Annotated in this window: 41 protein-coding genes, 2 tRNA genes and 1 other RNA gene; 16 read left to right on the top strand and 28 right to left on the bottom strand. The window is 56.6% G+C overall.

Features of this window, described 5'->3' with window-relative positions; translation table 11 throughout:
- The 8 genes from BIS10_RS02345 to BIS10_RS02310 form a co-directional block, all read left to right on the top strand.
- On the top strand, positions 1-1,588 hold a 1,588-nt coding region (locus BIS10_RS02345; RefSeq protein WP_253502021.1), incomplete at its 5' end, for a nitrogen regulation protein NR(II).
- Positions 1,566-2,948, top strand: coding sequence for a sigma-54 dependent transcriptional regulator (locus tag BIS10_RS02340; protein WP_253502018.1), 1,383 nt, complete (start codon positions 1,566-1,568; stop codon positions 2,946-2,948). The genes BIS10_RS02345 and BIS10_RS02340, both read left to right, overlap by 23 nt.
- A gap of 894 nt (positions 2,949-3,842) precedes the next feature.
- Entirely contained in the window at positions 3,843-5,231 is a 1,389-nt protein-coding gene (gene pcnB, locus BIS10_RS02335) for a polynucleotide adenylyltransferase PcnB (RefSeq protein ID WP_253502015.1), read from the top strand.
- Complete coding sequence (gene folK / locus BIS10_RS02330) at positions 5,224-5,751, top strand: 2-amino-4-hydroxy-6-hydroxymethyldihydropteridine diphosphokinase (protein ID WP_253502013.1); 528 nt, start codon at positions 5,224-5,226, stop codon at positions 5,749-5,751. Before pcnB ends, folK begins: the two co-directional genes overlap by 8 nt.
- 152 nt (positions 5,752-5,903) lie before the next feature.
- Entirely contained in the window at positions 5,904-6,695 is a 792-nt protein-coding gene (gene panB, locus BIS10_RS02325; protein ID WP_253502010.1) for a 3-methyl-2-oxobutanoate hydroxymethyltransferase, read from the top strand.
- A 21-nt stretch (positions 6,696-6,716) separates the two neighbouring features.
- On the top strand, positions 6,717-7,577 hold the full coding sequence (gene panC, locus BIS10_RS02320) for a pantoate--beta-alanine ligase (RefSeq protein ID WP_253502007.1): 861 nt from the start codon (positions 6,717-6,719) through the stop codon (positions 7,575-7,577).
- Between the two features lie 33 nt (positions 7,578-7,610).
- Positions 7,611-7,991, top strand: a complete 381-nt coding sequence (gene panD / locus BIS10_RS02315; protein ID WP_009723730.1) for an aspartate 1-decarboxylase — start codon at positions 7,611-7,613, stop codon at positions 7,989-7,991.
- 210 nt (positions 7,992-8,201) lie between these two features.
- On the top strand, positions 8,202-9,380 hold the full coding sequence (locus tag BIS10_RS02310; RefSeq protein WP_253502004.1) for an acetyl-CoA C-acetyltransferase: 1,179 nt from the start codon (positions 8,202-8,204) through the stop codon (positions 9,378-9,380).
- Between the two features lie 74 nt (positions 9,381-9,454).
- Here BIS10_RS02310 and BIS10_RS02305 read toward each other — a convergent pair whose 3' ends face one another.
- The 16 genes from BIS10_RS02305 to rlmE all read right to left on the bottom strand — a co-directional run bounded on the left by BIS10_RS02305 (position 9,455) and on the right by rlmE (position 26,494).
- Positions 9,455-10,624, bottom strand: a complete 1,170-nt coding sequence (locus BIS10_RS02305) for an MFS transporter (protein ID WP_253502001.1) — start codon at positions 10,622-10,624, stop codon at positions 9,455-9,457.
- Between the two features lie 88 nt (positions 10,625-10,712).
- The gene (pnp, locus tag BIS10_RS02300; RefSeq protein ID WP_253501997.1) at positions 10,713-12,875 is read right to left on the bottom strand and encodes a polyribonucleotide nucleotidyltransferase; all 2,163 of its coding nucleotides are present in this window, start codon (positions 12,873-12,875) and stop codon (positions 10,713-10,715) included.
- A 138-nt stretch (positions 12,876-13,013) separates the two neighbouring features.
- Complete coding sequence (gene rpsO, locus BIS10_RS02295; RefSeq protein ID WP_009723734.1) at positions 13,014-13,283, bottom strand: 30S ribosomal protein S15; 270 nt, start codon at positions 13,281-13,283, stop codon at positions 13,014-13,016.
- Between the two features lie 106 nt (positions 13,284-13,389).
- Complete coding sequence (truB, locus tag BIS10_RS02290) at positions 13,390-14,310, bottom strand: tRNA pseudouridine(55) synthase TruB (RefSeq protein ID WP_253501994.1); 921 nt, start codon at positions 14,308-14,310, stop codon at positions 13,390-13,392.
- Positions 14,310-14,723, bottom strand: coding sequence for a 30S ribosome-binding factor RbfA (rbfA, locus tag BIS10_RS02285; RefSeq protein ID WP_083023355.1), 414 nt, complete (start codon positions 14,721-14,723; stop codon positions 14,310-14,312). The genes truB and rbfA overlap by 1 nt, the downstream gene beginning before the upstream one ends.
- A 17-nt stretch (positions 14,724-14,740) precedes the next feature.
- A complete protein-coding gene (gene infB, locus BIS10_RS02280) occupies positions 14,741-17,290 on the bottom strand; it encodes a translation initiation factor IF-2 (protein WP_253501991.1) in 2,550 nt (849 codons plus the stop codon).
- Positions 17,291-17,317: 27 nt separating this feature from the next.
- Positions 17,318-18,832, bottom strand: a complete 1,515-nt coding sequence (nusA, locus tag BIS10_RS02275; RefSeq protein WP_253501988.1) for a transcription termination factor NusA — start codon at positions 18,830-18,832, stop codon at positions 17,318-17,320.
- A 70-nt stretch (positions 18,833-18,902) separates the two neighbouring features.
- Positions 18,903-19,364, bottom strand: a complete 462-nt coding sequence (gene rimP, locus BIS10_RS02270) for a ribosome maturation factor RimP (protein WP_139527972.1) — start codon at positions 19,362-19,364, stop codon at positions 18,903-18,905.
- A 298-nt stretch (positions 19,365-19,662) separates the two neighbouring features.
- Positions 19,663-19,739, bottom strand: a tRNA-Met gene (locus tag BIS10_RS02265).
- A gap of 147 nt (positions 19,740-19,886) precedes the next feature.
- Positions 19,887-19,973, bottom strand: a tRNA-Leu gene (locus BIS10_RS02260).
- A gap of 34 nt (positions 19,974-20,007) precedes the next feature.
- The gene (gene secG, locus BIS10_RS02255) at positions 20,008-20,367 is read right to left on the bottom strand and encodes a preprotein translocase subunit SecG (protein WP_062372904.1); all 360 of its coding nucleotides are present in this window, start codon (positions 20,365-20,367) and stop codon (positions 20,008-20,010) included.
- A gap of 4 nt (positions 20,368-20,371) precedes the next feature.
- Positions 20,372-21,121: a triose-phosphate isomerase gene (gene tpiA / locus BIS10_RS02250; protein ID WP_044629471.1), complete on the bottom strand. Its 750-nt coding sequence runs from the start codon at positions 21,119-21,121 to the stop codon at positions 20,372-20,374.
- Positions 21,122-21,250: 129 nt separating this feature from the next.
- Entirely contained in the window at positions 21,251-22,600 is a 1,350-nt protein-coding gene (glmM, locus tag BIS10_RS02245) for a phosphoglucosamine mutase (RefSeq protein ID WP_062372907.1), read from the bottom strand.
- Entirely contained in the window at positions 22,597-23,514 is a 918-nt protein-coding gene (gene folP / locus BIS10_RS02240) for a dihydropteroate synthase (RefSeq protein ID WP_253501985.1), read from the bottom strand. Before folP ends, glmM begins: the two co-directional genes overlap by 4 nt.
- A gap of 107 nt (positions 23,515-23,621) precedes the next feature.
- Entirely contained in the window at positions 23,622-25,619 is a 1,998-nt protein-coding gene (gene ftsH / locus BIS10_RS02235; protein WP_253501983.1) for an ATP-dependent zinc metalloprotease FtsH, read from the bottom strand.
- Positions 25,620-25,846: 227 nt separating this feature from the next.
- The gene (gene rlmE / locus BIS10_RS02230) at positions 25,847-26,494 is read right to left on the bottom strand and encodes a 23S rRNA (uridine(2552)-2'-O)-methyltransferase RlmE (protein ID WP_044629468.1); all 648 of its coding nucleotides are present in this window, start codon (positions 26,492-26,494) and stop codon (positions 25,847-25,849) included.
- 114 nt (positions 26,495-26,608) lie between these two features.
- Between rlmE and yhbY the strand changes: the two genes are divergently transcribed.
- On the top strand, positions 26,609-26,935 hold the full coding sequence (yhbY, locus tag BIS10_RS02225) for a ribosome assembly RNA-binding protein YhbY (RefSeq protein WP_062360548.1): 327 nt from the start codon (positions 26,609-26,611) through the stop codon (positions 26,933-26,935).
- 102 nt (positions 26,936-27,037) lie between these two features.
- Here the strand turns inward: yhbY and greA are convergent, their stop codons facing one another.
- The 3 genes from greA to carA form a co-directional block, all read right to left on the bottom strand.
- Positions 27,038-27,514 (bottom strand): transcription elongation factor GreA, encoded by a 477-nt coding sequence (gene greA / locus BIS10_RS02220; RefSeq protein ID WP_044629467.1) that lies wholly within the window; start codon positions 27,512-27,514, stop codon positions 27,038-27,040.
- Entirely contained in the window at positions 27,511-30,741 is a 3,231-nt protein-coding gene (carB, locus tag BIS10_RS02215) for a carbamoyl-phosphate synthase large subunit (protein ID WP_253501980.1), read from the bottom strand. Before carB ends, greA begins: the two co-directional genes overlap by 4 nt.
- Positions 30,742-30,816: 75 nt before the next feature.
- Complete coding sequence (carA, locus tag BIS10_RS02210; RefSeq protein WP_253502024.1) at positions 30,817-31,962, bottom strand: glutamine-hydrolyzing carbamoyl-phosphate synthase small subunit; 1,146 nt, start codon at positions 31,960-31,962, stop codon at positions 30,817-30,819.
- Positions 31,963-32,526: 564 nt separating this feature from the next.
- On the opposite strand from carA, the gene BIS10_RS02205 reads away from it, so the two are divergent.
- On the top strand, positions 32,527-33,885 hold the full coding sequence (locus BIS10_RS02205; RefSeq protein ID WP_253501977.1) for an NCS2 family permease: 1,359 nt from the start codon (positions 32,527-32,529) through the stop codon (positions 33,883-33,885).
- Positions 33,886-34,084: 199 nt separating this feature from the next.
- Here the strand turns inward: BIS10_RS02205 and dapB are convergent, their stop codons facing one another.
- Both dapB and BIS10_RS02195 read right to left on the bottom strand, forming a co-directional pair.
- On the bottom strand, positions 34,085-34,891 hold the full coding sequence (gene dapB, locus BIS10_RS02200) for a 4-hydroxy-tetrahydrodipicolinate reductase (RefSeq protein ID WP_253501974.1): 807 nt from the start codon (positions 34,889-34,891) through the stop codon (positions 34,085-34,087).
- 115 nt (positions 34,892-35,006) lie between these two features.
- Entirely contained in the window at positions 35,007-35,288 is a 282-nt protein-coding gene (locus tag BIS10_RS02195; RefSeq protein WP_253501971.1) for a DUF2218 domain-containing protein, read from the bottom strand.
- A 172-nt stretch (positions 35,289-35,460) separates the two neighbouring features.
- On the opposite strand from BIS10_RS02195, the gene BIS10_RS02190 reads away from it, so the two are divergent.
- Entirely contained in the window at positions 35,461-36,405 is a 945-nt protein-coding gene (locus BIS10_RS02190) for an HNH endonuclease (protein WP_253501968.1), read from the top strand.
- A gap of 68 nt (positions 36,406-36,473) precedes the next feature.
- Here BIS10_RS02190 and dnaJ read toward each other — a convergent pair whose 3' ends face one another.
- The 3 genes from dnaJ to grpE all read right to left on the bottom strand — a co-directional run bounded on the left by dnaJ (position 36,474) and on the right by grpE (position 40,451).
- On the bottom strand, positions 36,474-37,628 hold the full coding sequence (gene dnaJ / locus BIS10_RS02185) for a molecular chaperone DnaJ (RefSeq protein ID WP_083023369.1): 1,155 nt from the start codon (positions 37,626-37,628) through the stop codon (positions 36,474-36,476).
- Between the two features lie 109 nt (positions 37,629-37,737).
- The gene (gene dnaK / locus BIS10_RS02180; RefSeq protein ID WP_253501965.1) at positions 37,738-39,669 is read right to left on the bottom strand and encodes a molecular chaperone DnaK; all 1,932 of its coding nucleotides are present in this window, start codon (positions 39,667-39,669) and stop codon (positions 37,738-37,740) included.
- A 152-nt stretch (positions 39,670-39,821) separates the two neighbouring features.
- Positions 39,822-40,451, bottom strand: coding sequence for a nucleotide exchange factor GrpE (gene grpE, locus BIS10_RS02175; protein WP_083023372.1), 630 nt, complete (start codon positions 40,449-40,451; stop codon positions 39,822-39,824).
- Positions 40,452-40,650: 199 nt separating this feature from the next.
- Between grpE and recN the strand changes: the two genes are divergently transcribed.
- Positions 40,651-42,324, top strand: coding sequence for a DNA repair protein RecN (gene recN / locus BIS10_RS02170; RefSeq protein WP_253501962.1), 1,674 nt, complete (start codon positions 40,651-40,653; stop codon positions 42,322-42,324).
- A 124-nt stretch (positions 42,325-42,448) separates the two neighbouring features.
- Here the strand turns inward: recN and fur are convergent, their stop codons facing one another.
- Positions 42,449-42,901 carry a ferric iron uptake transcriptional regulator gene (gene fur, locus BIS10_RS02165; RefSeq protein WP_016915905.1) on the bottom strand — a complete coding sequence of 151 codons (453 nt, stop codon included), beginning with the start codon at positions 42,899-42,901 and terminating at the stop codon, positions 42,449-42,451.
- A 72-nt stretch (positions 42,902-42,973) separates the two neighbouring features.
- On the opposite strand from fur, the gene bamE reads away from it, so the two are divergent.
- Positions 42,974-43,438 carry an outer membrane protein assembly factor BamE gene (gene bamE, locus BIS10_RS02160; RefSeq protein ID WP_213262343.1) on the top strand — a complete coding sequence of 155 codons (465 nt, stop codon included), beginning with the start codon at positions 42,974-42,976 and terminating at the stop codon, positions 43,436-43,438.
- A gap of 8 nt (positions 43,439-43,446) precedes the next feature.
- Here the strand turns inward: bamE and BIS10_RS02155 are convergent, their stop codons facing one another.
- Together BIS10_RS02155 and BIS10_RS02150 are read right to left on the bottom strand one after the other, a co-directional pair.
- Positions 43,447-43,758 (bottom strand): RnfH family protein, encoded by a 312-nt coding sequence (locus BIS10_RS02155; RefSeq protein ID WP_083023376.1) that lies wholly within the window; start codon positions 43,756-43,758, stop codon positions 43,447-43,449.
- A complete protein-coding gene (locus BIS10_RS02150) occupies positions 43,748-44,182 on the bottom strand; it encodes a type II toxin-antitoxin system RatA family toxin (RefSeq protein WP_083023377.1) in 435 nt (144 codons plus the stop codon). The genes BIS10_RS02155 and BIS10_RS02150 overlap by 11 nt, the downstream gene beginning before the upstream one ends.
- A gap of 127 nt (positions 44,183-44,309) precedes the next feature.
- Here BIS10_RS02150 and smpB point away from each other — a divergent pair, with 127 nt between their 5' ends.
- Both smpB and ssrA read left to right on the top strand, forming a co-directional pair.
- Complete coding sequence (gene smpB / locus BIS10_RS02145) at positions 44,310-44,801, top strand: SsrA-binding protein SmpB (RefSeq protein WP_062360527.1); 492 nt, start codon at positions 44,310-44,312, stop codon at positions 44,799-44,801.
- Between the two features lie 44 nt (positions 44,802-44,845).
- Positions 44,846-45,225: a transfer-messenger RNA gene (gene ssrA / locus BIS10_RS02140) on the top strand.
- Between the two features lie 65 nt (positions 45,226-45,290).
- On the opposite strand, the gene BIS10_RS02135 is transcribed toward ssrA, so the two are convergent.
- Complete coding sequence (locus BIS10_RS02135) at positions 45,291-45,947, bottom strand: SOS response-associated peptidase (protein WP_253501959.1); 657 nt, start codon at positions 45,945-45,947, stop codon at positions 45,291-45,293.
- A 179-nt stretch (positions 45,948-46,126) separates the two neighbouring features.
- Between BIS10_RS02135 and BIS10_RS02130 the strand changes: the two genes are divergently transcribed.
- Positions 46,127-46,757: sodium:calcium antiporter (locus tag BIS10_RS02130; protein ID WP_253501956.1), on the top strand; the 631-nt coding region annotated here is incomplete at its 3' end.

The following is a 46,757-nucleotide window of genomic DNA, read 5'->3' as shown; positions in this document are numbered from 1 at the left end:
GCCGTTCACTCTGTTGATGCCCGCCGATGCACCCGCGTGGTACAACGCCACGCTGATCTCGCTGGCGGTGAATATCGTCTTGCTGATCGTGGTGTCGCTGTTTACGCGCATCTCCGAGGGCGAGCGCTCGGCGGCGGAAGCCTGCTCGGTGGATGCGGTCATCCGCTCGAAACGCCTACCGCTGGAAGCCGCTACGGCGGGGGATTTTCCCGCTCACCTGGCCCAGGCGCTGGGCGATGAAGCCGCCAGCCGCGAAGTGGACCGCGCCCTGAAAGCGCTCAACCTGACCCCGCAAGAGCGCCGTCCCTATGCGCTGCGCCGTTTACGCGACCGCATTCAAGCCAACTTATCAGGGCTCATGGGGCCGTCGGTGGCGCGGGATATTGTGGATAGATACCTGCCCTACCGCCACGACGATGCTCCTGTTACCGACGACATCCACTTTGTAGAGAGCCGCTTAGAAGCCTACCGCTCGCGCCTCACCGGGCTTGCCAGAGAACTCGACGGGCTGCGCCGCCACCACCGTCAAACCCTGGCCTATCTGCCGGTGGGGCTGTGCGTTTTGGGCGACGACGATGAGCTTCTGATGTGGAACCAAGCGCTCTCCCAGCTCTCTGGCATCAGCGGCGAAAGCGTGATCGGCTCCCGGCGCGACAGCCTGCCCCCGCCCTGGCCCACGCTGCTGGGCAGCGTGCTGAATGCCAGCCAAACGCCGCTGTACAAACAGGCGGTCACGCTGCACGGCAAAGACTACTTTTTGACGCTGCACAAAGCGGTGCTCAGCGGCCACGATAGTCGTGGCGGCAGCGTCATTCTGGTAGAGGATCACACCGAGATGAAATGGCTGGAAGAGGAGCTAGTGCACGCCGCGCGGCTCGCCTCCATTGGCCAGCTCGCCGCTGGTGTAGCCCACGAGATTGGCAACCCGATTACCGGCATCTCATCGCTGGCGCAAAACCTGCGCTACGACACCGAAGACCCGGCGTTGCTGGAAACCGCCGACCAAATTCAGCAGCTCACTCAGCGGGTGACTAAAATCGTCAACTCCCTGGTGGGGTTTGCCCATGGCGGACGGCCCGCACTACCGCTTCCCGCCGCGCCAGCATCGCTGAAAACGGTCAGCGAAGATGCGCTGCACTTGATCCATTTAGCCCGCTCAGGCGAGGATGTCACCTTTACCAACGCCTGCCCAAGTGACATTGTGGTGCGCGGTGATGCACAGCGCCTGACCCAAGTCATGGTAAATTTACTGAGCAACGCCAAGGACGCCTGCCAGCCACAGGGTACGGTACGTATTGAGGCAGGCACCCAGGCCAGCCACGCTTGGTGGCGCGTCGTCGATGACGGCCATGGGATTGATCCCAGCGTTAAACACCGCCTGTTCGAACCGTTCACCACCACCAAACCGGCGGGTGAAGGCACCGGACTTGGGTTATCGTTGGCGTATCAAATTATCAATGAGCACCAAGGCAAAATAGAGGTCGCTTCACCACCTCCCGGAAAGCCTCGCGGCACGGCCATTACGCTATGGCTACCGCTTTACCAACAGGATGATCACTTGCCCCATGCCCAGGATACTGATTGTTGAAGATGAAGCGATTATTCGCAGCGCGCTAAAGCGCTTACTGGAACGTCATCACTACAGCGTCAGCGAAGCGGCCAGCGCCGAAGAGGCCCGCACGCAGCCGCTCAGCGACTTTGACCTCATCATCAGCGACCTGCGCCTGCCGGGGGAGCCGGGCACGACGCTCATTGAGCTAGCGGCCCCCGCCCCGGTACTGATCATGACCAGCTACGCCAGCATGCGTTCGGCGGTGGATGCGCTCAAGCAGGGCGCCGTTGATTATGTCGCCAAGCCCTTCGACCACACCGAGCTACTGGAAACCGTCGAGCGTATTCTGCACAAGCAGTCGATGCAGCAGGGCACGCCGCCGGATGTCACCGACGAGGGCGGCGGCCGTCAAACCATGATTGGTGACTGTACCGCCATGCAGGAGGTGTACACGCGCATCCGCAAAACCGCGCCTGCGGACGTCACCGTGCTCATCCAAGGCGAATCAGGCACTGGCAAGGAGCTGGTCGCGCGCGCCATCCATCAGCAGAGCAAGCGCGCCAAAGCGCCGCTGATTTGCGTGAACTGCGCGGCGATTCCCGAAACGCTGATCGAATCCGAGCTGTTTGGTCACGAAAAAGGCGCCTTTACCGGCGCCAGCGCTGCGCGCACCGGCTTGGTCGAAGCCGCCGACGGCGGCACGCTCTTTCTGGATGAGATTGGCGAGCTGCCCCTGGACGCCCAGGCGCGATTGCTGCGGGTACTGCAAGAGGGCGAAATCCGCAAAATTGGCTCCGTGGAAACCCGCCATGTGAATGTTCGGCTGATTGCCGCCACTCACCGCGACCTGCGCGCGCTTTCCAAAAGCGGCGAGTTCCGGCTTGATTTGTACTACCGGCTGAACGTGATGCAGATTGCCCTGCCACCGCTGCGCGAGCGCGAAGACGACGTACTCAAAATCGCCGACATCCTGCTGGAAAAGGCCTGCAAGCGCCACGAACGCCCCGGGCTGCGGCTCTCTAGAGCGGCTCGTCAGGACCTACGCGACTACCCCTGGCCCGGTAACGTGCGCGAGCTTGAAAATGCTCTGGAGCGCGGAGTTATTCTCGCCGAAGGGCATTTGATTCACCCCGATGATTTGGGACTTGGCCCGGTGACTAACCGACCTCACCCACCTGCCGTTAACCCTGTGGCTTCCACAAATGACGATGCCACGACTGCCGACGAAGACGACCTTTCCCTGGAAGATTACTTCCAGCACTTTGTGCTAGAGCACCAGGACCAAATGAGCGAAACCGAGCTGGCACAAAAGCTGGGCATTAGTCGCAAAAATTTATGGGAGCGTCGCCAACGTTTGGGCATCCCACGTAAAAAGACCGCCCGCCGTCAAAGCTAGCTCATTGCTAGCTTTAACAAGGACGCTAGCCCTTAGCCGTAAGACTAACGTCTAATAGATTGATTTTCATAAGAAATATCCAAAAACCGTTACCCAGGCGCTGTTACCTTCCCACACAACGAAGCGAGCAACAGGGTCAAAAACGGGTAACACTTTCCTTCCCAATTAGTTCCCTGGCCTACCCATAAACCTCCAAACCATTGAAATACATAACGTATCAAATGAGTGGCACGGTGAGTGCAATATTACTAGGCAAGAAGAACAAACTGGGCAGCGCGGTTAGTCGCTAACAAAAACAACATGACACCGCCCCGACCTGAGCCAAAACAAAAACAACAGGGCCAGGTAGAGATAACAGCACTAACAAGAACAATAGGCTTGAATCTCATTACTTGCATGCGCAGCACAAGGCCACCAAACGGAGCCATGCAACAAAGCGCAGCGAACAATAACAACAGCCAGCAAGTGCCCAAATAAGGACGCGACGTACACAAGGTTCTGCACCCAAACAACAACAATAGCAGCATAGGTGTACACCCCCGGAGCCAATAACAACTCGCCGGGAGAGAAAAGTTCGCGGTTGGATTATTGTTTTGAATACGAGGCGGTCGGGATCAGAGTGGTTCTTATGCCTGCCGACTGCGGTGCGTATTCAGGGCGATGTGCCATCATGAATAAAAACAGCAGCATGGACGCTGATTGTCTGCTTTATAGGGGAGGCTCACGTAGCCTCCCCTTTCCGCGTTTATAGGGCTCGATGTTGTGGTCTTCTAGCAAACCTCTCCTCGGCGCTTTGCAAGCCAGAAGGGGTCGGATACACTCAATCCCTTACCGTCCTCCATACGGTTACGTTTTCGAACCCGTTTTCGCTACACTGCGAGTCGATATCGCCGCATGCTTAAAGGATTTACCCGTTTATTACATAGCCCGGGAGAGCACTTGAAATCCCTGCTCGATTCCCCAGAGAGCGCCTCTGATGCGCTCAGTCCTCGTATTATTCCGCGCTCCGAGCATCCCGTCTCTCGTCAGCAAATCAGTGAAGCCGCGCTCAAGGTGCTGTACCGCCTCAATGGGGCTGGTTTCGATGCCTATCTTGTCGGTGGCTGCATTCGCGACGCGCTGCTGGGCAAAATGCCGAAAGACTTCGATGTTGCCACCAACGCAACGCCCGAGCAGGTGCGCGACCTATTTCGCAACTCACGCCTGATTGGCCGCCGTTTCCGCATCGTTCACGTGCGCTTTGGCCGCGAAGTCATCGAGGTAACCACCTTCCGTGGTAAACCCCAGGACGAGCACGGCGACCATATCGCTCACCAGTCGGACGATGGCCTACTGCTGCGGGACAACGTGTGGGGCAATATCGAAGAGGACGCGCTGCGCCGTGACTTTACCGTCAATGCGCTCTACTACAATATTGCTGACTTCACGATCCACGACTTTGCCAACGGCGCGCGGGATATTGAGTCGCGCACGCTGCGGCTGATCGGCGACCCTGCGACCCGCTACCGTGAAGACCCGGTACGGATGCTGCGCGCGGTTCGCTTTGCAGCCAAGCTCGACTTCACGATCGAGCCCGCCACCGAAGCGCCGATGTACGACTTGGCGCCGCTGCTGCTGCAAATTCCGCCTGCGCGCCTGTTTGATGAAGTGCTCAAGCTGTTTATGGCGGGCCACGGATTAATCACTTTCCGCCTGCTCAGCCATTACAATCTGTTTGGCATGCTCTTCCCGGAATCAGAAGAAGCCATGGCCGATGCCGCTTGGGCAGAAGAGCTGATTGAACAAGCGTTGACCAATACCGATAAGCGTATTGCTGACGGCCGTCCAGTCACGCCAGCGTTCTTATTAGCAGCTTTTTTATGGGCACCTGTGGCCCATCGCCAAGCGGCGCTTGAGCGCGAAGGTATGCCCGCCGTGCCTGCATTACAAACAGCAGCGCAAGAGGTTGTCTCGCGTCAGCTGCAGCATATTTCGATTCCCAAGCGCTTTGGTATCCCCATGCGCGAAATCTGGGAGCTGCAAGCACGCTTGCCGATGCGCCGGGGCAAACGGGCTTTCCAAACCCGCGAGCATCCGCGCTTCCGTGCTGCTTATGACCTCTTGTTGCTACGTGAACAGGCGGGTGAAATTCCCCGTGGGCTAGGCGACTGGTGGACGGCGTTTCAGAAAGGCGATGAGCACGAACAGCTTCGCCTACTGCAAAAAGTCGGCAGCGACCCTGCCAGCCAAGGTGACCGCCGGCGCAAAAAACGCCGCAAGCCGCGGAAGGCGAACAGTGAATAACGCCGTTCGCAGTTACATCGGCCTTGGTAGCAATTTGGAGAACCCCAAAGGGCAGGTGCAGCAGGCGCTTCAAGAGCTAGCTGCCCTACCCTTGTCTCGGCTGGTGGCTAGCTCGTCACTCTACGCCACTCCCCCCGTAGGCCCTCAAGACCAGCCTGACTTTATCAACGCGGTCGCCTGCCTCGAGACGCATCTTTCGCCTTTGGCACTGCTGGATCAACTGCAGGCGTTGGAGCAGCGCCACCGTCGGCGGCGGCTGCGCCACTGGGGGCCGCGCACGCTGGATTTAGACCTGCTGCTCTACGGTGAACTCACACTTCATCAGCCGCGCTTGACCGTTCCCCATGGGCAGATGCACGCCCGCGCTTTCGTGTTAGTCCCGCTGGAGGAAGTCGCTTCAGCGCTTCAGCAGCCCATCATCCTGCATCAGCAGCCGCTTAATCACTGGCTAACAGCTGTAAATATGAGTGATATTCGGCGCTTAAATGATACCGACGTCACCGCGACTGCTACCATCTGACACAAATCTCGACACCACGCCCTCATTCAGGTAACAATTGCCGGTTACGCCACATCGCGCATGCAGGGACGCTGCGATAATAATGGCCGAGCAAAACAGGCGCGACACAACCCTGCCGCATCGGCCCCATAAAGATTGAATGAGAGCACGCCATGAAAACCGTCACCCTGAGCACTCTGCAGGCGTATAAGCGCGCTGGTGAAACGTTCAGTTGCCTGACTGCTTACGATGCCTCCTTTGCCCATACTGCTAGCGCGGCGGGTATTGATGTCCTACTGGTAGGCGACTCCCTGGGCATGGTTCTACAGGGCCATAGCAGCACCCTCCCAGTGACCATCGACGATATTTGCTACCACACCCGCTGCGCTGCGCGCGGCAAAGGCCACAGCCTGCTAATGGTCGATCTACCGTTTATGAGCAACGCCACCACCGAACGCTTATTGGAGGATGGCGCGGCGCTGATGCGTGCGGGTGCAGAGTTGGTGAAAGTTGAGGGCGAAGCGTGGATGGCCGACGGCATACGCGAACTAACCCGCCGCGGCGTCCCTGTTTGCGCCCACTTAGGCTTAACGCCGCAAACCGTTTACCAGTTGGGCGGTTATAAAGTGCAGGGCCGCGAGGCCGAGCAAGCAGAAAAAATTATTCATGACGCCAAAGTGCTGGTCGAGGCAGGCGCATCGGTCATTTTGCTGGAGTGCGTACCCGCCAGTTTGGGCAAAGCGGTGACCGAGGCGCTGGACGTCCCCGTCATCGGTATTGGCGCAGGCCCGGATACCGACGGCCAGATTCTGGTAATGCACGACGTGCTGGGCGTTACCCACGGCCGCACACCGCGTTTTGTGAAGAACTTTATGGCGGACGCACACTCTATTCAAGGTGCGTTTGAGCAGTACCATGAAGCGGTCAAAACCCGCACGTTTCCCGCTCTGGAACACTGTTTTTAAGTGAGTGACAGCGAATCCCCTATGCGCACTTTGCGAGATATTAACGAGCTACGCGCCACTCTGCGCGACTATCGCCTAAAGGGCCAGCGCATTGCGCTGGTGCCTACCATGGGCAACCTGCACGCTGGGCATTTGGCACTCATTGCGACCGCCCGCCAGCATGCAGATGTGGTCGTCTCCAGTCTGTTTGTTAACCCAATGCAGTTTGGCCCTGGCGAAGATTTAGACGCCTACCCGCGCACGTTTGAAGCTGACCAGCGCCAGCTCACCGAAGCAGGCTGTGACCTTCTGTTTGCCCCCACAGTCAGCGCCCTCTACCCCAACGGGCTGGCAGCTCAAACCCGCGTCCACGTGCCCGAGGTCGGCGAAGGGCTTTGCGGTGGCTCACGCCCTGGGCATTTTGACGGTGTCTCCACCGTAGTGAGCATGCTGTTTAACCTAGTGCAGCCAGACGTCGCCTGCTTTGGTGAAAAGGATTACCAGCAGCTCGCGGTGATCCGCAAACTGGTGGCTGACTTGCACATGCCCATCGAGATTATTGGCGTGCCGATTGTGCGCGCCGACGATGGCTTGGCGCTCTCCTCACGTAATGGCTACCTCAGCGAGCAGGAGCGCGCCAAAGCGCCCACGCTCTACCGTACGCTGTGCGAGCTACGCGATGCGCTGGCCCAAGGCGAATCCGCCGAACAGGTACTACAACGGGGTAAAACCGCGCTGTATGATGCCGGCTTTACGCCGGACTACCTTGAGCTGCGGGATGCCACCCTAAAACCTGTGGCGGCCTCCACGCGCCATGCCGTGCTCTTAGCCGCCGCCAAGCTCGGCCCAGCCCGGCTTATCGACAATCTCAGCGTGCAGCTTCCTAGCGCTGCCACTGACTAGCCCGTCAGGCTAGCTCTTTACCCAGGAGTTTCTATGCATACCATTATGCTCAAAGCCAAGCTGCATATGGCCCGTGTTACCCACGCCGTATTGAACTATGAAGGCTCGTGCGCCATCGACGGCGAACTGCTGGATATGGCCGGCATCCGCGAAAATGAACAGATTCAGATTTATAACGTGGAGAACGGCGAGCGCTTCACCACTTATGCCATTCGTGGCGAAGAGGGGTCACGTTTGATCTCGATCAACGGCGCAGCGGCGCATCTGGCCTCGCCAGGGCACCGCATCATTATTTGCAGCTACGCCCACTACTCAGAAGCCGAACTTGAAAACCATCAGCCTGCGCTGGTGTACCTCCAAGAAGGCAACCACGTTAGCCATACCAGCAACGCCATTCCGGTCCAATTGGCATAAGCTAATCATCTGAGAATGCGTTATTTAACGGGCCGTTGATCGGCCCGTTTTTATTTGCCAAAAAAAGCGTATTGCCGCAATGCACAACCTTCCCCTATGCTGATAGCCAAGCCTGTCAATACACGCTAATAACGATGTTAATAACAACGGATAGGCAGCGACGTCTATCTGCCATAGGAACGATGCAACACTTACTCAAGGAGTTATCGTATGCAAGACGTGGTCATTGTGGCGGCACGCCGCACCGCCGTAGGTAGCTTTGGTGGATCACTCGCTGGTATTCCTGCCAGCGACCTGGGCGCACTAGTGATTAAAGATATTATGGCTTCCACCGGGGTGGCTCCTGCGCAAATCGATGAAGTGCTACTGGGCCAAGTGCTCACCGCAGGCGTCGGCCAAAACCCGGCACGCCAGGCAGCTATTAAAGCGGGCCTACCTGACACCGTACCAGCCATGACGATTAATAAAGTATGTGGCTCGGGCCTTAAAGCACTGCATCTAGCGACCCAAGCCATTCGCTGCGGCGATGCAGAGATTATTCTGGCCGGCGGTCAGGAGAATATGTCTGCCTCTCCCCATATCCTCCCCAATTCCCGTAACGGCCAGCGCATGGGCGACTGGAAAGCCATCGACTCCATGGTTCATGACGGCTTGTGGGACGCGTTCAATAACTATCACATGGGGATCACTGCCGAGAACTTGGCAGAGAAGTACGGCATCACTCGGGAACAGATGGACGAATTTGCCGCTGCTTCCCAGCAGAAAGCAGCCGCTGCCATTAAAGAGGGCAAATTCAAAAGCCAGATCGTGCCGGTGGAAGTGCCCCAGCGTAAAGGCGACCCGGTGGTGTTCGATACCGACGAAAATCCCCGCGAAGTGTCTGCCGAGAAGCTAGGCGGCATGCGCCCCGCGTTCAAGAAAGATGGCGCCGTGACTGCTGGCAACGCCTCGTCGCTAAACGACGGCGCTGCGGTCGTCATGCTCTGCTCGGCAGAAAAAGCTAAAGAACTCGGCCTGGAGCCGCTAGCCCGCATCGCAGCTTACTCCAACGCAGGCGTCGACCCGGCCATTATGGGTATTGGCCCGGCCCCAGCAACACGCCGCTGCTTGGAAAAAGCAGGCTGGAGCTTGGATGACCTAGACCTCGTTGAAGCTAACGAAGCCTTCGCCGCCCAAGCGCTCTCGGTCAACAAAGAGCTTGGCTGGGACACCTCTAAAGTGAACGTGAACGGCGGTGCTATTGCCCTGGGCCACCCCATCGGTGCTTCTGGCTGCCGTGTTCTGGTTACGCTGCTCCACGAGATGATTGCCCGCGACGCCAAAAAAGGCCTCGCTACGCTGTGTATCGGCGGCGGCCAAGGGGTTGCACTGGCGATTGAGCGTCCGTAACACCTCTTAAGCGGAACGTAGAGAGAGTGCCCCCGCCACGCGGGGGCATTTTTTTCACTGGTCTTGCCAAGCCATTAGCGACGCTTCTCCCCCACAATGCGCGAGGGTGTGCGCCATACCAATAGCATCCCCAGCAGAAACAGCCCTGATGCCGCCCACATGTCCATGGGCAGGCTGGTGGTATCAACCACTTGGCCACCTACCATGGCTCCCAGGCCAATCGACATATTAAAGACAAATGCCATCAGCGCCGTAGCGGCTTCCGTATTGGGCGCTGTGCGCAGTATCCAGGTTTGAATACTCACCGATACACTGCCAAAGACCGCGCCCCAGACCATCAGCAGCATAACGCCGCTAATGGGCTGAACACCTAATAGTGGGAATAGCACCACGACCACCAGCAGTAGGCTGGGAATCGCCAGCACCGCACGGTAGGGATGTCGCCCAGCAAAGACACCCGCCGCGATATTGCCCAAAATCCCCGCCGCCCCGTAGAGCAGCAGCAAGCTTCCAACGTGACGCTGGGCAATACCGCTAATCTCCTGAAGGATCGGGCTGATAAAGGTATAAGCGGCAAAGTGGCCAACCACCACAAAGCCCGTGGTCAGCACCGCTACCCGCACGCCACGATTCTTTAGCTGTTGCGCAAGCATCCGTAACCTTACTGGCTCGCGGGGCGGCAGCGGCGGTAGCCAGAACCACAGTGCTAAGGCCGTGATCAGGCTCAAGCCACCCAAGGCACCAAACGCGACTCGCCAGTTGCTTAAATCGCCTAACAGCGTACCCAGCGGCACGCCTAAAACGGAGGCCGCCGCCACCCCGCCAAAAATTATGGTCATGGCTTTAGGCACTTGAGCACTCGGCACTAACCGCGGCGCAATACTGCCCGCAATCGCCCAAAAGCCACCAATGCTGATACCGACCAGCACACGAGCAGCCAACAAAAACACAAAGTTGCTTGCCATGGCTGACAGCACGCTGCCCAGCACCATCACCGCCATCATTAAGGTCAGCATAATTCGGCGATCAAGACGCCCGACCGCAACAGGCAAAAGCGGTGCTGAAAACGCCGCGACAACGCCCGGGACCGTTACCATTAAGCCCGCCATACCGGGCGTTACACCCATTGAATCTGCCACCTGCGATAACAGGCCAATAGGCAACTGCTCCGCAGTGACCAATAAAAAAATGCCGATCATCACGGCGACCACCGCCCACCAACGCGGCGATTCCTGCTGCTCCATGCTGTTTCCTCGATTCCTGGACCTATCAAACGACACCGCCCCCGCAGCCAGAGGCTGCGGGGGCGGTAAGTCGTACGCTGATCGCTACTTAGCTAGCGACATCCTCCTCGGCAGCTGCAAATGCGGCTTTCTCTTCTTCGGTGATCTCTTTGATCGAGAGCTTCACGCGATTGCGGTTGTCGATATCCAGCACTTTCACGATGACATCGTCGCCTTCGTTCAGGAAGTCGCGAACGTTGTTGACGCGCTCCTGGACGATTTGCGAGATATGTACCAGACCATCGGTACCCGGCATGATGTTTACAAAGGCACCGAAGTCAGCGATGCGCACCACTTTGCCTTTGTAGAGCTTGCCGATTTCCGCTTCAGCGGTAATCGCCAGTACGGTATCGATGGCTTTTTTGGCCGCCGCTTTATCTTCTGCGTAGATGCGTACGGTGCCATCGTCGTCGAGGTCGATAGACGCGCCGGTATCTTCGCAAATCTTACGGATGGTCGCGCCGCCTTTACCGATAACATCACGAATCTTATCGGGATCGATTTTGATCGTCGCCATGGACGGTGCGTTTTCAGACACATCGGTACGGCTTTGACTGATCACGGCGTTCATCTGAGCCAGGATACCGATGCGCGCATCGTGGGCCTGCTGCAGCGCGGTCTCCATGATCTCTTCGTTGATGCCTTCGATCTTGATGTCCATCTGCAGGGCGGTCACGCCCTCTTCAGAACCGGCGACTTTAAAGTCCATATCACCCAGGTGGTCTTCATCACCTAGGATATCGGTCAGCACCGCGTAGCCGTCTTCGTCTTTGACGAGGCCCATGGCGATACCCGCCACCGGCGCTTTTAGCGGTACACCCGCATCCATCAGGGCCAGCGACGAACCACATACCGATGCCATGGAGCTAGAGCCGTTGGATTCAGTAATCTCCGACACCACACGAATGGTGTAGGGGAATACGTCTTCAGACGGCAGCATGGCTTGGATACCGCGACGCGCCAAGCGGCCGTGACCGATTTCGCGACGCTTGGGGCCACCCATAAAGCCAGCTTCACCTACCGAGTAGGGAGGGAAGTTGTAGTGAAGCATAAAGCGGTCTTTACGCTCGCCTTCCAGCGACTCAATCAGTTGAGAATCGCGCAGCGTGCCCAGTGTGGCCACGGCAATCGCCTGGGTTTCACCACGGGTAAAGATGGCAGAGCCGTGAGTTTTCGGCAGCACGCCTACTTCAATGGCCAGCGGGCGCACGGTGACGTTATCGCGGCCATCGATACGCGGCTCGCCTTTGACAACGCGTGAACGCACGACACGCTTCTCAAGCGCTGCGAACGCGCCCTTCACGTCATCTTTGCTGAACTTGCCTTCTGCTTCTTCACCTTCAGCGGCCACTAACTGCTCAACGGCCTCGTCTTTCAGCGCAGCCAGCGCGTCCTGGCGAGCCATTTTGTCGGTGATGCGGTACGCTTCGCCCACTTTGGCTTCAAAGGCGTCGGCCATGGCGGTTTTCAGCGCCACGTTCTCAGCCGGAGCCTGCCATTCCCAGCGCGGCTTACCGGCTTCAGCGACCAGTTCTTTAATGGCGTTGACTGCTACCTGCATCTCCTGGTGGCCAAACAGTACCGCCCCCAGCATTTCATCTTCGAGCAGTTCTTGCGCTTCTGATTCCACCATCAGTACGGCGTTTTCCGTACCGGCAACCACCATATCCAATTCAGACGTGGTCAGTTCTTCAACCGTGGGGTTCAGGAAGTAGCCCTGCTCTTCGTTGAAGCCAACGCGGGCAGCGCCAATCGGGCCGTTAAACGGCACGCCAGAAATGCTCAGCGCCGCAGAGGTGCCCAGCATGGCCGCGATATCCGGATCATGATTACGGTCAGTCGACAGAACGGTGCAGATCACCTGCACTTCGTTCATAAACCCTTTGGGAAACAGCGGACGGATCGGACGGTCGATCAAACGCGAGGTCAGGGTCTCTTTTTCAGTCGGGCGACCTTCACGCTTAAAGAAGCCGCCGGGGATTTTACCAACGGCGTAGGTCTTCTCTTGGTAGTGAACCGAGAGCGGGAAAAAGGGCTGGCCTGGGTTGACGTCTTTCTTCGCCACCACCGTACACAGTACGACGGTCTCGTCCATGGTGACCATTACGGCACCTGTGGCTTGGCGAGCGATACGCCCAGTTTCTAGGGTGACGGTGCTACGACCGTATTGAAACGTTTTTTTGACCGGATTCACGGCTACTTCCTTTAACATTAATAGCTACTTGTCTTTTCGCTTGGGTCGTTTTGACTCGCCACCATTCTAGGCGTTGATGCGCCTTACGGCTACCACAAACAAAAAAACGGGCAGCTCACAAGGAGCTGCCCGTTTCGAATCATTGCCGTTAAAAACTTAGCGGCGCAGACCCAGACGCTGAATCAGAGACTGATAGCGCTCGAAATCTTTACGCTTCAGGTAGTCCAGCAGCTTACGACGCTGGTTTACCATGCGGATCAGACCACGACGAGAGTGGTGATCCTGCTTGTTGGTTTTGAAGTGGTCCTGCAGGCCGTTGATGTTAGCGCTCAGCAGTGCAACCTGAACTTCAGGGGAACCGGTGTCGTTGTCGCCGCGGCCGTATTCGTTGACGATCTCGGCCTTTTTCTCAGCGGTTAATGCCATCTGTCTCTCCAGTAAGCAATATGCCTAAAAATGAATGGGTGAGACCACGCATATTTGCAGTCTCAAGCTACTATTTTCCCGCAAATCGCCGCTTCCTTGCAACGTTTTACGAAATGGCGACTGTACTTAACAGCCGCTTGGGCGCTACTTCCTCAGGCCCTTTTACAACGCCAAGGCCGATAAACGTCTCAGCGTAATAAAGTCGTGTTAGCGCATCCGGTGATAACTCACCCGCGGCTAAGTAGGCAGACTGCCCATGGGCAAGACGCCCATAAGAGGCTTCGTCGACACTCAGCGAAGGTAGATGGTCAACCAGCACATCCGCAGGCATTAATTCTGCTTCCCGGCTGGCTTGGTCTGCCAAGGCTTCCAACGCTTCTAGCGTCCACATGGCGTCGCCGTTAAACGGTCCCGTTTTAAGCCTGCGCAGCTGGCTAATGTGGGCACCACAGCCTAGAGCATGGCCAATATCTTCAGCCAACGTGCGGATGTAAGTGCCTTTACTGCAGCTTACTTCCAGCTCGAACGCGGTGCCCTCAAAAGCAAGCAGGCGCGCATCATACACGCTAACCCGCCGCGCTGCACGCTCTACGTGCTTGCCCTCACGGGCCAACTCGTAGAGCTTTTTGCCTTGATGCTTGAGGGCCGAATACATCGGCGGAACTTGCTCAATCTCACCGCGAAACTGCGTTAAGACCGACTCCACCGCCTCAGCCGTGAGTGATGGAACCTCACGCTGCTCAATGATCGTGCCTTCTGCGTCGCCGGTATCGGTGATCACACCCAGCTCGATGCGGGTGCGATACATTTTGTCGGCTTCCAGCAGATGCGCGGAGAACTTGGTGGCCTCCCCTAGGCAAATAGGTAGCAAGCCTGTCGCCATAGGGTCGAGCGTGCCGGTGTGCCCGGCTTTTTGCGCCTCAAAGAGACGGCGCACACGCTGCAGCGCGTGGTTGCTGGAAATGCCTTTCGGCTTATCCAGCAGCAGCACGCCATTCACCGGTAATCCACGACGGCGACGAGCCATTAACGCGTCTCCTCACCTTGCTCTTCACTGCCGCCCTCGTCATCCGCTTGACGAGCACGGTCCGTGGAGACCGCTTCGTCAATCAGCGATGAGAGGTGCTGACCGCGCACCACGCTTTCATCAAAATGAAAGCGCAGCTCTGGGACGTGCCGCAGCTTAATACGCTTGGCAATTTGGCTTCTTAGAAACCCTGAGGCGCGCTTAAGCACTTGCAGGTTCTCCTTGATACGCTCAGGCTCCTGTTCACCCAGCAGGGTGACATAGATATCGGCGTAGCCAAGATCACGGCTAACGGTCGCACCGCTGACCGTGACCGTGCCCAAACGCGGGTCTTTCACTTCGCGTTGGATCAGTACCGCCAGCTCCTTATGGAGCTGGTCGGCTACTCGGTCGGTACGCTTAAATTCGCGCATGCTTGCTCCTCGCGGCCTTACAGGCTGCGCTCGACCTTCACTTGGTCAAAGACTTCGATCTTGTCGCCGACCTGGACATCGTTGTAGTTCTTCACGCCGATGCCACACTCCATACCGTTACGTACTTCTTGTACGTCGTCTTTGAAGCGGCGCAGCGATTCGAGCTCACCTTCGTAGATCACCACGTTGTCGCGCAGAACGCGGATACGCTTGCTGCGTGACACCGTGCCTTCGACGACCATACAACCGGCAACGGCACCAATCTTCGGAGCGCGGAATACGTCGCGAACTTCGGCCACACCGACGATCTCTTCTTTCCACTCGGGCGCGAGCATACCGCTCATCGCCTGCTTCACTTCGTCGATCAGCTGGTAGATAACGCTGTAGTAGCGCAGATCCAGGCCTTCACGCTCGATGATCTCGCGGGCAGCCGCGTCAGCACGTACGTTGAAACCAACCACAATCGCTTCAGATGCCAGCGCCAGGTTGGCGTCAGTTCCGGTAATACCACCCACACCAGAGGAGACCACAGCCACTTGTACTTCTTCAGTGGAGAGCTCTTCCAAGGCGCCTTTGATCGCTTCCAGCGAGCCTTGTACGTCGGCTTTGAGGACGATGTTGACCTTGGCCACTTCGTCTTGGCCCATCTGGCTGAACATGTTCTCCAGCTTGGCCTTCTGCTGACGCGCCAGGCGTACTTCGCGGTATTTACCCTGACGGAAGTTAGCCACTTCGCGGGCTTTCTTCTCATCGGCGACTACCATGAAGTCATCACCGGCATCCGGCGTGCCGTCGAGACCCTGGATCTCTACCGGCATGGCGGGGCCAGCGGTATCGACCTGCTTACCCAGCTCGTTGGTCAGCGCACGTACGCGGCCATAGTGCAGGCCAGCCAGGACGATGTCGCCCTTCTTCAGCGTACCGTTTTGAACCAGCACGGTTGCAACCGGACCGCGACCTTTGTCCAAGCGAGACTCAACAACAACACCTTTACCGGGTGCCGACGGAACGGCTGTCAGCTCAAGTACTTCGGAGGCCAGCTGGATCGCTTCCAGCAGGTCTTCCATACCTTCACCGGTTTTGGCAGACACGTGAACAAACTGCGTGTCACCGCCCCACTCTTCAGAGATAACGCCGTGCTGGGACAGTTCGTTACGAATGCGGTCAAAATCGGCACCCGTTTTATCGATCTTGTTCACAGCAACGACCATGGGAACTTCAGCCGCTTTCGAGTGCTCAATCGCCTCGACGGTCTGAGGCATCACGCCGTCGTCAGCTGCGACCACCAGGATAACCACGTCGGTGGCTTTTGCACCGCGGGCACGCATGGCGGTGAACGCCGCGTGACCAGGGGTATCCAGGAAGGTCACACCGCCGTGGTCATCTTCCACGTGGTAAGCACCGATGTGCTGAGTAATACCGCCCGCTTCGCCAGTGGCGACTTTGGCGCGACGGATATAGTCCAGCAGCGAGGTTTTACCGTGGTCAACGTGACCCATAACGGTCACAACCGGTGAACGGGTGATCTCTTCGCCTTCGTAGGAGATGCCTTCCAGCATTTCCGTTTCCAGCGCGTCGTCTTTCACCAGTTTGACTTTGTGGCCCATCTCTTCCACCACGATGGCCGCTGTATCCTGGTCAATCGTCTGGTTGATGGTTACCGCCGCACCCATGGTGAACATAGCCTTGATGACTTCGTTGGCCTTGATCGACATTTTGTCGGCTAGCTCAGCAACGCTGATGGACTCAGGAATCGAGACTTCACGCACGATCGGCTGAGTCGGCTTCTGGAAGCCGTGCTTGCCGTTGCCGCTCTGGCTTGCGCCACCGCGACGTCCGCCACGGCGTTCGGCACGCTTCACTTTCTTGCCACCGCCACGCTTACGCTCTTCGCGATCGCCACGATCATCGTCGTCATCACGACCTTTCTTCTTCGCAGCTGCCTTTTTGGGCGGTGCGGTACGACGGTCGGTACGGCCTTCTTTCGGCGGTGCAGGCGGCAGATCGTCGCCGGTTGGCGTATCGTCGATCTCAAGCTCAGGCACTTCGATGTCCGGCACTTCCGCCGCTTTTGCTGCTTTTGCCTTGGCCTTCTCTTCTGCTTCTTTACGTGCAGCTTCTTCCGCAGCTTTGGCTTTCGCCGCTACCACTTTTTCTTCCGCTGCACGGGCATCACGCGCTTTGCGCTCTGCTTCAGCTTCGGCCATATCGCCCACTAACTGGCGCGGGCCAGAATGCTTGGGCTCAGGTGCTTTCGGCTTTTCGTCTTCAGCGCTTTTAACGTAGGTTTTCTTCTTGCGAACCTGTACTTCAATCGTTTTACCACGCTCACCGGTTTTGATGCGGCTGCGGGTTTTACGCGTCAACGTAATACGGTTTTTGCTCGGCTCGCTATCACCGCCGCCATGGCTTTTTTTCAAAAAGCTCAGCAACGTCTGCTTGTCGTCTTCAGACACAGCGTCACCTTCAGAAGCATGCTTCAAGCCTGCTTCTTTCATCTGTTCCAATAGGCGGGGCACATCGCGGCCCACTTTTACTGCAAAATCTTTAACTGTCATATCTGACATAGTGACCCTCCTAAACCCGTGACCTGTTTACTGTGTGTTTGAATCCGATGCGTCATCGACTTCAAACCAGGGCGCACGGGCAGTCATGATCAGTGCCGCTGCGCGCGCTTCGTCCAACTCCTCGATATCGACCAGATCGTCGACAGACTGCTCGGCGAGATCTTCCATTGTGACGATACCGCGGCTGGCCAGGATGAAGGCCAAGTGGCGCTCCATGCCGTCCATCTCCAGCAGATCTTCTGCCGGCTGGGCACCGTCTAGCGCTTCTTCCGAGGCAATCGCCATCGTCAGCAGCTCGTCTTTCGCACGTGCACGCAACTCTTCCACCAAATCTTCATCGAACTCTTCGATTTCGAGCATCTCTTCCAGCGGCACGTAGGCAACTTCTTCCAGGGTGGTAAACCCTTCTTCCACCAACAGGCGAGCAACGTCTTCGTCCACACCCAGGTGTTGGACAAAGGAGTCTACCAAGCTGTCGATTTCCTGCTCGCGCTTGGACTCCGCTTCATCTTCAGTCATGACGTTGATACGCCAGCCAGTCAGCTCAGACGCCAAGCGAACGTTCTGGCCACTGCGGCCAATCGCCTGCGCCAGGTTGTCCTGGGCAACCGCTACGTCCATGGCGTGAGCATCTTCGTCCACTAGGATAGACCCCACATCGGCTGGCGCCATGGCGTTAATCACTAGCTGGGCGGGATTATCGTCCCACAGAACGATATCTACACGCTCGTTTTGCAGCTCAGACGATACCGCCTGAACCCGTGAGCCACGCATACCGACGCAGGCACCGACCGGATCAATGCGGCGGTCGTTGGTTTTCACTGCGATCTTGGCACGTGAGCCGGGGTCGCGAGCGGCACCTTTGATTTCAATCAGCTGCTCGGCGATTTCCGGCACTTCAATTTTGAACAGCTCAATGATGAATTCAGGGCAGGTGCGTGAGAGCTGCAGCTGCGCACCGCGAGCGTCCGGGTCAACCTTGACCAGCAGCGCGCGAACACGCTCGTTCATACGGTAGCGCTCGCCATGGATCATTTCGTTACGCGGCAAAAACGCTTCGGCGTTTTCGCCCAGATCAATGATCAGGCCGTCACGGGTGGTCTTTTTCACGATACCCGCGACCAGTTCGCCTTCACGGTCGGCGTATTGACGCACGACTTCGGCGCGCTCGGCTTCACGTACTTTCTGTACGATAACCTGCTTGGCGGTTTGCGCGGCAATACGACCAAACACGGCGTTTTCGATTTTTTGCTCGACAACATCGCCCAGCTTCAGCGGCGGATCGCGCTGCTCGGCAATGGTCTCTTTGATTTCGTAGTCTGGCGTTTCGAATTCGTCATCTTCGACCACGGTCCAGTAGCGGAACGTATCGTAGTCACCGGTGCGGCGATCAATATGAACGCGCACATTGGCTTCTTCGTGCTCAAAACGCTTACGCGACGCGCTGGCCAGCGCGGCTTCTACCGCTTCGAAGATGACATCGCGGGGGACGCCTTTTTCATTAGAGATCGCGTCCACGACCATTAAAATTTCTTTACTCATGCGTTTGCCTCGCCAGAAAACCTGTCCTTTTGTGCATCATCCCGGCGCCTGCCGGAAGCCGCGACCCGTGTTATTCGTCGAACTGCGGGACAACGTGCGCAGAATCGATGCTTTCGATAGGAAAGCAGTACTCTTCGCCTTCCAGTTGCAGCAGCACTTCATCACCCTCGACACCTGCGAGGAGCCCTTGATACTTGCGTCGCCCATCGAAGGCAACGCGCAGCTTCAATGCCACGTGATGGCCTTGATAGCGAATAAAGTGATCCAGGGAGTAGAGGGGACGTGCCATGCCGGGTGACGAGACCTCCAGGCGGTATTCGCCGGGAATGGGGTCTTCCACATCCATAACGGCACTGACTTGACGGCTAATATCAGCGCAGTCTTCCACGCTGACACCGCTCTCGCGCTCGATGTAAATTACCAGCCGCGAATGCTTGCCCTGGGAAATATGGTCGATACCCCATAGCTCGAAGCCCATGGCGGCAACGACAGGTTCGATCAGCGCGTGAAGCGCAGCGTGTTTTGTGGCCACAGACAAAGCTCCTATAGCCGTTGCATCAGGCACCTGGCCAGGAGTCATAAGAAAAGCTAGGTGGCTGATTGGCATTACCTGGGAATGTGTCTCTGGCTACTCGGACAACATCCGCTCGTGAGACACTCTTGGCTCGCAAAAAGCTATTTATAAAAAGCTACTAACAAAAAGCCCCTTCACAGGAAGGGGCTTTTTGAAAGAAACCTGTAGTACCATTTTAGCAACATGTCGCGGTTTTTTCGCTGCCTTGAAGCACAATGTAGAACGCTTTTAGGCTTAAACAGTATTACTAAATAAATGGTAGCGGGGACCGGATTTGAACCGATGACCTTCGGGTTATGAGCCCGACGAGCTACCAGACTGCTCCACCCCGCATCAATCTAGGTCGACGATAATAGACACTTGAAAGGCTTACGTCAAGAACTCATTCCAAGAACTTGTTTCAAAAACTTTTTCAAATGCGTCTTTCGTCTCAGGTGCCAATCCTGACATTCTGGGAAGCTGGTAAACCAGCGAAACAGATGGTGCCGAAGGCGGGACTTGAACCCGCACGACCATACGGTCACTACCCCCTCAAGATAGCGTGTCTACCAATTCCACCACTTCGGCATCAGGGGAGGCTAAAGAAAGCGACATCAAGCGGTTACTCGCTGCTTTCCTCTAGCACTGGCGCGGTATTATCCATACTTGCAGGAGAGTCGTCAAGCGTTGGAATGTTTTGCTGTTGTTCGATCATCTGCGCATCAGGAATACCCGCTTCCGGCGCTTGGCCTGCCTGGGTCGCGAAGTACGCAAGCGCCATGGAGGTGACAAAAAAGCCCGCCGCAAGAATACCCGTTGTGCGGGAGAGGAAATTACCGCTACCCCGCGAGCCAAACACTGTTTGCGACGCACCGCCACCAAAAGCAGCGCCTGCTTCGGCACCCTTACCCTGCTGAAGTAGGATGAGTACAACCAAGGCGACCGCAATCACCACGTGAACCATAAGAATTGCAACTTGCATGGAGTTATCCTGCTGACTGACAAATGGCGTAGAAATCGTCGGTTTTAAGCGAGGCACCGCCCACTAAACCGCCGTCGATGTCCGGCTGGGCGAGCAGCTCAGCCGCGTTACTTGCGTTCATGCTACCGCCGTAAAGCAGTTTCAGCTGCTCGGCAAGCGACGCATCAAACCCTGCCTGATAGGCACGAATGCCTGCCATGACCTCTTGCGCCTGCTCTGGCGTGGCCGTACGGCCGGTACCTATCGCCCACACAGGCTCGTAGGCAATAACGATTTGCAGACGCTGTTCTGGCGCTAAGCGAGCCATGATATAGCCTACTTGGCGCAACACAACGTCCATCGTGCGGCCTGCATCGCGCTCTTCCAGCGTTTCACCCACGCATAGAATAGGCGTCAGCCCAGCATCAAGGGCTGCCAGCAGACGGTCAAACACCTGCTCGTCGCTTTCGCGGTAAAGCTGGCGGCGCTCAGAGTGCCCCACCAACACGTAGGCCACACCAAACTCTTTGAGCATGCTACCGCTCACTTCCCCGGTATGCGCCCCGGAGTGATGAGGATTAAGCGTTTGCGCCCCTAGCTGCAGCGGCGTGTTGCTGAACGCATGGCGCGCAGCGTCTAGATAGGGAAACGGCGGAATGACCACCACGTCGATATTGGCGGGCAGCGCAGCAGAAGCAAACGTTTTGCCAAACGACTCAATCAACGCCGCAGAACCGTTCATTTTCCAGTTACCGGCGATTAATGGCGTACGCATGGATAATCCTCACTCAAGGTGGAGCGAAATGGTATAGGAGCCGCCTTGTCAAGACAACCGCTGTTGCAAGCCCAATGACAGGCACGATGCGCTTTGCCGAGCAAGGACGGCTATGCACGACCCAGCATGCTAGCCGAGTAGCGCCTGCACTTGACCTGCCAGCTTATTGGCTAGGCGATCCACATCCAAATGAGCGCGCCCTTCCACCATTACGCGGATTAATGGCTCGGTGCCGGATGGGCGCAGCAGCACCCGCCCTTGGTCCCCTAATTCAGCCTCCAATGCAGCAACAGCATCCAACAGCGGTTGGGCAGCCATAACCTCTTTGGCATTCGACCCTGCGGGCAAGCGCACATTAACCAGTGATTGCGGCACTTTTTCCAGCCCTTTCAGCAGCGATGGTAACGGCTTTTGCTCCCGCACCATTAACCCCAGCACCTGCAAGGCTGACACAATACCATCGCCGGTCGTTTGTACGTGGCCACAGACAATGTGTCCCGACGCTTCGCCGCCCAGCTCCCAGCCGTTGGCTGCCATCATTTCCATCACGAAGCGGTCGCCTACTTTGGCACGCTGGAACGGGATACCGAGCCGGTCTAATGCCATCCCCAGGCCGAAGTTACTCATCAGCGTGCCGACCACGCCGCCTTCCAGAAGGCCGCGCTCAAAACGGTCACGGGCGATTAAGTACAAAATATCGTCGCCATCGACCTCACGACCATCCGCATCAACGAGCAGTACACGGTCGCCATCGCCATCGAAAGCAATGCCTAAATCCGCCCCTTGCTGAATTACCGCCGCCCGCAGCGCTGCTGGGTGTGTCGATCCCACATGGTGGTTGATATTTAATCCATCTGGCGCGGTGCCAATCACGCTCACTTCCGCCCCTAGCTCGCGAAAAACGCTGGGCGCGATATGGTAAGTGGCACCGTGGGCGCAATCCAATACCACTTTCAGTCCGTGCAGACTAAGTCGATCCGGCAGGGTGGATTTACAGAACTCAATATAGCGGCCTGCGGCATCGTCAATGCGTGCCGCCTTACCTAGCTGCGCCGCATCGGCGGTGGTCAACGGGGCTTCCAGCATCGCTTCAATGCGGTCTTCCACGTCATCCGGCAGCTTTTTGCCTTCTGCGGAGAAAAACTTAATGCCGTTATCGTCAAACGGATTATGAGAAGCTGAAATCACAATGCCCGCATCCGCCCGGAAGGTACGTGTGAGATAAGCGATCCCAGGCGTGGGCATCGGCCCTAACAGGGAAACATCCACACCTGCAGCCGACAGCCCCGCTTCCAGCGCCGACTCAAACATATAGCCGGAAATACGCGTATCTTTACCAATCAATACCCGAGTGCGGCCCTTTTCACGGCGCAGCACCTGCCCAGCGGCCCACCCCAACTTGAGCATAAAGTCAGCAGTAATCGGTGACTGCCCAACGGTACCGCGAATACCGTCAGTGCCAAAATAGCGTCGTGTCATAACGAGAGTTCCTTATCAACGGGCGGCTCACAGCCCTCTTGTAGTACCGCCCAAGCCATATTCACAGCATCCACTGTAGGCCCAACATCATGCACTCGTAGAATGCTCGCCCCACGCTCAACCGCCATAGCCGACAAAGCCAAGCCGCCAGCTAACCGTTCTTCTACCGGACGACCCAGTACTTTGCCAATCATGCTTTTACGTGACATGCCTACCAATATCGGCAGATCAAGCGCGAGCAGCGACTCCATATACTTGAGCAAACGCAGGTTATGCTCGACGGTTTTGCCAAACCCAAAGCCAGGGTCGATCAAAAGACGATGACGGCGCAGCCCTGCCGCTTCACAAGCATCGATACGCTCGGATAAATACGCCGCGACCGCACGCTCTACGGGCTCGCTGTACTCAGGAGAGTGCTGCATGTTCTGCGGCTCGCCCTGGCGGTGCATCAGACACACAGGCAAACCGCTGCTGGCAGCAGCTGCCAGTGCGCCCTCGCGCTCTAGCGCACGCACATCGTTAATCATCCCCGCCCCTAAGGCGCTGGCTTCACGAATCACCGTGGCGCTGCTGGTATCCACCGATACCAACGCATCTAGTTCGCGCACCAGCGCTTCCACTACGGGTGCGACACGGTCTAGCTCTTGCTGCTCAGAAACCGCCATAGCGCCTGGACGGGTCGATTCGCCGCCCACATCAATCAAGGCAGCGCCTTCGGCCAGCATGCGCTCGGCGTGGCGTAGCGCATCGTCTAAGGCAACATGCTGACCACCATCGGAGAACGAATCAGGCGTGACGTTCAAAATACCCATCACCCGTGGAAACGAAAGATCAAGCGTATGGCGCCCACAGCGCAGCTGCAAAGCACTCTCTGCTTGGCGCGAAGGCGATGAAGGGTCAACGTTCGGTGTCATGCTACCGCCTAAAAATAGAAAAGAAACGTAACTGCTATTGGCCCACAGCATAACAAAAAGGCGCCCCAATATGGGACGCCTTTGCTAACACCAGCAGTATGGCTTGATTAAGGACCTGCAGGGCCACCTAGCGGGTCAGATGGACGACGGCGAGGCTCATCGTCATCCTCTTCGCCTTCATCGCTTGACGCGTTAGGCGCTTGGTCATCCGCTTTCGCTTCTGGCTTATCATCGCTGACGCGCATTCCACCACCGGAGGAGTCACCGTCGTTCCAGCCTTCCGGCGGACGCGGGTCACGTCCTTCCATGATGTCTTTAAGCTGGCTGGCGTCGATGGTTTCAAACTTCATCAGCGCTTCTGCCATGGCATCCAGCTTATCGCGGTTGTCATGAAGAATCTGACGCGCCTGCTCGTAACACTCATCGATAATCTTGCGCACTTCTTTATCAAGACGCGTGGTGGTTTCGCCAGATTTCAGCTTACCGCCGCCCTGACCAGGGCCACCGAGGAACTGGTGAGACTCGTCCTCATCGTACATGATCGGGCCCATCTCATCCGAGAGACCCCATTTGGCCACCATGTTGTGAGCCAGCTCAGTGGCACGCTTGATGTCGTTAGATGCACCAGTGGTCACACCGTTAGCACCCAGCGTCATCTCTTCGGCAATACGGCCACCAAACAGCGAGCAGATCTGGCTGATAATTTGCTGGCGCGACAGGCTGTAGCGATCCTCTTCCGGCAGGAACATCGTCACACCCAGCGCGCGGCCACGAGGAATAATCGTCACCTTGTAGACAGGGTCGTGCTCAGGCATGACCAAGCCAATAATCGCGTGGCCTGCTTCGTGATAAGCGGTATTGAGCTTCTCTTTATCGGTCATGACCATGGATTTGCGCTCAGCGCCCATCATGATCTTGTCCTTGGCAAGCTCCAGCTCTTCCATGCTAACCAAACGCTTATTACGACGTGCGGCAAACAGCGCGGCTTCGTTCACTAGGTTGGCAAGATCCGCACCGGAGAAGCCCGGCGTACCGCGTGCGATCAGCAGCGGTTTCACATCATCCGACAGCGGCACTTTGCGCAGGTGAACGCCAAGAATGTGCTCACGACCACGAATGTCGGGTAAGCCAACGGTCACCTGACGATCGAAACGGCCTGGGCGCAACAGTGCCGGGTCAAGAACGTCCGGGCGGTTGGTGGCGGCGATGACAATAATGCCCTCGTTGGCTTCAAAGCCGTCCATTTCCACCAGCAGCTGGTTCAGCGTCTGCTCACGCTCATCATTACCACCACCCATGCCGGTACCGCGCGAGCGGCCAACAGCATCGATTTCGTCGATAAAGATAATGCAGGGCGCCTGCTTCTTGGCCTGCTCGAACATGTCACGAACGCGGGATGCACCCACACCAACGAACATTTCAACGAAGTCAGAGCCTGAAATAGAGAAGAAAGGCACTTTGGCTTCGCCCGCAATGGACTTGGCCAGCAACGTTTTACCGGTACCAGGCGGGCCCACCATCAGTACGCCGCGGGGAATGGTGCCACCCAGGCGTTGGAACTTGGTGGGGTCGCGCAGGAAGTCGACCAGCTCTTCTACTTCCTCCTTCGCTTCGTCGCAGCCTGCGACATCTGCAAAGGTGGTTTTGATCTGATCCTGGGAGAGCAGCTTCGCCTTGGATTTGCCAAAGCTCATCGGGCCGCCTTTACCGCCACCAGCGCCGCCCTGCATTTGGCGCATAAAGAACATAAAGATGGCCAGGATCAGCAGAATCGGGAAGCTGGCAATCAGCAGGCGCGTCCAGATGCTTTGCTGCTCTGGCTCTTTACCCACGACCGTCACGTTATTGCTGAGCAGATCATCCATCAGCTTCGGATCTTCCGCCGCCGGACGAATGGTCTGGAACTGCGAACCATCCGTGCGCTCACCGTTGATGGTATAGCCATCAATCGTGACGCTGCGGACCTGCTGATTTTGCACCTGCTGCACAAACTGGGAGTAGTTAGTGGTTTGTGGTGCGCTTTCCGTACTGAAATTATTGAACACTGTCAGTAGAACGGCCGCGATGACCAACCACAGAATCAGGTTCTTCGCCATATCGTTCAAGGGGCTACCCTCATTACAAGAATCCGTCAGTTAACCGCTAATACTCTGACCTTACACTAGAGCTTAACGTTCAACCATTGCCAAAGCACATTTGGCTTTGGGCCATCTGTGTCACGTTCGTCCAATGTACATAATGTGACACACCTTACGCTTGCCTGTCTGGCAATCGTGGTGATAAATCTTTGCTATAACACTTGCCCATACCACCAGGGCCGAGCCAGCACTGGCTAACCGCGAAAGCCCTCCGCCAAAAAGTAGACTTCTCGGGAGCGCGCCCGAGAGGCATCCGGTTTGCGGGTAACCACGCGGTCAAAACTGCCACGCAGCTCTTTTAGGTAGGCATCAAAGCCTTCCCCCTGGAAGACCTTTACCAAAAACCGCCCTTTGGGCGAGAGCGTTTCACGGGCCAACTCCAACGCCAGCTCGACAAGATACATCGCTTGTGGCTGATCGATGGCTGCCATACCACTCATATTGGGGGCCATGTCCGACATAACAAGGTCTACCGGACGATTTCCCAGGCGCTCAAGAATCGCGTTAAGTACGCTCTCCTCGGTAAAATCGCCCTGAATAAAGTCCACCCCTGCCAGCGCATCCATCTCCAGAATATCAGAGGCGATGACCACGCCCTCTGGCCCGACTTTTTCGGCGGCGATTTGGCTCCATCCACCAGGGGCTGCCCCCAGATCAATGATCGTCATACCATTACGAAACAGTTTATCCTTCTCATCCAGCTCTAGCAGCTTATAGCTCGCCCGGGAGCGGTAGCCATCCTGCCAGCTCTGTTTTACGTACTGGTCGTCAAAATGTTCTTTCTTCCAGTTATTGCTGGTTTTGCTCACTGAATGTTTACGGCTTGGAGGCTTTTGCTGCATGTGGGAATCTGACACTGGAATAAGAGATGGGCGCGTTCACGTGATTGCTTTCACTTAGCGGCATTTCACCGTAAGATGGAACGTTAAGCGCTAACCGGGATACCGCAAGATACCATGAGCTTGTCACAGGCACAAAAGAAAGCATTTCGTAGCATTGGCCACCATTTGAACCCAGTGGTCACCGTTTCTGAGAACGGCGTCTCCGAAAATTTGCTCGCAGAACTCAGCCGCGCGCTCAATGATCACGAGCTGATTAAAGTGAAACTCGCTCTGCCCGAACGGGATGACCGCGCTGCGATGATCAACGAGCTGCTGGCTGACAGCAACGCCGAGCTGGTGCAAACCATTGGCAAAATGGCGCTGCTTTATCGCCGCAACCCAAAGGCTAACCCCAAGCTCTCCAACGTTACCCGCTTCGAGAACCATCACGGGCGGCACTAAAGCACACAGTACTATGCTGACACGGCGCCAAGCGCCGCTAAGCTAAAAGGCCCGAAGCAGCTACCTGCATCGGGCCTTTTTTATGGCGCTATCCGCACAACATTAGAGGTGTTCAACACTCTCAATTTCGTACTCAACGTCGCCGCCGGGCGTTTTCACCACCACCACATCGCCCTCTTCTTTACCAATCAGCGCGCGCGCAATGGGTGAAGTGACCGAAATACGCCCCGCTTTAATGTCGGCTTCATCTTCGCCAACAATGCGATAGGTAACGCTGGCATCACTATCCAGGTTCAAGAGCGACACAGTCACCCCAAAAATCACCTTGCCAGTTTTCGGCAGCTTGGTGACATCAATCACCTGGGCGCCAGAGAGCTTGCTCTCGATTTCCTGAATACGGCCTTCAATAAACCCCTGTTGTTCACGGGCGGCGTGGTACTCGGCGTTCTCCTTTAGGTCGCCGTGTTCACGCGCTTCAGCGATGGCCGCAATCACCTGAGGGCGAGCTTCGCCCTTCAAGTGGTTGAGCTCTTCGCGAAGGCTTTTTTCTCCCGCTACCGTCATCGGGACCTTGTTCATTGACTTGCTCCTGCATGCAGATCCTGAAGGCGCCGCACCGTAATCTCCCTACCGTACTCTAGCGCCATGCAAACAGCATTAGCGCCCGCCAAGGTGGTCGCATAGGGCACCTTGCGCGCGAGAGCAGTACGGCGAATGATCGAAGAGTCGTTAATTGCCTGACGACCTTCGGTAGTGTTCACGATGTAGGCGATTTCGTCGTTCTTCAGCAGATCGACGATATGGGGACGGCCTTCGTAGACTTTATTGACGTGCTCCACGGGTAGCCCAGCGGCTTCAATCGCTGCTGCCGTGCCGCGTGTTGCACAAAGTGTGAAGCCCAATGTTAGCAGAGAACGGGCCACTTCGATAATCCCCTGCTTGTCAGGTTCGCGCACTGACAGGAACGCTTTACGGTCGCCATCCAGCGCTGGGATCGCTTCACCCGCGCCTAGCTGCGCCTTGAAGAAGGCTTCCGCGAAGGTATCGCCGGAGCCCATCACTTCACCGGTGGATTTCATTTCCGGCGAGAGAATCGGGTCAACGCCCTGGAACTTGTTGAACGGGAAGACCGCTTCTTTGACGCTATAGAAGTGCGGCACGATCTCACGTTCGAAGCCCTGCTCGGCCAGCGTCTTACCAGCCATGCAACGCGCGGCAATCTGGGCCAGCGAGGTGCCGATGCACTTGGAAACAAACGGCACAGTACGGGATGCGCGGGGGTTGACCTCGATCACGTAGATCTCGCCATCCTGCCACGCGAGCTGCACGTTCATCAGACCTTTTACGCCCAGCTCCACGGCCATTTTCTTGACCTGCTCGCGCATCTCGTCCTGCACATCAGCGGGCAGCGAGTAAGGCGGCAGCGCACAGGCGGAGTCGCCAGAGTGAACGCCCGCTTGCTCTACGTGCTGCATGATACCGCCGATCACGACCTGCTGGCCGTCTGAGACCGCATCGATATCTACTTCCACCGCGGCGCTCAGGAAGTGATCCAGCAGTACCGGCGAGTCGTTAGAGACTTTCACCGCGTTGGTCATGTAGTTTTCAAGCTCGGAGGCGTCGTAGACGATCTCCATCGCCCGGCCGCCCAGAACGTAGCTCGGGCGTACCACCAAGGGGTAGCCAATTTTTTCGGCTTTGGCGAAGGCATCTTCGAAGCTGCGCGCAGTGGCGTTGGGCGGCTGTTTCAGGCCGAGCTTGTCGATCATCACCTGGAAGCGCTCGCGGTCTTCGGCACGGTCGATGGCGTCCGGCGTGGTACCGATGATCGGCACGCCTGCGGCTTCCAGCTCGCGAGCCAGCTTCAGCGGGGTTTGGCCACCGAACTGTACAATCACGCCCACCGGCTTCTCTTTATCAGCAATTTCCAGCACGTCTTCCAGCGTGACGGGCTCGAAGTAGAGGCGATCAGAGGTGTCGTAGTCTGTAGAAACGGTTTCCGGGTTACAGTTGACCATGATGGTTTCGTAGCCATCGTCGCGCATCGCGAAGGCGGCGTGAACGCAGCAGTAGTCAAACTCGATACCCTGGCCGATACGGTTCGGGCCACCGCCCAGCACCATGATTTTCTGACGATCAGAAACGTCCGCTTCGCACTCTTCCTCGTAGGTGGAGTACATGTAGGCGGTATCCGACGCAAACTCAGCAGCACAGGTGTCCACGCGCTTGTACACCGGGCGAATGCCTGCTGCCTGGCGGGTTTTGCGGAACTCTTTTTCCGACACGCCCAAGAGCTTGGCTAAGCGCGCATCACCAAAGCCTTTACGCTTGAGCTGATAAAGCTCACGGGCAGAGAAATCAGCCAGCGCACGCTTAGCAACAGCGTTTTCGGTTAGCACCAGATCTTCAATCTGCACCAGGAACCAGCGGTCGATGTTGGTCAGCGCAAAGATCTCTTCCACGCTCATACCAGCGCGCATAGCATCAGCCACAAAGAAGATACGCTCGGCACCCGCTGCCTGCAGCTCGCCCTTGATCTGGGCCATCGTTTCATCGGTGAATTCGGTCACGATCGGGTCGAGGCCGTCGTTACCGGTTTCCATACCGCGCAGCGCTTTTTGCAGCGACTCTTGGAACGTGCGGCCAATCGCCATCACTTCACCCACCGACTTCATCTGGGTGGTCAGGCGGTCGTTCGCTTGGGGGAATTTCTCGAACGTAAAGCGCGGAATTTTGGTCACGACATAGTCGATGGACGGCTCAAACGACGCCGGTGTTTGACCGCCAGTAATATCGTTCTGCAGCTCATCCAGGGTGTAACCCACCGCCAGCTTCGCGGCGATTTTAGCAATCGGGAAACCGGTGGCCTTCGATGCCAGCGCCGACGAGCGCGACACACGCGGGTTCATCTCGATCACGACCAGACGACCGGTTTTCGGGTCCATACCAAACTGTACGTTGGAGCCGCCGGTTTCCACGCCGATTTCACGCAGTACCGCGAGGCTCGCGTCCCGCATGATCTGGTACTCTTTATCGGTCAGCGTTTGTGCCGGCGCGACAGTGATGGAGTCGCCGGTGTGGACGCCCATGGGGTCGAAGTTCTCGATCGCGCAGACGATGATGCAGTTATCGTTTTTGTCGCGCACCACTTCCATTTCGTACTCTTTCCAACCCAGCAGCGACTCATCAATCAGCAGCTCGTGGTTATTGGAAAGCTCGAAACCGCGGGTACAGATCTCTTCGAACTCTTCCTTGTTGTACGCCACACCGCCGCCGGAGCCACCCATGGTGTAGGAAGGACGAATAATTGTTGGGAAACCTAGCTCTGCCTGAATTTCCCACGCCTCGTCCATGGTGTGCGCCACTTTGGCTTTCGGGCACTCCAGGCCAATGCGCTTCATGGCTTGGTCGAACAGGTCGCGGTCTTCCGCCATATTAATGGCGTCGGCGTTGGCGCCGATCATCTCAACACTGTACTTAGCAAGTACGCCATGTTTTTCAAGATCCAGCGCGCAGTTCAGCGCGGTTTGGCCGCCCATGGTGGGGAGAATGGCGTCCGGGCGCTCGACTTCGATAATTTTCTCAACCGCCTGCCAGGTAATCGGCTCGATGTACGTGGCATCGGCCATGGCGGGGTCGGTCATGATGGTGGCCGGGTTAGAGTTGACCAAAATAACCCGGTAACCCTCTTCGCGCAGCGCTTTACACGCCTGAGCGCCAGAGTAGTCGAATTCGCAGGCCTGGCCGATGACAATCGGACCAGCGCCAATGATAAGAATGCTATTGATATCGGTACGCTTAGGCATAACGGTTCCCGCAAAAAGTGGTGACGATGAGCATCAAAACGGCGTAACTAGGCAATGAGAGGCAGCGCGGCTAACTTAGCGGCGCGCCTGCATCATGGCGATAAAGCGATCAAACAGCGGCGCTACATCGCGCGGGCCAGGGCTGGCTTCCGGGTGGCCCTGAAAGCTAAACGCCGGGCGGTCGGTACGCTCAATGCCCTGCAGGGTGCCATCGAACAGCGAGCGGTGCGTGGCACGTACGTTGCTCGGCAGGGTCGCTTCATCGGCGGCAAAGCCGTGGTTCTGGCTGGTGATCATCACCGTGCCGGTATCTAGGTCTTGTACCGGATGGTTAGCACCATGGTGGCCGTGGCCCATCTTGACGGTTTTGGCACCGGAGGCCAGCGCCAGCAGCTGGTGGCCCAAGCAAATGCCGAACACCGGAGTGTCGGTTTCCAACACTTCCTGGATCGCTTTGATGGCGTAGTCACAGGGCTCAGGGTCTCCGGGGCCGTTAGCCAGGAACACGCCATCCGGGTTCATCGCCAGCACCTCTGCCGCAGGCGTTTGCGCCGGCACCACGGTCAAGCGGCAGCCGCGCGCCGCCAGCATACGCAGGATGTTGAACTTCACGCCGTAATCAAACGCCACCACATGGTAAGGGCGCTCGCCCTGGGTGGTATCCGCGTAGCCTTCGCCCAAGGTCCACTCACCTTCTGGCCACTCGTACGCTTCTTTGCACGAGACTTCCTTGGCTAAATCCATGCCCTTCAGGCCTGGGAACGCCTTCGCCGCCGCCAGCGCCCGCTCTACGGCATCCTCACCTTCTGCATCGGCACCCGCCAGAATCGCACCGTTCTGGGCACCTTTATCGCGCAAAATACGCGTCAGGCGGCGGGTATCGATATCCGCAATACCCAGCACGTTTTGGCTTTTCAGGTAATCAGAGAGGGTTTGCTCAGAACGGAAGCTGCTGGCCAGCAAAGGGAGATCGCGAATTACCAAGCCAGCTGCCGCAATCGAGGCGGACTCTACATCTTCAGAGTTAATGCCAGTGTTGCCGATGTGCGGGTAAGTCAGGGTGACGATTTGGCGGGTGTAAGAGGGGTCGGTGAGGATTTCCTGGTAGCCGGTCATGGCTGTATTGAACACCACCTCACCGCTTGTGACTCCATCCGCGCCAATGGCAGTTCCATGAAACACACTGCCATCTTCCAGGGCCAATATCGCGGGTTTGCTCAATGCGGGGTTATTCAAGACAAGTTCTCCCATGCTGGTGGGAGCCTGTGGGCGCAGGCTCGGCGATCCGGTTGTCGGCGTTTGCGTGCAAACGTCGGGTCGTAAAAAAGCGGGACGAAGCCGACAATAAAAAATCGGTTTCATCCCGCTTGTTGTTCTCTTTCCTTGGCCTTCATAACGGTGTTAGCCATGGCGCAGCATTTAGCTGACTACTTTTCCCACTTAACGGCCAGTGCAACAAGCGCGGTGCTCTCTCTACAGCTCTTCACTGTAGATATTTTGCTGCTTTTTGCAGCCACTGGGCCAAAATTTTTGGAATGTTACAGGATTTCTCGACTTTCGGCTAGCCCCAAAACTACCGATGACGTTATGCATAACGTTTTACTTTCGCAATCAGCATGTCATGCCCGTTAGGCCGCTAATACGTTCCGAAAGCATTTTCGTATACGAAATTAATATATTTGGTTGTCCTCCTACTATTTTTTTGTCTACGCTTCCTACAAGCTGACCAAGTGGTCAAACTGTACTGTCGATAGCTCATCCAATAAATACAAAGAGAATATCCTCATGCCACAAAGCCCTACGCCGTATTCCGGCTCACCACCCACTCAGGCTACAACCAGCCTGGATCATTACTTCAATGTCAGCCGCCGCGGCTCCTCGGTGAAGACCGAAGTGCTGGCAGGCATTGCGACGTTCCTGGCCGGGATGTATATCATCGTGGTCAATCCAGCCATCTTATCTGATGCTGGCATCCCTTTCTCTGCGGCCCTATCCGCCACAGTCGTTATCAGCTTTTTCAGTAGCTTAGCGATGGGCCTTTACGCTCGTAACCCGATTCTGGTCGCCCCTGGCATGGGCATGAATGCTCTTTTCACCTATACCTTGGTGCTTGGCGCAGGGCTGTCGTGGGAGGTTGCTCTAGGATGCGTATTTTGGTCGGGGGTGTTGTTCGCGGTTCTAGCGCTATTTAACGTTCGCGAAGCGATTATCGAGGCCATTCCTGCCTCATTACGCTATGCCATTACCTGCGGCATAGGCCTATTCATTACCTTTATCGGGCTCAAGAATGCTGGGTTTATCGTTGCTAATCCAGCAACCCTGGTTAGCCTCGGTGAATTAGATGCAAGTCTCATCACCTTCTTTATCGGCCTGATGGTCACGGCAATATTGGTAATACGCGGTTTCAATGGTGCGCTGATTTTAGGCATCGCCTTAACCACTTTGCTGGCAGCCCCTATGGGGCGTTTGTGGAGTGACGAAGTATTAGTGGTTTGGCAAGGCCTCGCCTCATGGCCGGACTTCTCAGCGGTCATGAAGGTCGACATTTTAGGCGCCCTCAAGGTGGCTTACTTGCCTTTCATTTTCGTGATGCTGTTCACTAACTTCTTCGACTCACTCTCCTGCTTCATGGCCCTATCCGAGTCTGCTGATCTCAAGGACGCCAACGGCAATCCACGCAACCTTAAGCGCTCCATGACGGTGGATGCTTTCGCCTCAATGATTGCAGCCCCACTCGGCACCAGCGCTGCGCAGACCTTTATCGAATCTGGAGCGGGCGTCGCCCAGGGGGGCCGTACAGGACTCACCGCCGTGGTTATTGGCGTCCTGTTTCTACCCTTCCTGTTTCTCTCACCGCTGCTGTCTTTAGTCCCCAGTATCGCTACGGCGCCAGCCCTGGTGCTGGTTGGGCTGTTTATGATGGCGCCCATTGGAAAGATCGACTGGAGCCGCCTCGAAGAAGCCTTCCCCGCATTTCTGGCCATCATATTAATGCCGCTGACCTACTCCATCACACTTGGCATTGCCTTTGGCTTTATCAGCTTTGTACTGATCCGGCTGGCTACCGGCAAGCTAGACGAGATTAAGCCTGCCATGTGGGCCTCAGCCCTGCTTGCGGTGGTTATGCTGCTAACCGCACAGTAGCTAGCGCTTCAAACTACTGTTAGCTCAGCCAAAAACAGCACTCTGTCCTGTTCGCAGCCACATTTAGACTAAAAGCCCATTCAAAAATAAGGGTGAGTCCATACGACTCACCCTGCGGGCAGGCTCAGAGGCAATCCATAACGTTACGCTCTGCAGCCAGCACTACGCATATCGAGAGGCTACGTGCCGTCCTACCTCATTACTCCAAGCCCAATACATCTTGCATGTCGTAACGGCCGCGGGGCTGATTAGCCACCCAGCGAGCAGCCCGTACCGCACCCTTGGCAAACGTCATCCGGCTAGACGCCTTATGGGTGATTTCGATGCGCTCGCCTTCGGTGGCGAACATGACGGTATGCTCACCGACGATATCGCCTGCGCGCACGGTAGCAAAACCGATCTCTTTATCGGTACGCGGGCCGCACTGCCCTACCCGCTCGAATACGCCGTGCTCTTTCAAGGTACGGCCCAAACTTTCGGCCACCACTTCACCCATTTTAATCGCCGTACCGGAAGGCGCGTCGACTTTATGGCGGTGGTGGGACTCAATCACCTCAATATCGTAGCCTTCATCACCCAGCGCCTTGGCCGCCGTTTCCAGTAGTTTGAGCGTCAGGTTCACGCCCACGCTCATGTTGGGAGCAAACACCATGGCCACCTTATCGCGGTAGCTATCTAGCTCGGCCAGCTCTTCATCGTTCATACCGGTGGTGCCGATCACGATGCGCTTACCGTGCTCGGCGCAGAATGCCAGATTCGCCAAGGTGACTTGGGGCGCAGTGAAGTCGATCAGCACGTCGAAGTCATCCACAATGGCGTCGAGCGAATCCACGGCGGCCACACCACGCTTACCCACACCTGCCAGCTCGCCGATATCTACGCCCGCCAGGGAGCTACCCGGCTCCACAATACCGCCTGCAAGCGAGGCATCAGCCTGTTGCTCAACGGCGTTAACTAACGTGCGGCCCATGCGGCCAGCTACGCCTACAATGGCAATTCGGGTCATGGAAACTCCTACGCGTGCGCTATTTGGCATCAACTAGAAACAAAAAAAGGTGGCCGCGATTATAGCAGACCACCCTTAGCGATGCGGCGCTAACGGCAGCGCCCTTCATGCACTTTCAATTCTCCCAGACAATCTCCAGCGACTCGTCTTTCGCCATACGCATTAGATGGCTCTCGACCACGCCCTCTAGCTGGTCCAAGTGCTCTTCTTCCAGGGTTTCGATGGAGACCAGTAGCCGATCAGGTTCGGCGTGCATCAGGCAAGTACCGCTGGCAAACACGATCTTGGCGTCCTGCTTACTGTGCTCCACCTCAAGCTTATGCGCCCAGTGTTTACACAGGCGGTTGATCAACCGCGCGCCGGATGGGGTGGCAATTTCTGCTCGGGATAAAGGCATGCGGCTCTCTCCAATTTAATAGAAGTGATTACCTACTAGCCTAATCCTCACAGCGAAAAGAGCCAAGCAGCGAATGAGAATTCCTTGCAACGGTGTGTTCGGCTACTCACTGCCCTTACTATCAAAAGCCGTGGTAATCTCCAACCAAGCCTAAGCAATTTTAGAGACAACAATGACAGATGAGACACTAAAATGCCTGACCGCCCTACGGGTAGGCCACAGCCGAGGCCGACTAGCAGCGAATAAGCCCTGCTTACTGCTGGCGATTATTTGTGAAATACAAAACGGGCACATTAACACGCCGACGGTTGCCATTGATGACCGGCTACTAGCGCGTTATTTCGATTTGTATGAAGCCGCCACCGGTGACCGTCAGTCGGCTAACCCTCACCTGCCACTTTGGCACCTAAAGGGCGACCAAGGCGTTTCTGGCGCACTTTGGGAGCCGGTGTTTGATAACAGCATCGCTCGCGTTGCCAATAGCTTAGGCCAGCCTAAATCGCTTAAGGGCTTAAAGGCACTCTTCACACAGGCAGTGCTAGATAGCGCTCTATTTAGTGCCTTTCAGAATAAACAAATGGCTCATAACGCCAGCGCACTGATCGTAGCTCACTATTTCGCTGAAGAACCTCAGCAGCACGCGCTGAACACCTATTTAGCCAATGCACTAGAGAGCGGCGATTACGAAAAGCACCCCGATAGCTTAGTGGGCGAAGTTAAGGAGACACATCAACAGCAGGCACGCTCAGCCGCTTTTCGCACTCTGGTATTGGAAGCCTACGACTACCGCTGTGCCGCCACTCGTTTGCGCTTTATCACGCCAGACTACCGTTATCTGGTAGAAGCCGCCCACTTAATTCCTTTCGCCGAAAGCTACGACGACCGCCCTACAAATGGCTTAGCACTGACGCCCAATTTACACTGGGCGATGGATAACCGATTGATCGCGCCGGGGCCGGACCATAAATGGCATGTCAGCCCAACTCTTGATGACTTTATGCCAGATAACGCATGGCTTCAGCAGTTGCATGGTCAAGCGGTGGTGCTGCCCCGAGCCAAACGCTGGCAGCCCAATCAACAGGCCTTAGCGTGGCGAATGGATCACCTTTTGCGCTGAAGCAGATACAAAAACGCCCCAGCACACTGAAGTGCTGAGGCGCTTTGCGTAGTGGCGCTATACCGCCCTTACGGCTTCATCTCTTCAAAGAACTTCTTCACGCTGTCGAAGAAGCCAGTCTTCTTCGGCGAGTGGCTATGACTATTGCTGTCATCAAAGCTCTTTTGCAGCTGGCGAAGCAGGTCTTTTTGCTCGTCGTTGAGGTTGACGGGCGTTTCCAACACTACTTTGCACAGCAGGTCGCCGGGGGCACCGCCGCGTACCGGCTTCACGCCTTTACCGCGCAGGCGGAAGAGCTTGCCGGTTTGGGTTTCCGGCGGGATCTTCAGTTTCACGCGACCATCCAGCGTGGGCACTTCCAGCTCGCCACCTAACGCTGCATCAACAAAGTTGATCGGCACGTCACACTGCAGGTGCTTACCATCGCGTTTGAAGATGTGGTGCGGCTTGATGGCGACCTGAACGTACAAATCGCCCGCTGGGCCGCCGTTGACGCCGCTCTCACCTTCGCTATTGAGGCGAATGCGGTCACCGGTATCCACGCCCGGCGGAATCTTCACCGAGAGAGTGCGGGTTTCACGCACGCGGCCTTCGCCGTTACATTTATGGCACGGCACCTTGATGTGCTGGCCACTGCCGTGACAGGTGGGGCAGGTTTGCTGGACCGCAAAGAAGCCCTGCTGCATACGTACCTGACCGTGGCCATGGCAAGTGGGGCAAGTCTCTTTGGTGGAGCCTGGCTCGGCGCCACCACCGTCACAGCGGTCACACTCGATATGGCGCGGGACGCGAATATCCACCGTGGTGCCCGCCACCGCGCTCTCTAGATCCAGCTCTAGGTTGTAGCGCAGGTCGGAACCGCGGGCGGGTGCGTTGGGCCCACGACGACGGCCACCGCCGCCACCGAAAATATCGCCAAACACATCGCCGAAGATGTCGCTGAAATCGCCAGCGCCACCGCCGCCGAAGCCACCACCTCCAAAGCCGCCGCCCTGGCCATCCACACCGGCGTGACCGAACTGGTCGTAGGCCGCGCGCTTCTCGCCATCGCTCAAGACTTCGTAGGCTTCCGACACTTCACGGAATTTTTCCGCTGCGGTGTTATCGTCCGGGTTTCGATCAGGGTGGAATTTTTGCGCCAGACGGCGATAGGCCTTTTTGATCTCTTTCTGATCGGCCCCTTTTTCGACACCCAGGACTTCGTAATAATCGCGTTTGGACATGGGTCCTACGCCTCCTGGTTAGCTACGCACTATAGGCGTCTCGGCCGCGGAAACAGCAACGCGGGAGTTGCCTCCCGCGTCACCACTTTCCTTGGCAGAAAGAGGTGGGTTACTGCTTCTTCTTGTCGTCGTTGACTTCTTCGTACTCGGCGTCAACCACGTCATCGTCCTGCTTGGTGTTGGCTTCTTCAGCGCCTTCACCACCCGCCTGGGCCGCTTCTGCCTGCTCGGCGTACATCTTCTGCGCCAGCTGGCCGGAAACTTCGGTCAGTGCATCCAGCTTCTTCTGGATGTTATCCTGGTCATCGGTTTTCACCGCTTCTTCCAGCTCGGCGATGGCGGTTTCGATGGCCTGTTTCTCGTCATCGGTCGCTTTGTCGCCCGCTTCTTGAACGGTCTTGCGAGTGGCGTGAATCATGCCATCCGCTTGGTTACGCAGCTGCACCAGCGCTTCGAACTTTTTGTCTTCGTCCGCGTGGGCTTCGGCATCACGTACCATTTGCTCGATCTCTTCATCGGAGAGGCCGCTGGACGCTTTGATGACGATGGACTGCTCTTTGCCAGTCGCCTTGTCTTTAGCAGACACGTTCAGGATACCGTTGGCGTCCAGGTCGAAAGCAACTTCGATCTGCGGTACACCGCGCGGTGCCGGCGGAATGTCGGCGAGGTCGAAACGACCCAGCGACTTGTTCTGCGACACTTGCTTACGCTCACCCTGTACGACGTGAATGGTCACGGCCGTCTGGTTATCATCCGCGGTCGAGAAGGTTTGCGTCTTCTTGGTCGGGATGGTGGTGTTCTTGTCGATCAGCGGCGTCATCACGCCACCCAGGGTTTCGATACCCAGGGTCAGAGGGGTAACGTCAAGCAGCAGAACGTCTTTTACGTCGCCACCCAATACACCGCCTTGAATCGCAGCGCCCACGGCAACCGCTTCATCCGGATTCACGTCTTTACGTGCTTCTTTGCCGAAGAAGTCAGCCGCTTTCTTCTGAACCATCGGCATGCGGGTCTGACCGCCGACCAGGATCACTTCGTCGATTTCAGAAGCAGACAGGCCTGCATCTTTCAGCGCCATTTTGCACGGCTCAAGCGAACGCTGAACCAGCTCTTCTACCAGCGACTCCAGCTTGGCACGGGTCACCTTCACATTGAGGTGTTTCGGGCCAGTGTTGTCGGCAGTGATGTAGGGCAGGTTCACATCGGTCTGCTGCGCGCTGGAAAGCTCGATTTTGGCTTTCTCGGCGGCTTCTTTCAGACGCTGCATGGCTAGGTTGTCGCCAGACAGGTCGATGCCGCTGTCAGACTTGAACTGGTCAACCAGGTAGTTGATCAGCGCCAAGTCAAAATCTTCACCGCCCAGGAAGGTGTCGCCGTTAGTAGCCAACACTTCAAACTGGGTCTCGCCATCAACGTCGGCAATTTCAATGATTGAGATATCGAAAGTACCGCCACCCAGGTCGTAAACCGCGATGGTTTTATCACCACGGGTCTTGTCCATACCATAGGCAAGCGCGGCAGCAGTCGGCTCATTGATGATGCGCTTAACGTCTAGACCGGCAATACGACCCGCATCTTTAGTGGCCTGACGCTGGCTATCGTTAAAGTAAGCCGGAACAGTGATGACCGCTTCAGTGACCGGCTCGCCGAGGTAGTCTTCGGCGGTTTTCTTCATTTTCTTCAGCACTTCCGCGCTTACCTGCGGCGGTGCCATTTTTTTGCCTTTTACTTCTACCCACGCATCGCCGTTATCAGCTTCAGCGATTTTGTACGGCACCATTTTGATGTCTTTTTGTACAACGTCGTCTTTGAAGCGACGACCAATCAAACGCTTGATGGCGTAAAGGGTGTTTTCCGGGTTGGTAACGGCTTGGCGCTTGGCGGCCTGGCCTACCAGGGTTTCACCATCGTCGGTGTAAGCAATGATGGAAGGCGTGGTACGACCGCCTTCGGCGTTTTCAATGACTTTAGCGCTGTCACCATCGAGCACGGCCACACAAGAGTTAGTGGTGCCCAGGTCGATACCAATAATGCGTCCCATAGCAAAAACCTCGAATTCGGTTGAAACAAAACTGATGTTTTACGCCGCTGTTACTTACTTGGCGTCTGCGGGTTTTCCCGCGGGTTGCCCTTTATTTGGGGGCCGCTTGCAGCATTTCAAGGGCTTTTTTTACTGCGTTGCGTCAACGCGGCTTAATTCGCTTTTTGACTGACGACCACCATGGCCGGGCGCACGAGGCGTCCGTTCAGTAGATAGCCTTTCTGCATTACTTCCATAACCGTGTTGGGATCTAGCTCTGGGTTCGGCACCATCGCCATGGCTTCGTGTACCTGCGGGTCGAAGGGCTCGCCGTGGGGCTCAATGCTCTCGACGCCAAACTTGCTCAGCACGTCTAGCTGCATTTTTAGCGTCATGGAGACACCTTCAAGGTGCACCTCGGCGGCATCGCCTTGCATGCTTTCCAGGGCTTTCTCCAAGCTATCCACCACAGGCAGCAGCTCTTTGACGAATTTCTCAAGGGCAAACTTGCGCGCTTTCTCGGCTTCTTGCTCAGCCCGGCGGCGTACGTTTTGAGCTTCAGCTGCCGCGCGCAGCGCTTGGTCTTTGGCTTCCGCTAGGCTCTGCTCCAGCTCTTCTACCTGGGCGGCTAGCACATCGGCTTCGGGGCTACCGACACTGCCTTCTAGCGGGGCATCGTCGTCAATCAGTCCTTCCAGTTCGCCTTCTACCAAACGCTCTTCTGCAGACTGATCCGTTACTTCTGCTTCCTGCTCTTGGCGTGCCAGCTCATCTTCCAACGGGGTTTGCGGTTCTTTTGCCATGCCTTGCTCCTGAAATAAGTAGCGGTGCCGGTGGCGGCCACCTGAGTTAAGTAGCGGGTATTAACCACGTATGCAGCCTATATGGGGGCCATAAAAGCCATCTCAAGAGGGGCATTGAAGTGAGTTATCGACTACTGTATAAAACAACAATTATTGGATAAGTATCCAGCTTCTGTGCCGCACCGCCTCAGGAGGCCTTATGCTTACGCAGCTAGCGATCCAAGACTACGCTATCGTTGACCGCCTTGAACTCGACCTAACCCGTGGCATGACCGCCATTACGGGCGAAACTGGGGCGGGTAAATCCATTTTGCTGGGTGCCTTGGGCCTCTGCCTGGGTGAGCGCGCCGATGCTAGTAGCGTGCGCCATGGCTGTGAGCGCACCGACCTCTCTGCCCGTTTCGATATCCAGCACCTGCCCGCCGCTACCGAATGGCTGGTGGCCCGCGAACTGCCCGCCGACGAGTGCCTGCTGCGCCGAGTGGTGACCGCTAACGGGCGCTCCAAAGCATGGATTAACGGCCATCCAGTGACTATCGCGGATTTAAAATCCCTGGGTGAGCAGCTGATTCAAATTCATGGCCAGCATGCCCACCAAGCCTTAATGCGCGAAGAAACGCATTTGGCGCTACTGGATGACTACGCCGGTTTACGCGAACGCAGCCAACAGCTTGCTGAAACATTCCGTGAATGGCGCAACGTTCGGCGGCGGCTGAAAAAGCTCAGCGAAGAGGGCAGCGAAGTAGAAGCCAAACGCCAGCTGCTGCGCTATCAGGTTGAAGAACTCGATCAGTTAGGCTTGGCAGAAGGAGAGCTGCAAACCCTCGAAGAGGAGCAGCACACGCTGGCCCACGCTGAAGAAACACTGCGCGAAACCCAGTTTGCCGCCGACTGCTGTGAAAGCGATGAAGGCGGTGCGCTATCGCTACTCAACCAGGCCTACGCCCACCTCAGCGCCCTACCCGGCAGCGATAAAGGCACGCTTGCCAATACGCTCACCATGCTCAGCGACGCCCGCATTCAGGTAGAAGAGGCCGCCAGCGAGCTGCACCGCTTAGCCAGCACCACTGAATTAGATCCTGAGCGCTTGGCGTGGGTGGAAGAGCGCATGGGCGATGTACACCGCATTGCCCGCAAGCACCACGTCGCCCCAGAGGAGATTTGCGCGCTGCACGCCCAGCTCAAACAAGAAGTGGCACAGTTGGAAGCCAGCGACGATGATTTAGAAGCCCTCAGCAGCCAGGTGGCTGAGTACCGTGAGCGTTATCGCAGCGAAGCCAAACAGCTCACCGAAGCACGCCAAAAGGCCGCTGTTCGCTTGGGTAAAGAGGTGCAGCAACAGCTAGCCTTCTTGGCCATGGGCAAAGCGCGTTTTGAAGTGGACGTTACCCCACGCGAAACGCCCTCACCGGAAGGGTTAGACCGTGTTCAGTTTCTGATCAGCGCCAACCCTGGCCAGCCCGCACGACCACTAACGAAAGTTGCCTCTGGCGGTGAGCTGTCGCGCATCAGCTTGGCCATTCAGGTAGTGGCAGCTTCGCATTCGACGATTCCAAGCCTAGTGTTTGATGAGGTCGACGTGGGCATCTCAGGGGCAACGGCAGAAATTGTTGGGCAACTGCTACGCAAGCTAGGAGAAAACGGCCAGGTAATGACCGTGACCCACCTACCCCAAGTGGCCGCCCAGGCGCACCAGCACTTACATATTGAAAAACACGCCAAGCGAGACACCACGCTGACCCATATGGCGCTACTGGACGAGCGCGGCCGTATCAGCGAACTGGCGCGAATGCTGGGGGGCGTAACGCTTTCCGACCAAACGCTGGCCCACGCGCGGGAAATGCTGCACGCCAGCCAGTGCCTGCCCCACTGATCCACCAAACGGGCGCGCCCTACCCCAAAGCCCCCGTTGAATACAAAACGCCCCCAGAGCGCCAGTGAGTATTCGCTGGCACCCTGGGGGCGTTTTTTACGCGGCTATTCGCTTTAACGACTCACTATTTGCGATTCGTTGGGCCGCTATCCTGGCGTGTAACGTCAGACCCGCGAGGGCGTACGTACAGCACCAGAGCATGGTCCACTAGCTCGTAGCCGTGCTCTTCGGCGATCTCTTGCTGGCGACGCTCGATGATGTCATCGACAAACTCGATGATCTCACCGCTTTCCAGACACACCATATGGTCGTGGTGGTCTTCTTGGGTCATCTCGAATACTGCATGGCCACCGTCAAAATTGTGACGAATCACAAGGCCCGCTGATTCAAACTGAGTCAGCACGCGGTAGACAGTTGCCAGGCCAACATCCTCGCCCGCATCAATCAGTGTTTTATACACTTCTTCTGCGCTAAGGTGGTGTTGACCCGAAGCATTTTCGAGAATCTGCAGGATCTTGACGCGCGGCAGGGTCACTTTCAGCCCGGCTTTGCGTAGTTCATGGTTCTGATCGGCCATGGTTGCTCTTCGCAGTAACAGGTTAGGTCGGGTATCATCGACCGAAACCACGATAGTGAAGAACAGGCTCAAATGCAAAAATTGACTCGTATCATTACCCTTTCCGTCGCCCTGACCGTTGTCAGTGGCTGTAGCTATGTCGGCGTTTATAAGCGCGACATCCCCCAGGGCAACCTGATCACCCAGGAGATGGTCAGCCAGCTCCAGCCGGGCATGACTCAAGAGCAGGTAGCCTACGTAATGGGCCGCCCACTGCTGGAAGCGCCCTTCGACTCCCGCGAATGGGACTACGTCTACCGCATCGATAAAGCCTATGAAGGTGTTGAGCAGCGCCGCGTCACGCTCACGTTTGATGACGCGAGCCGACTGGTCAACATTGAGCAGGAGGGAGACCTATCCCGCGACCTGCCGGTGAGCACAGACCGCGGTATGGGGCCAGCCGTTGAAGGTGCCGACCCGCTAGATGCACTGCCCAGCCAGCGAACGCCCACGCCGGAAACCGCCCCCGAGCCGCAGCCGATCATCACTGGCGAGTAAGCGCGGAGCTACTGCTCGTTGGCCTGACGCTTGGCCCGCTCTAGGCGGGCCGCCTTCGGGTCGATCTGCAGCGGGCGATACACCTCCACACGGTCGCCCTCGCGCAGCGGCTCTTTTTCAGGGTGGCGAATGGCCTTGCCAAAAATACCCAGCGGCGCCTGTGCAAAAATGTCGCTGGGCACTTCTTGGAACAGGCTGGGCAAATCGGCCATCTCGACCGCTTGCCGTGCGGTAGTGCCTTCCGTTACCGCGAGTGCGACGATGCGCTGCTTGTGCGGTAGAGCAAAGGCGACCTCTACCTTCAGCAGGTTATCGGCCATACATCTCGTCAGCGCGCTTGGTAAAAGCATCTACCAGCTGTCCAGCAATTTGCTGGAACAGCTTTCCAAACGCCATGCTGAGTAGCCGGTTGGCAAACACAAACTCCATTTCCAAGCTCACCTTGCAGGCATCTTCGCCCATGGGCGTAAACAGCCATCGCCCTTTCAACTGCTTAAACGGCCCTTTTACCAGCGACAGCTCGATGCGTTCGGGGGCAAACAGGTCGTTACGAGTGGTGATGGTTTGCTCCACCCCGGCGCGCCCTAAGGTCATCTCACCAATGAGATGGTCGGCGTCGTGCTCAAGCAAACGCGCACGTCGGCACCCCGGTAGGAACTCGGGGTAGCGTTCGAAGTCATTGACCAAATCGAACATTTGTTGGGGGGTGTGCCGCACCAAGGCGGTACGATTAACGGTTGGCATTGACCTCTCCGCTGACTTCACAGTGCCCAAAGCGTATCATGGGAAACATTTTTTCAGACCTTGAATGGTATCACGCCTCCCCACATAACGAAGGGGGATGCTACTGACAGATCAACGATGAGGTTCCATGGCCACTAAGAAAGGTAACAGTAAGGGCCCCGGCAGCAGTGTCATTGCCCAGAACAAGAAGGCACGGTTTGAGTACCATATCGACGAAACCTTCGAAGCGGGTTTAGCGCTGGCTGGCTGGGAAGTGAAAAGCCTGCGTGCTGGTAAAGCGCAGCTCACCGACACCTACATTTTAATTCGCAACGGCGAAGCGTTCCTGCTGGGCAGCCATATTATGCCGCTGAACACGGCCAGCACCCATGAAATTGCTGACCCCACGCGAACTCGTAAACTGCTGCTTCACCGTAAAGAGATCGCCAAAATCTTTTCGGTCACCCAGGACAAGGGCCACACTTGTGTACCGCTCAAGCTCTACTGGAAGCGCAACAAGGTGAAGTGCGAGCTGGCGCTGGTGACCGGTAAGAAAATCCATGATAAGCGGGCCACTGAGAAGGACCGCGACTGGAATCGCCAAAAAGGTCGAATTATGCGGGAACATAACAAGGCATAACTGGTCAATTAGCGATGAGCACGTTAGAATGCGGCTCTGACTAAGGGGGCGACATGGTTTCGACGCCGGTGACAAACCCTGCGGTGCATGCCGAGAGCGTGATGTATCTCGTAAATACCACATCACGAAAAATAGTCGCAAACGACGAAAACTACGCTCAAGGCGCGCTGGCAGCTTAAACCCTGCTAGCTTCTTGTCTGGCCCCAAGGTGATGTGCCTATTCATCACTGCGGGGATATGAGCTAAAGCTGATAGGACCGCGGTTGGCGGTGTCTTCTCGTCAACCGTTAAACTTTAGAAGGCTCGCGTGGCTGAATCCTGACCGTCGGAGTCAGTCGCGCTAAAGCAAATGACGGAATCTAAGCATGTAGAGCCAATGGGCGCGTGCTGGCGGACGCGGGTTCAATTCCCGCCGCCTCCACCAGACACCCCTACAAATCAAGCACCTACGGGTGCTTTTTTTGTGCCTGCCGTCCGAAAACGGCCTGTTTAGGCAGGGTTTATGAGTTCTTCGCCTTGCCCTTCCACGGGCTTGTTGACCAAGGTGCTTACAGGCCAGTGCTCAATCAGATCCGCATCTAAATGGTGGACCATGCTGCGAATGGTCTCCCGGTCTGTAAGATCAGGCGCTAACCAGTGTTCAAGGCTAGCATCGTCGAGGATCAGCGGCATGCGCTCATGTACGTCTGTAGCGCTGCCTCGGGCTGGTTCAGTGATGATTGCACAGCCTAGGCTGCCATCCTCACGCTCCGCAAAAATGCCGGCGAAGAACAGTGGTTTTCGGTCTTTACGGCAGAGGTAATGTGGCTGTTTGGGCTTGGTGTCTTTAATCCATTCATACCAGCCATCTGCGGGTATCAAACACCGATGCCTAGCGAAAGCTGACTTAAAATAAGCATTAGTGGCCACGGTTTCTACACGCGCATTGATCGGCTGATTCCCCGTGCTTTTGGCCCACCTCGGGCGATACCCCCACCACATTTGGTCAATCACCGGCGGTTCGTTCTCTGAAGCCTGACGCACGGCTGTAATCCACGTGCCGGGAGCCACGTTGTAGCGAAATACCACCTTTTGTTCCGGCACAGAAGCACCAACCTTTCTGGCCAGCCGATCTAACGGGGTGAATAATGCGAATCGTCCACACATAAGGGAAGCATAGCCAATAATTACTACTTCGCAGCCGCCCTTGTGCGCCAGTTCAGCGCTTTTTGCACTACTACGTGCATAAAGGCCTTCTTGGGGGGCTTTGCAGCTCTCATGAAGCCAGCTAATGTTAGAGGCTTACGCTTGGCAAATGGCTGAGTGGATCAATAAGGATATGACACATGCTGTATGGGTTGAGCTTGCTGGCCGGTATTGTGCTGTTATTTCTTGGGGGTGAGTCGTTAATTCGCGGCGCCGTGGCGGGTGCAAAGCGCATGGGAGTTTCACCGCTGCTTACCGGCCTAGTGGTGGTCGGGTTTGGTACGTCTGCCCCTGAACTGGTGGTGTCGGTGGACGCGGCAATTAGAGAGCAGCCTGATATTGCCGTGGGCAATATCGTGGGCAGCAATATCGGCAATATTTTGCTGATCCTGGGGCTGTGCGCGGTGATCTGCCCAATGAATGTTCATCCGTTAGCCTTGCGACGGGACGGGGTCGTTGTGGTCGCCGCCAGCCTGCTGTTTATCGTTTTAGCCTGGAGCGGTGCCCTAGGCCGCTGGGAAGCAGCGCTATTACTCGCAATGCTCACCGCTTATCTTATGTGGGCCTATTGGACTGAGCGCAACCAGTCACTGCCAGAAGCGGAAATGCACAGCGCTGAAGCCGAGGAGCTTTCTGCTATTCCTAGCTCTACGGCGATGATTATTGTCGCCCTAGTGCTTGGCCTTATCATGCTGATCGGCGGCTCGCAGTTGCTACTGTACGGTGCGATTGGCTTAGCCCAGTCGATCGGTATTTCAGAGGCGGTTATTG

The sequence above is a fragment of the Halomonas sp. 707B3 genome, from assembly GCF_024158645.1.
Taxonomy (GTDB): domain Bacteria; phylum Pseudomonadota; class Gammaproteobacteria; order Pseudomonadales; family Halomonadaceae; genus Vreelandella; species Vreelandella lionensis.
Note: the sequence above shows the minus strand (reverse complement) of the source record. Positions and strands in the feature narration are given on the sequence as shown.

Coding starts and splice junctions, on each gene's coding strand:
- bamE (WP_213262343.1), top strand. CDS start 42,974: ATGCAAAAATTGACTCGTATCATTACCCTTTCCGTCGCCCTGACCGTT.
- secG (WP_062372904.1), bottom strand. CDS start 20,367: ATGCAAGTTGCAATTCTTATGGTTCACGTGGTGATTGCGGTCGCCTTG.
- rpsO (WP_009723734.1), bottom strand. CDS start 13,283: ATGGCATTAACCGCTGAGAAAAAGGCCGAGATCGTCAACGAATACGGC.
- BIS10_RS02195 (WP_253501971.1), bottom strand. CDS start 35,288: ATGCCTTTATCCCGAGCAGAAATTGCCACCCCATCCGGCGCGCGGTTG.
- BIS10_RS02205 (WP_253501977.1), top strand. CDS start 32,527: ATGCCACAAAGCCCTACGCCGTATTCCGGCTCACCACCCACTCAGGCT.
- BIS10_RS02190 (WP_253501968.1), top strand. CDS start 35,461: ATGACAGATGAGACACTAAAATGCCTGACCGCCCTACGGGTAGGCCAC.
- rbfA (WP_083023355.1), bottom strand. CDS start 14,723: ATGCGCGAATTTAAGCGTACCGACCGAGTAGCCGACCAGCTCCATAAG.
- BIS10_RS02340 (WP_253502018.1), top strand. CDS start 1,566: ATGCCCAGGATACTGATTGTTGAAGATGAAGCGATTATTCGCAGCGCG.
- grpE (WP_083023372.1), bottom strand. CDS start 40,451: ATGGCAAAAGAACCGCAAACCCCGTTGGAAGATGAGCTGGCACGCCAA.
- pcnB (WP_253502015.1), top strand. CDS start 3,843: ATGCTTAAAGGATTTACCCGTTTATTACATAGCCCGGGAGAGCACTTG.
- nusA (WP_253501988.1), bottom strand. CDS start 18,832: ATGAGTAAAGAAATTTTAATGGTCGTGGACGCGATCTCTAATGAAAAA.
- fur (WP_016915905.1), bottom strand. CDS start 42,901: ATGGCCGATCAGAACCATGAACTACGCAAAGCCGGGCTGAAAGTGACC.
- infB (WP_253501991.1), bottom strand. CDS start 17,290: ATGTCAGATATGACAGTTAAAGATTTTGCAGTAAAAGTGGGCCGCGAT.
- recN (WP_253501962.1), top strand. CDS start 40,651: ATGCTTACGCAGCTAGCGATCCAAGACTACGCTATCGTTGACCGCCTT.
- BIS10_RS02310 (WP_253502004.1), top strand. CDS start 8,202: ATGCAAGACGTGGTCATTGTGGCGGCACGCCGCACCGCCGTAGGTAGC.
- BIS10_RS02305 (WP_253502001.1), bottom strand. CDS start 10,624: ATGGAGCAGCAGGAATCGCCGCGTTGGTGGGCGGTGGTCGCCGTGATG.
- carB (WP_253501980.1), bottom strand. CDS start 30,741: ATGCCTAAGCGTACCGATATCAATAGCATTCTTATCATTGGCGCTGGT.
- glmM (WP_062372907.1), bottom strand. CDS start 22,600: ATGACACGACGCTATTTTGGCACTGACGGTATTCGCGGTACCGTTGGG.
- yhbY (WP_062360548.1), top strand. CDS start 26,609: ATGAGCTTGTCACAGGCACAAAAGAAAGCATTTCGTAGCATTGGCCAC.
- panC (WP_253502007.1), top strand. CDS start 6,717: ATGCGCACTTTGCGAGATATTAACGAGCTACGCGCCACTCTGCGCGAC.
- BIS10_RS02150 (WP_083023377.1), bottom strand. CDS start 44,182: ATGCCAACCGTTAATCGTACCGCCTTGGTGCGGCACACCCCCCAACAA.
- smpB (WP_062360527.1), top strand. CDS start 44,310: ATGGCCACTAAGAAAGGTAACAGTAAGGGCCCCGGCAGCAGTGTCATT.
- pnp (WP_253501997.1), bottom strand. CDS start 12,875: ATGTTAAAGGAAGTAGCCGTGAATCCGGTCAAAAAAACGTTTCAATAC.
- dapB (WP_253501974.1), bottom strand. CDS start 34,891: ATGACCCGAATTGCCATTGTAGGCGTAGCTGGCCGCATGGGCCGCACG.
- folP (WP_253501985.1), bottom strand. CDS start 23,514: ATGACACCGAACGTTGACCCTTCATCGCCTTCGCGCCAAGCAGAGAGT.
- dnaJ (WP_083023369.1), bottom strand. CDS start 37,628: ATGTCCAAACGCGATTATTACGAAGTCCTGGGTGTCGAAAAAGGGGCC.
- BIS10_RS02155 (WP_083023376.1), bottom strand. CDS start 43,758: ATGGCCGATAACCTGCTGAAGGTAGAGGTCGCCTTTGCTCTACCGCAC.
- BIS10_RS02135 (WP_253501959.1), bottom strand. CDS start 45,947: ATGTGTGGACGATTCGCATTATTCACCCCGTTAGATCGGCTGGCCAGA.
- panD (WP_009723730.1), top strand. CDS start 7,611: ATGCATACCATTATGCTCAAAGCCAAGCTGCATATGGCCCGTGTTACC.
- greA (WP_044629467.1), bottom strand. CDS start 27,514: ATGAACAAGGTCCCGATGACGGTAGCGGGAGAAAAAAGCCTTCGCGAA.
- tpiA (WP_044629471.1), bottom strand. CDS start 21,121: ATGCGTACGCCATTAATCGCCGGTAACTGGAAAATGAACGGTTCTGCG.
- panB (WP_253502010.1), top strand. CDS start 5,904: ATGAAAACCGTCACCCTGAGCACTCTGCAGGCGTATAAGCGCGCTGGT.
- rlmE (WP_044629468.1), bottom strand. CDS start 26,494: ATGCAGCAAAAGCCTCCAAGCCGTAAACATTCAGTGAGCAAAACCAGC.
- truB (WP_253501994.1), bottom strand. CDS start 14,310: ATGGCTCGTCGCCGTCGTGGATTACCGGTGAATGGCGTGCTGCTGCTG.
- dnaK (WP_253501965.1), bottom strand. CDS start 39,669: ATGGGACGCATTATTGGTATCGACCTGGGCACCACTAACTCTTGTGTG.